General features: G+C 73.8%; 43 protein-coding genes and 3 pseudogenes. 25 read left to right on the forward strand and 21 right to left on the reverse strand.

From position 1 onward, the window contains the following. Positions 1-304 precede the first annotated feature (304 nt). Both ACGFRB_RS32570 and ACGFRB_RS32575 read right to left on the reverse strand, forming a co-directional pair. Complete coding sequence (locus tag ACGFRB_RS32570) at positions 305-814, reverse strand: hotdog fold thioesterase (RefSeq protein WP_363011762.1); 510 nt, start codon at positions 812-814, stop codon at positions 305-307. Positions 815-895: 81 nt separating this feature from the next. Then, a complete protein-coding gene (locus ACGFRB_RS32575) occupies positions 896-3178 on the reverse strand; it encodes an FdhF/YdeP family oxidoreductase (protein ID WP_393248196.1) in 2283 nt (760 codons plus the stop codon). 506 nt (positions 3179-3684) lie between these two features. Between ACGFRB_RS32575 and polA the strand changes: the two genes are divergently transcribed. Beyond that, a complete protein-coding gene (gene polA / locus ACGFRB_RS32580; RefSeq protein ID WP_393248198.1) occupies positions 3685-6405 on the forward strand; it encodes a DNA polymerase I in 2721 nt (906 codons plus the stop codon). A gap of 94 nt (positions 6406-6499) precedes the next feature. Here polA and ACGFRB_RS32585 read toward each other — a convergent pair whose 3' ends face one another. After that, positions 6500-7414 (reverse strand): DUF4184 family protein, encoded by a 915-nt coding sequence (locus tag ACGFRB_RS32585; RefSeq protein ID WP_393248200.1) that lies wholly within the window; start codon positions 7412-7414, stop codon positions 6500-6502. A gap of 192 nt (positions 7415-7606) precedes the next feature. Here ACGFRB_RS32585 and ACGFRB_RS32590 point away from each other — a divergent pair, with 192 nt between their 5' ends. From ACGFRB_RS32590 to ACGFRB_RS32600, 3 genes are all read left to right on the forward strand, one after another. Beyond that, on the forward strand, positions 7607-9556 hold the full coding sequence (locus tag ACGFRB_RS32590) for a lytic transglycosylase domain-containing protein (protein WP_393248202.1): 1950 nt from the start codon (positions 7607-7609) through the stop codon (positions 9554-9556). 197 nt (positions 9557-9753) lie between these two features. Beyond that, positions 9754-9894 carry an SPW_0924 family protein gene (locus ACGFRB_RS32595; RefSeq protein WP_361235089.1) on the forward strand — a complete coding sequence of 47 codons (141 nt, stop codon included), beginning with the start codon at positions 9754-9756 and terminating at the stop codon, positions 9892-9894. Between the two features lie 11 nt (positions 9895-9905). Next, complete coding sequence (locus tag ACGFRB_RS32600; RefSeq protein WP_393248204.1) at positions 9906-10871, forward strand: DUF3068 domain-containing protein; 966 nt, start codon at positions 9906-9908, stop codon at positions 10869-10871. Here ACGFRB_RS32600 and ACGFRB_RS32605 read toward each other — a convergent pair. The 3 genes from ACGFRB_RS32605 to ACGFRB_RS32615 form a co-directional block, all read right to left on the reverse strand. Next, positions 10858-11376, reverse strand: a complete 519-nt coding sequence (locus tag ACGFRB_RS32605; RefSeq protein WP_393248206.1) for a GNAT family N-acetyltransferase — start codon at positions 11374-11376, stop codon at positions 10858-10860. The two genes, ACGFRB_RS32600 and ACGFRB_RS32605, sit on opposite strands and share 14 nt — an antisense overlap. Positions 11377-11613: 237 nt before the next feature. Beyond that, positions 11614-14178, reverse strand: a complete 2565-nt coding sequence (gene hrpB / locus ACGFRB_RS32610) for an ATP-dependent helicase HrpB (protein WP_393248208.1) — start codon at positions 14176-14178, stop codon at positions 11614-11616. Between the two features lie 125 nt (positions 14179-14303). Next, positions 14304-15137, reverse strand: a complete 834-nt coding sequence (locus ACGFRB_RS32615) for a methyltransferase domain-containing protein (protein WP_363008300.1) — start codon at positions 15135-15137, stop codon at positions 14304-14306. A gap of 360 nt (positions 15138-15497) precedes the next feature. Here ACGFRB_RS32615 and rpsA point away from each other — a divergent pair, with 360 nt between their 5' ends. The 4 genes and pseudogenes from rpsA to ACGFRB_RS32635 all read left to right on the forward strand — a co-directional run. Then, positions 15498-17000, forward strand: coding sequence for a 30S ribosomal protein S1 (gene rpsA / locus ACGFRB_RS32620; RefSeq protein ID WP_361235076.1), 1503 nt, complete (start codon positions 15498-15500; stop codon positions 16998-17000). Between the two features lie 247 nt (positions 17001-17247). Beyond that, a complete protein-coding gene (locus ACGFRB_RS32625) occupies positions 17248-18186 on the forward strand; it encodes a PAC2 family protein (RefSeq protein ID WP_363008301.1) in 939 nt (312 codons plus the stop codon). 31 nt (positions 18187-18217) lie between these two features. Next, positions 18218-18811 (forward strand): annotated as a pseudogene (gene coaE, locus ACGFRB_RS32630) (dephospho-CoA kinase); the annotation flags it as partial. 249 nt (positions 18812-19060) lie between these two features. Then, positions 19061-19423: pseudogene (locus tag ACGFRB_RS32635) on the forward strand (tetratricopeptide repeat protein); the annotation flags it as partial. Between the two features lie 142 nt (positions 19424-19565). Here ACGFRB_RS32635 and ACGFRB_RS32640 read toward each other — a convergent pair. Beyond that, positions 19566-19835 (reverse strand): DUF6343 family protein, encoded by a 270-nt coding sequence (locus tag ACGFRB_RS32640; RefSeq protein WP_393248210.1) that lies wholly within the window; start codon positions 19833-19835, stop codon positions 19566-19568. Between the two features lie 119 nt (positions 19836-19954). Between ACGFRB_RS32640 and ACGFRB_RS32645 the strand changes: the two genes are divergently transcribed. Beyond that, positions 19955-20671 (forward strand): class I SAM-dependent methyltransferase, encoded by a 717-nt coding sequence (locus ACGFRB_RS32645; protein WP_393248212.1) that lies wholly within the window; start codon positions 19955-19957, stop codon positions 20669-20671. 33 nt (positions 20672-20704) lie between these two features. Here ACGFRB_RS32645 and ACGFRB_RS32650 read toward each other — a convergent pair whose 3' ends face one another. Further along, entirely contained in the window at positions 20705-21037 is a 333-nt protein-coding gene (locus ACGFRB_RS32650) for a hypothetical protein (RefSeq protein ID WP_361235064.1), read from the reverse strand. A 387-nt stretch (positions 21038-21424) separates the two neighbouring features. Between ACGFRB_RS32650 and ACGFRB_RS32655 the strand changes: the two genes are divergently transcribed. From ACGFRB_RS32655 to ACGFRB_RS32675, 5 genes are read left to right on the forward strand one after another with little or no spacing between them, the layout of a single operon-like run. Continuing rightward, positions 21425-24352, forward strand: coding sequence for a DEAD/DEAH box helicase (locus ACGFRB_RS32655; RefSeq protein ID WP_393248214.1), 2928 nt, complete (start codon positions 21425-21427; stop codon positions 24350-24352). 5 nt (positions 24353-24357) lie between these two features. Next, the gene (locus tag ACGFRB_RS32660; protein WP_393248254.1) at positions 24358-25785 is read left to right on the forward strand and encodes an SWIM zinc finger family protein; all 1428 of its coding nucleotides are present in this window, start codon (positions 24358-24360) and stop codon (positions 25783-25785) included. A 43-nt stretch (positions 25786-25828) separates the two neighbouring features. Next, on the forward strand, positions 25829-26281 hold the full coding sequence (locus ACGFRB_RS32665; protein WP_363008311.1) for a hypothetical protein: 453 nt from the start codon (positions 25829-25831) through the stop codon (positions 26279-26281). After that, entirely contained in the window at positions 26278-28392 is a 2115-nt protein-coding gene (locus tag ACGFRB_RS32670) for an NB-ARC domain-containing protein (RefSeq protein ID WP_393248216.1), read from the forward strand. Before ACGFRB_RS32665 ends, ACGFRB_RS32670 begins: the two co-directional genes overlap by 4 nt. Positions 28393-28434: 42 nt before the next feature. Next, a complete protein-coding gene (locus ACGFRB_RS32675) occupies positions 28435-28860 on the forward strand; it encodes a hypothetical protein (protein ID WP_393248218.1) in 426 nt (141 codons plus the stop codon). 78 nt (positions 28861-28938) lie between these two features. Here ACGFRB_RS32675 and ACGFRB_RS32680 read toward each other — a convergent pair whose 3' ends face one another. Beyond that, positions 28939-30792, reverse strand: a complete 1854-nt coding sequence (locus ACGFRB_RS32680; RefSeq protein ID WP_393248219.1) for a hypothetical protein — start codon at positions 30790-30792, stop codon at positions 28939-28941. A gap of 234 nt (positions 30793-31026) precedes the next feature. Between ACGFRB_RS32680 and ACGFRB_RS32685 the strand changes: the two genes are divergently transcribed. Beyond that, positions 31027-32061, forward strand: coding sequence for a chaplin (locus ACGFRB_RS32685; RefSeq protein WP_393248221.1), 1035 nt, complete (start codon positions 31027-31029; stop codon positions 32059-32061). A 116-nt stretch (positions 32062-32177) separates the two neighbouring features. On the opposite strand, the gene ACGFRB_RS32690 is transcribed toward ACGFRB_RS32685, so the two are convergent. After that, positions 32178-32816 carry a DUF2293 domain-containing protein gene (locus tag ACGFRB_RS32690; RefSeq protein ID WP_393248223.1) on the reverse strand — a complete coding sequence of 213 codons (639 nt, stop codon included), beginning with the start codon at positions 32814-32816 and terminating at the stop codon, positions 32178-32180. Between the two features lie 20 nt (positions 32817-32836). Here ACGFRB_RS32690 and ACGFRB_RS32695 point away from each other — a divergent pair, with 20 nt between their 5' ends. Both ACGFRB_RS32695 and ACGFRB_RS32700 read left to right on the forward strand, forming a co-directional pair. After that, the gene (locus ACGFRB_RS32695) at positions 32837-33175 is read left to right on the forward strand and encodes a hypothetical protein (protein WP_393248225.1); all 339 of its coding nucleotides are present in this window, start codon (positions 32837-32839) and stop codon (positions 33173-33175) included. A gap of 95 nt (positions 33176-33270) precedes the next feature. Beyond that, positions 33271-33789, forward strand: a complete 519-nt coding sequence (locus tag ACGFRB_RS32700) for a cupin domain-containing protein (RefSeq protein WP_393248227.1) — start codon at positions 33271-33273, stop codon at positions 33787-33789. A gap of 83 nt (positions 33790-33872) precedes the next feature. Here ACGFRB_RS32700 and ACGFRB_RS32705 read toward each other — a convergent pair. Beyond that, positions 33873-34220, reverse strand: a pseudogene (locus tag ACGFRB_RS32705) (MerR family transcriptional regulator); the annotation flags it as partial. A gap of 84 nt (positions 34221-34304) precedes the next feature. Continuing rightward, positions 34305-35120, reverse strand: a complete 816-nt coding sequence (locus tag ACGFRB_RS32710) for an SDR family NAD(P)-dependent oxidoreductase (RefSeq protein ID WP_393248229.1) — start codon at positions 35118-35120, stop codon at positions 34305-34307. A gap of 128 nt (positions 35121-35248) precedes the next feature. Between ACGFRB_RS32710 and ACGFRB_RS32715 the strand changes: the two genes are divergently transcribed. Beyond that, positions 35249-35887, forward strand: coding sequence for a uridine kinase (locus ACGFRB_RS32715; RefSeq protein ID WP_393248231.1), 639 nt, complete (start codon positions 35249-35251; stop codon positions 35885-35887). A gap of 56 nt (positions 35888-35943) precedes the next feature. Here the strand turns inward: ACGFRB_RS32715 and ACGFRB_RS32720 are convergent, their stop codons facing one another. From ACGFRB_RS32720 to ACGFRB_RS32735, 4 genes are all read right to left on the reverse strand, one after another. Next, complete coding sequence (locus tag ACGFRB_RS32720; protein WP_393248256.1) at positions 35944-36816, reverse strand: carbohydrate kinase family protein; 873 nt, start codon at positions 36814-36816, stop codon at positions 35944-35946. A gap of 152 nt (positions 36817-36968) precedes the next feature. Next, positions 36969-37880 carry a pseudouridine-5'-phosphate glycosidase gene (locus ACGFRB_RS32725; RefSeq protein WP_393248233.1) on the reverse strand — a complete coding sequence of 304 codons (912 nt, stop codon included), beginning with the start codon at positions 37878-37880 and terminating at the stop codon, positions 36969-36971. A 49-nt stretch (positions 37881-37929) separates the two neighbouring features. Further along, entirely contained in the window at positions 37930-38982 is a 1053-nt protein-coding gene (locus tag ACGFRB_RS32730; protein ID WP_393248235.1) for a hypothetical protein, read from the reverse strand. A 115-nt stretch (positions 38983-39097) separates the two neighbouring features. Beyond that, positions 39098-39967 carry a hypothetical protein gene (locus ACGFRB_RS32735; RefSeq protein WP_393248237.1) on the reverse strand — a complete coding sequence of 290 codons (870 nt, stop codon included), beginning with the start codon at positions 39965-39967 and terminating at the stop codon, positions 39098-39100. Positions 39968-40382: 415 nt separating this feature from the next. Between ACGFRB_RS32735 and ACGFRB_RS32740 the strand changes: the two genes are divergently transcribed. Further along, a complete protein-coding gene (locus tag ACGFRB_RS32740) occupies positions 40383-40739 on the forward strand; it encodes a cupin domain-containing protein (RefSeq protein WP_363008335.1) in 357 nt (118 codons plus the stop codon). Between the two features lie 70 nt (positions 40740-40809). Here ACGFRB_RS32740 and ACGFRB_RS32745 read toward each other — a convergent pair whose 3' ends face one another. Then, entirely contained in the window at positions 40810-42105 is a 1296-nt protein-coding gene (locus tag ACGFRB_RS32745) for an MFS transporter (protein WP_393248239.1), read from the reverse strand. 214 nt (positions 42106-42319) lie between these two features. Continuing rightward, positions 42320-42883, reverse strand: coding sequence for a methylated-DNA--[protein]-cysteine S-methyltransferase (locus ACGFRB_RS32750; RefSeq protein WP_393248240.1), 564 nt, complete (start codon positions 42881-42883; stop codon positions 42320-42322). A gap of 167 nt (positions 42884-43050) precedes the next feature. Between ACGFRB_RS32750 and ACGFRB_RS32755 the strand changes: the two genes are divergently transcribed. The 5 genes from ACGFRB_RS32755 to ACGFRB_RS32775 all read left to right on the forward strand — a co-directional run bounded on the left by ACGFRB_RS32755 (position 43051) and on the right by ACGFRB_RS32775 (position 50216). Continuing rightward, on the forward strand, positions 43051-43965 hold the full coding sequence (locus ACGFRB_RS32755) for an MHYT domain-containing protein (protein ID WP_393248242.1): 915 nt from the start codon (positions 43051-43053) through the stop codon (positions 43963-43965). A gap of 103 nt (positions 43966-44068) precedes the next feature. Beyond that, the gene (gene uvrB / locus ACGFRB_RS32760; RefSeq protein WP_393248244.1) at positions 44069-46216 is read left to right on the forward strand and encodes an excinuclease ABC subunit UvrB; all 2148 of its coding nucleotides are present in this window, start codon (positions 44069-44071) and stop codon (positions 46214-46216) included. Between the two features lie 135 nt (positions 46217-46351). After that, on the forward strand, positions 46352-46930 hold the full coding sequence (locus tag ACGFRB_RS32765) for a TerD family protein (protein ID WP_361229180.1): 579 nt from the start codon (positions 46352-46354) through the stop codon (positions 46928-46930). 60 nt (positions 46931-46990) lie between these two features. Continuing rightward, positions 46991-48988, forward strand: a complete 1998-nt coding sequence (locus ACGFRB_RS32770; RefSeq protein ID WP_393248246.1) for a TerD family protein — start codon at positions 46991-46993, stop codon at positions 48986-48988. Positions 48989-49205: 217 nt separating this feature from the next. Beyond that, positions 49206-50216, forward strand: a complete 1011-nt coding sequence (locus tag ACGFRB_RS32775) for a TerC/Alx family metal homeostasis membrane protein (RefSeq protein ID WP_393248248.1) — start codon at positions 49206-49208, stop codon at positions 50214-50216. Positions 50217-50325: 109 nt separating this feature from the next. Here the strand turns inward: ACGFRB_RS32775 and ACGFRB_RS32780 are convergent, their stop codons facing one another. From ACGFRB_RS32780 to ACGFRB_RS32790, 3 genes are all read right to left on the reverse strand, one after another. Then, positions 50326-51618: an MFS transporter gene (locus ACGFRB_RS32780; protein ID WP_393248258.1), complete on the reverse strand. Its 1293-nt coding sequence runs from the start codon at positions 51616-51618 to the stop codon at positions 50326-50328. A gap of 145 nt (positions 51619-51763) precedes the next feature. Then, complete coding sequence (locus tag ACGFRB_RS32785; protein WP_393248250.1) at positions 51764-52420, reverse strand: MBL fold metallo-hydrolase; 657 nt, start codon at positions 52418-52420, stop codon at positions 51764-51766. A gap of 75 nt (positions 52421-52495) precedes the next feature. Continuing rightward, the gene (locus tag ACGFRB_RS32790; RefSeq protein ID WP_363008351.1) at positions 52496-53197 is read right to left on the reverse strand and encodes a maleylpyruvate isomerase family mycothiol-dependent enzyme; all 702 of its coding nucleotides are present in this window, start codon (positions 53195-53197) and stop codon (positions 52496-52498) included. 204 nt (positions 53198-53401) lie between these two features. Between ACGFRB_RS32790 and uvrA the strand changes: the two genes are divergently transcribed. Then, complete coding sequence (gene uvrA / locus ACGFRB_RS32795; protein ID WP_393248252.1) at positions 53402-56419, forward strand: excinuclease ABC subunit UvrA; 3018 nt, start codon at positions 53402-53404, stop codon at positions 56417-56419. Positions 56420-56684: the final 265 nt, after the last annotated feature.

A 56684-nucleotide genomic window follows, 5' to 3' on the forward strand; every position in this document is an offset into this window, starting at 1 on the left:
GCCCCCCCCCCCCCCGCGCCCCCCGCCCCCCCCCCCCCCCCCGCCCCCCCCCCGCCCCCCCGCCCCCCCCCCCCCCCCCCCCCCCCCGCCGCGCCCCCCGGGGGCGCGGCGGGCGGCCGCACCGCCCCGCGGCCCCGGACGGGGGAATCCGTCCGGGGCCGCGAGGGAGAAAGCGTCCGCTGGTGCCCGGGTGAACGCCGCGCTCCTTGTGGCCGGATCGGGTCGGGCCGCGTGCGGAGCGGGTACGGGGCGTGGCGACGGCGCGCGCCCAGCAGGCCGGGTGCCGGGTGCCGGGGGTGCGGGGTCAGGCGTCGGCGCCGCCCGCGCGGCCGGCCTGCGGCAGCAGCGCCGCGTCCTTCTCGCCGACCTCCCTGAGCAGGCAGGTCAGGCGCGCGGAACAGACCCGCTTGCCCTGCTCGTCGGTGATGACGATCTCGTAGGTGGCGGTCGACCGGCCCCGGTGCACGGGCGTGGCGACACCGGTCACCTGGCCGTCGCGCACCCCGCGGTGGTGGGTGCAGTTCAGGTCGACACCCACGGCGATGCGGCTGACCCCGCCGTGCAGCATCGCGCCGATCGAGCCCAGGGTTTCGGCCAGGACGGCGGAGGCACCGCCGTGCAGCAGGCCGTACGGCTGGGTGTTGCCCTCCACGGGCAGGGTGCCGACGACCCGGTCGGCGGAGGCTTCCAGGATGCGCACCCCCATCCGGTTGCCGAGGTGCCCGGCCGAGAAGAGCGCCGGCAGGTCCACACCGAGCGAGGCGTACTCGTCGATGACCTCCTGCGGGAACTTCACGTGCTGCTGCTCACCCATGGTCAGGCTCCGTTTCGTCCTCGTACGTACGGCTGAGGCGGCCGGTCCCACCGGACCGGCCGCCTCAGTCACGCTTGTTGGTCAGGCGGAAGCGGATTCTTCCAGACGGATGATCACGGACTTGCTCGCGGGGGTGTTGCTGACGTCGGCCGTGGACTCCAGCGGCACCAGCACGTTCGTCTCCGGGTAGTAGGCGGCGGCGCAGCCCCGGGCCGTCGGATAGTGCACGACCCGGAACCCGGGCGCCCGGCGCTCGCTGCCGTCGGTCCACTCGCTCACCAGATCCGCGTACGACCCGTCGGCGAAGCCCAGCGCGGCCGCGTCGTCGGGGTGGACCATGACGACCCGGCGACCGCCGGTGATCCCTCGGTAGCGGTCGTCGAGACCGTAGATCGTGGTGTTGTACTGGTCGTGCGAGCGCAGTGTCTGGAGCAGCAGCCGGCCCTCGGGGACGCGCGGGAACTCGACCGGCGCGGCGGTGAAGTTGGCCTTGCCGGTGGCGGTGGGGAAGCGGCGCTCGTCGCGCGGCGCGTGGGGCAGCCGGAACCCGGCCGGGTCGGCGGCCAGTTTGGCGTTGAAGTTCTCGAATCCGGGGACGACGCGCGCGATGCGGTCGCGGATCGTGGCGTAGTCCGCCTCGAACTCCTCCCAGGGCGTGGCCGATCCGGCGCCGAGCACGGCACGCGCGAGCCGGGCCACGATCGCCGGTTCGGACAGCAGATGAGGGCTCGCCGGGGGCAGGTTGCCGCGCGAGGTGTGCACCAGGCCCATCGAGTCCTCGACGGTCACCACCTGCCGGCCGGCCTTCTGTACGTCCTTGTCGGTGCGGCCGAGCGTCGGCAGGATCAGCGCGCGCCGGCCCGTCACCGCGTGCGAGCGGTTCAGTTTCGTCGACACGTGCACGGTCAGCCGGGCCTTGCGCATCGCCGCCTCGGTGACCTCGGTGTCCGGGGTCGCGCCGATGAAGTTGCCGCCCATCGCGAAGAACACCTTCGCGTCGCCGTCGCGCAGCGCCTGGATGGAGCGGACCACGTCGTAGCCGTGGTGCCGCGGCGAGACGATCCCGAACTCCTTGTCCAGGGCGTCCAGGAACGCCGTCGAGGGCCGCTCGAAGATGCCCATCGTGCGGTCGCCCTGCACATTGGAGTGCCCGCGCACCGGGCACACCCCGGCGCCCGGCCGGCCGATGTTCCCGCGCAGCAGAAGGAAGTTGACGATCTCGCGGATGGTCGGCACGGAGTGCTTGTGCTGGGTCAGGCCCATCGCCCAGCACACGATCGTCCGCTTCGAGGCGAGGACCATGGCGAGCGCCCGCTCGATCTCCGCCCGGGTGAGTCCGGTCGCGGCGAGCGTCTCGTCCCAGTCGGCGGCGGTCGCGGCGGCCGCGAACGCGTCGTACCCGTGGGTGTGCTCGGCGACGAACTTCTCGTCGACGGCGCCCGGCGTGTTCAGGATCAGCTTGTTCAGCAGCCGGAACAGGGCCTGGTCGCCGCCGATGCGGATCTGCAGGAACAGGTCGGTGAGCGCGGTGCCGCGCAGCATGCCCTGTGGCGTCTGCGGGTTCTTGAACCGCTCCAGACCCGCCTCGGGCAGTGGGTTCACCGAGATGATCCGCGCCCCGGCGGCCTTCGCCTTCTCCAGCGCCGACAGCATTCGGGGGTGGTTCGTGCCGGGGTTCTGCCCGGCGATCACGATCAGATCCGCCTGGTACAGGTCCTCCAGGGAGACGCTGCCCTTGCCGACCCCGATGGTCTCGGTGAGCGCGGAACCCGAGGACTCGTGGCACATGTTCGAGCAGTCCGGCAGGTTGTTCGTGCCGAACTCGCGGGCGAAGAGCTGGAGAAGGAACGCGGCCTCGTTGCTGGTACGGCCCGAGGTGTAGAACAGCGCCTCGTCGGGCGAGGCCAGCGCGGTCAGTTCCTCCGCGAGGATCGCGAACGCCCGCTCCCACGACACCGGTTCGTACCGGTCACCACCCTCGGGGAGATACATCGGCTGGGTGATCCGGCCCTGCTGGCCGAGCCAGTAGCCGCTGCGCTCGGCCAGGTCCGCCACCGGATGCGCGGCGAAGAACTCGGGGGTGACCCGGCGCAGCGTCGCCTCCTCGGCGACCGCCTTCGCGCCGTTCTCGCAGAACTCCGCGACATGCCGCTTGTCGCCCTCGGGCCAGGCGCAGCCGGGACAGTCGAAGCCGTCCTTCTGGTTGACCTTGAGGAGGGTGCGGGCGGTGCGCCGCATGCCCATCTGGGCCTCGGCCATCCGCAGGGTGTGCGCGATCGCGGGCAGACCGGCCGCCGCGTGCTGCGGCGCCGAGACCTCCGGCGCGTCCTGGACCGGGTCGCCGGCGGGCGGCTTGCTGACCATCGCGCTCTCCTTCGAGCCCTTGTGCGGATGTCGCGGCTGTCGCGGATGCCGTGGACGCGCGGGGTTCGCGCGGCGCGGGCGACTCCGGCTCCACCGGCTCCCGCGTCCGCTCGTACGGCCACGACCGCATCCGCTGTATCCGTTGTATCCGCCGCATCTGCGTCTACGTCATACGTCTACGCCTCCGATCCTGTCACGGGTCACGGGGAGACGGCCACGCGCGGTCCAACGGGGTGGCCGGAGACGGTACGTACCCGGTCCGTACGCGGTCGGTGGCCGGTTCGCCGGGCGGCCCGTGCGCCGGAGCCGCCTCGCGGTCACGGTCCGTACGCCCTGGGGGGAGACGGTCCGTACACCCTCGTACGCGCCCCGCACGCGGGCAGCCGCAGCCGCCCGCCCGCGCCGAGGCCCCCGCGCGCCCCGCCCCGCGGGCTCACCCCGCACATCGCCCGGCGCCCCCGGCCCGCGTGGACGGGAATGTCCGTGGCGCGTGGCAGGATCGTTCCGTGGCCGAGACAGCAGCGAAGAAGACCGATGTGACCGAAGCGAACCGCCCGCGCCTGCTCCTCATGGACGGGCACTCCCTGGCGTACCGGGCGTTCTTCGCGCTGCCCGCGGAGAATTTCACCACCGCGACGGGGCAGCCGACGAACGCGATCTACGGGTTCGCGTCCATGCTCGCGAACACGCTCCGTGACGAGGCGCCCACGCACTTCGCGGTCGCGTTCGACGTGTCGCGCAAGACCTGGCGTTCCCAGGAGTTCCCCGAGTACAAGGCGAACCGCTCCAGCACCCCCGACGAGTTCCGGGGCCAGGTCGAGCTGATCGGCGAGCTGCTGGACGCCATGCACGCGCCGCGCTTCGCCGTCGACGGGTTCGAGGCGGACGACGTCATCGCCACCCTCGCCACCCAGGCCGAGGCCGCCGGCTTCGAGGTCCTCATCGTCACCGGCGACCGCGACTCCTTCCAGCTGGTCACCGAGCACACCACGGTGCTGTACCCCACGAAGGGTGTCTCCGAGCTGACCCGGTTCACCCCGGAGAAGGTCCAGGAGAAGTACGGGCTCTCGCCCTCGCAGTACCCGGACTTCGCGGCCCTGCGCGGCGACCCGTCCGACAACCTGCCCGGCATCCCGAAGGTCGGCGAGAAGACCGCCGCGAAGTGGATCAACCAGTTCGGCTCCTTCGCCGAGCTGGTCGAGCGCGCCGACGAGGTCAAGGGCGTGGCCGGCCAGAACTTCCGCGACCACCTGGAGTCGGTGAAGCTCAACCGGCGGCTGACCGAGATGGTCCGCGACGTCGAGCTGCCGAAGACGGTCGAGGACCTCGCCCGCGAGCCGTACGACCGCAAGGCGATCGCCCTGCTCCTGGACACCCTGGAGATCCGCAACCCGTCGCTGCGCGAGCGGCTCCTCGCCGTCGACCCCGGCGCCGCGGAGGAGGCCGCCGCCGCGCCGGAGCCCGGCGTCGAGCTGGACTTCTCGGTCCTCGGCTCCGGCGAGCTCGCGCCGTGGCTGGAGACGCACGGCGCCTCGCCGCTCGGCGTGGCCACCGTCGACAGCTGGGCGCTCGGCACCGGCAACGTGGCGGAGGTCGCCCTCGCCGCCGCCGACGGCGCCGCCGCCTGGTTCGACCCGGCCGAGCTGGACGAGGCCGACGAGCGGGCCTGGACCGGCTGGCTCTCGGACGCCGAGCGTCCCAAGGTCCTGCACAACGCCAAGGGCGCCATGCGGGTCTTCCCCGAGCACGGCTGGAGCGTCGACGGCGTCACCATGGACACGGCGCTCGCCGCGTACCTGGTCAAGCCCGGCCGCCGCACCTTCGCCCTGGACGCGCTCTCGCTGGAGTACCTGGGCCGTGAACTCGCCCCGGCGGCCGCCGCCGACGGCCAGCTCGCCTTCGGCGCCGAGGACACCGCCGAGGCCGAGGCCCTGATGACCCAGGCCCGGGCGATCCTCGACCTGGCCGACGCCTTCGACGACAAGCTCGCCGAGGTCGGCGCGAAGGAACTGCTCCACGACGTCGAGCTGCCCACGTCCGTCCTGCTCGCCCGGCTGGAGCGGCACGGCATCGCCGCCGACCGCGACCACCTGAAGGCCCTGGAGCAGCAGTTCGCGGGCGCGGTGCAGCAGGCCGTGAAGGAGGCGCACGCCTCCGTCGGCCACGAGTTCAACCTGGGCTCGCCCAAGCAGCTCCAGGAAGTCTTCTTCGGCGAGCTGAACCTGCCCAAGACGAAGAAGACCAAGACCGGCTACACCACGGACGCCGACGCGCTCGCCTGGCTCGCCGGCCAGACCGAGCACGAGCTGCCGGTCATCATGCTCCGGCACCGTGAGCAGGCCCGGCTGCGGTCCACCGTCGAGGGCCTGATCAAGACGGTCGCCGCCGACGGCCGGATCCACACCACCTTCAGCCAGACCGTCGCCGCGACCGGCCGGCTGTCGTCCACCGACCCCAATCTGCAGAACGTGCCGGTGCGCACGGACGAGGGCCGCGCCATCCGGCACGGCTTCGTCGTCGGCGAGGGCTTCGAGACCCTCATGACCGCCGACTACAGTCAGATCGAACTGCGGGTCATGGCCCACCTGTCCGAGGACGAGGGCCTGATCGAGGCGTTCACCTCCGGCGAGGACCTGCACAACACGGTCGCCTCGCAGGTCTTCGGCGTCGACCGGTCCGCCGTCGACCCGGAGATGCGCCGCAAGATCAAGGCCATGTCGTACGGGCTGGCGTACGGCCTGTCCGCCTTCGGTCTGTCCCAGCAGCTGGCCATCGACCCCGGCGAGGCCCGCGGTCTGATGGACACCTACTTCGAGCGCTTCGGCGGGGTGCGGGACTATCTGCGCCGGGTCGTCGACGAGGCCCGCGCCACCGGCTACACCGAGACGATGCTCGGCCGCCGCCGCTACCTCCCGGACCTCAACAGCGACAACCGGCAGCGCCGCGAGGCCGCCGAGCGCATGGCGCTCAACGCCCCGATCCAGGGCACCGCGGCCGACATCGTCAAGATCGCCATGCTGAACGTCGACCGGGCGCTGACGGAAGCGGGCCTCACGTCCCGCATGCTCCTCCAGGTCCACGACGAAATCGTCCTGGAGATCGCCCCCGGCGAGCGCGAGCGCGTCGAGGAGCTGGTCCGCACCACGATGAGCGAGGCGGTGGACCTCAGGGCCCCGCTGGACGTGTCGGTGGGCGTGGGCCGGGACTGGGACTCGGCCGCGCACTGAGCGGGCGCGAAGGGGAGGGGGCGGGACCCGGCCGGGTCCCGCCCCCTCCTTCTTTGCCGGTACGCCGATGCGTACGTCTGTACGCCCCGCGCCGTCAGCGCCTCGGGCGGGCCGGTTCCGGGCGGGCCGGCTCCGGGATGTGCGGGGAGCCGGGGACGGTGATGCCGCCGGCCGGCTCGGTCCGGGGTGCCGTCGTACGCGAGGGGGCGAGCGCCCGCAGCCGCATCGCGGCGGCGTACAGCACCAGACCGGCGACGAGCCCCGCGCCCACTCCGAAACAGAGGGTCGGGATGATGTCGAGCGGCGTGTGGGCCCAGCCCCAGTAGGCGTACCAGCGCAGCACCCGATGGGCCGCCACGGCCAGTACGCACACCGTGATCAGCGCGGCGGCGAGCAGCCGGCCCCGGTCGCCGAGGGCGTCCGCGGCGGCGGGCCGGGGCGTGTCCATCGCCGCCGTCCGCAGTTCCCGGACCGCCCACCACACCAGCACCACCGCGGCGAGCGCCGAACTCCCGTACTGCAGAAAGAGGTAGCCGGGCAGCCCGGCCGTCACGGTCTCGCCGAGCACCGGGACGATACGGGTGCCCCACCGGTCGTGGTGGGTGAAGGCGTCCCACCCGACGTGCGTGGCCGACCCGGTGACCGCCGACACGGCGGTCCAGCACACCAGCGCCACCGGCCGCCGCTCCCGCCACGGCCGGCCTCGCACCGCGCCGTACACCCGGCCCCGCCACCGTCCGGGCAGCAGTGCCACCAGCGGTTCGCGCAGCATCAGCCACAGCGCCACCAGGGCGCCCGTGATGAGCACGTCGACGGTCACGATCCCGAGCGGCGAGTGCGTGACGCTCCCGAACTCCATCGCGCCCGGGATGGCGCCGGCGGCGAAGTACGTCGTGTCGGGGGCGAAGGAACCGGCGACCAGCGCCGACGCCACGAGCGGCCCGCGCGCCGTGCCGCCGCGGCGGATGCCCGGCAGTACGGCCGCGGCATGGCTGAGTGTGAATGGCACGCGTGTCCCCCTCGTCCGGCGTGGCCCCAGTATTCAGGACGTTCCGGGGGCGGTCCCATGGCCGCCCGAGTGGTGACGAAACCGTGAAACACGGTCATGACCCGGTGTTCCCCCGCCCGGAGTTGACATATGGTCGGCGAGTCGGAGCCGCGCCTGTGGCGCGGATGGGGTATTCGGGGAGGGACCATACGTATGGCAGGGCAATTGGGCCACCGGCTGCGCAGGGGAGCCGCCAGTGGTGCGATCGTGGCGGCGGCCGTCGCCGCACTCGCCGCCTCGCAGGCTCCGGGGAACGACATCCCACCGTCCACGGACACCACCGGCGGTGAGGTACCGATCGGTGCGGGCGACACGACGGCACCCCCGGCGGGTTCGGCCTCCGGCGACTCGCCGTACTTCACCGCCCTGCCGCCGCTGAACTCGCCGAACAAGCCGGGCGCCACCGTGCCCACCACGCCGATCGTCACCGGCCCCGCCGAGGCGGGCATACCCGCGACCGTCCTCGCCGCCTACAAGCGCGCCGAGGAATCGATTCGCTCCACCGACCCCGGCTGCAACCTGCCCTGGCAGCTGCTCGCCGGCATAGGCAAGGTCGAGTCCGGACACGCGAACGGCGGCCGGGTCGACACCGTCGGCACCTCGTCCCCGGCGATCCTCGGGCCCGTGCTGAGCGGCGGCGCCTTCGCGAACATCCCCGACACCGACGGCGGTGCCTACGACGGCGACGCCACGCACGACCGGGCGGTCGGCCCGATGCAGTTCATCCCGTCCACCTGGGCCACCTGGGGCCAGGACGCCAATGGCGACGGGCGCAAGGACCCCAACAACATCTACGACGCCGCCCAGGCCGCGGGGCTCTACCTGTGCGCCCACGACCGCAACCTCGCGGTCAAGGCCGACCTGGACCAGGCCGTCCTCAGCTACAACCACTCCCGCGAGTACCTGAACACGGTGCTCTCCTGGGCCGAGTACTACAAGCGCGGCACGCACCAGGTGCCCGACGGCACCGGTGTGCTCCCCGTCGGCCGCAGCGACGGCCGGGTCCGTACGCCCGTCACCACGACTCCGGGCACGAAGACGCCGTCGGCGTCGAAGCCGCCCGTCACGAAGCCGACGGCGCCGGCCAAGCCGGGTACCACCCCGAAGCCGCCCACCGAGCCCACCGAGCCCACCACGCCCACTCCGCCGGCCACCGACCCGGCGACCGCGGCCGTGACGATCGAGAACGCCACCTCCGGCCCCCTCGCCGCCACCGCGGGCAGCGTCTTCACCAACCGCCCGGCGGTCCGGGTCCTCGACAAGGCGGGCAAGCCGGTCGAGGGCGCCCGGGTCCGCTTCCGGATCGGCGCCGACACCGACATCCGCTTCACCCTCGGCACCCTGCGCGAGATCGTCCTCGTCACCGGCGCGGAAGGCTGGGCCGCCACGCCGGAGCTCAGGGCCGGCGAGAAGACCGGGGACTTCGGCGTCGTCGCCGACGTGGTCGGCAGCGCCGCGAAGGCGGTCTCCTTCAAGGTCACCGTCACCGAGCGGCAGGCCGACACCCTCACCCGGGTCGACGCCAAGGACCTCTCGGCCACCACCGGCGGCCGGTTCGCGGACGAGGTACGGGTCAAGGCCACCGACGGCGGCAAGGCCGCCGCCAAGGTCGCCGTCACCGCCACCTTCGTCACCTCGGCGGACGCCGGGGCGAAGCCCGCCACCGAAGGCCCCTCCTTCAAGGCCGCCGACGGCACCGCGATCCGCACGCTCACCGGCCTGAAGACGGACGCCGACGGTGTCGTCACGCTGCCCGAGATCTTCGCGGGCGACAAGACCGGCACCTTCGTCCTGCGGCTGACCGCGCCCGGCGGCGGCACGGCGACCGTCGAGCTGAAGGTCACCGCCCCGGACCCCGAGCAGACCCCGGGCCCGACGCCGTCGCCCACGACGCCGAGCCCGGCGCCGTCCGCGACGAAGTCGGCCGCGCCCTCGGCCAAGCCCACGGCGGCCGCCACGGCCAAGCCGTCGGCGACCGCGTCCGCGAAACCGTCGGCCACCCCCTCGGCCGCCCCGTCGCCGTCGGCGTCCGCCACGGCGTCGGCCTCGCCGTCCGCCTCGCCGTCGGCCACGAGCGAGCCGAAGGCCACGACCGGCTCCTGACCGACCCCTCCCGTGCGCGCCGCACCGGCGCGCACGGGAGGAGCGCTTCCGCCGCCCCCGCGTCCCGACCACCGGACGCGGGGGCGGCGTTCGCGTAAGGCCGCCGGGAACGGGTACGACGGGTTCTCATCTCACGGCCGCGTTGCTACGGTGCCCCGACCTGACGCTGTATCAGATCGAGCACCGGGAGGCCGGCCATGCGCGCCCTCGCCGCCACCGCCATCGGACTCGCGCCGGTCCTGCTGTTCATGCTGCTCGTCTCCTTCGTGGATCTGCCGCCCGACGGCCCCACCTCGCCCCGCCCTTTGCTGACCGCCGTCCCCGGCCCCCGGAAGTAGAGGGGCCGCCCGTGCGCCGCCGTGCCGCCCTGGTCCTGCTCTCCCTCGCGGTCTTCTGCGCCGCGATGGCCCCCGCCCTGCGCTGGTACGCCTTCCCGCGCCTCGCCAGGATCCCGCCGAACCAGTACCAGGTGACGGTCCTGGAGGCGAAGCCCGCCACCCTGCTCGACTACACGACCCTCAAGGCCAGGAAAGTCGACAAGATCACGATCGTCCAGACCCTCAAGGGCGACGCCGAGGCGGCCAAGCGCGTCGAACGTGCCACCGGCCGCGACGTCGTCGTCTGGGACTCCCTCTCCTATGTCGCCGGACCCGACGGCGCGATGGTCTCCAAGATCCCCGAGCGGTACGTCTTCGACGCCCACACCCAGGAACCCGTCCACGCGGCCGGCGAGACGGTCGACGGCGACCCGGTCCGGCGCGAGGGCATCGAGTTCAAGTGGCCCTTCCTCACCGAGAAGCGCGACTACCAGTACTTCGACGCCCAGACCCGCACCGCCGCCCCCATCCACTACCGGGGCACCCGGGTCTTTGGCGGCCTGGAGGTCTACTACTTCGAGCAGACCGTTCCCTGGACCGAGGTCCCGATGCCGAAGGCCATGCCGGTCAAGGGCATCACCCCCGAGGTCCTCGCGCAGACCGGCCTCACCCGCTGGTACACCACCCGGCGCATGTTCTGGGTCGACCCCGTCACCGGCGCCCCCGTGAACGGCGAGGAGATCCACCGCGAGGAACTCCGAGGCGCCCGTGCCCTGTTCGGCCAGGACACGGTCACCGTCTTCGCGGGCCATGTGAAGATGCGCGAGGACAGCGTCACCGAGGTCGTCGACCTGGTCCGGGCCGACCGGCTGAAGGTCCTGCTGCTCGTCTCCTACCTCCCCTGGAGCCTCGCCGGTCTCGCCCTCCTCCTGCTCGCCCTCGCCCTTCGGCTCGAAGCCCGCTCCCGTACGCGGCGCCGCGGGGTCACTCCGGACTGACGAGGTCGGTACGCGGGTCCATCGCCCAGTGGTTGCTCCGCAGCACCCGGCCGGCGAACGGGACCTCCTGTTCGCCGACGAGGCGGAAGCCGAGCGACCGGCAGATGCCGTTCGAGGCGCCGTTGCCCGTCGCGGGGAACGCGTGGACGACGCCCCAGCGGTCCTCGTCCCGGGCCCGCTCCAGCAGGGCCCGCGTCGCCCGCTTGGCCAGACCGCGGCCCTGGAACCCCGGCAGGACCATCCAGCCGATCTCCGACAGGGGACCCTCTTCGGTGTCGTGCGACCAGATGACCACCGTCCCGGCCACCACACCGGGAGCGCCCTCGTCGGGAACGATCATCTTGATCCAGGAGACGTCCGCCGCCGCGTCCCGCGCGTCCCTGCGCACCTTGTCGGCCTGAAGCTCTCGCGGCAGCGGGCCGCCGAGATCGGCCATCATGACCGGGTCGCACCGCATCCGGATGTACGCGTCGACGTCGTCCGGTGTGACATCACGCAACTGCATGGAGTCCTCCTGCCGTCGGTTGCCGTGGGTTGCCCGTCGGTCGTGCTCGGCCGGAAGGCCGCAAGGCCATGATCCGGGGCGGCGCCGAGCCGCGGGCCCGGTCCCGCCCACAGCGGACCGGGGGCCGTCCCACCCGCGCGGGACGCCGGGCGAGCAGCCCCTCTCGACGACAGCCCCCCGACGACCGGCCGACCGCACGCCGGCCGTCCCGTCCGTGCCCGCCGCCGGGCGCCCCGGTCACCGCTCCCGTCCCAGCCGCGCGCTGGTGTGCCGGGTCGGCACCGCCGCCGAGGGGTCCTCCGGCCACGGGTGCTTCGGATAGCGCCCGCGAAGCTCCGCCCGCACCGCCCGGTACCCCTCCCGCCAGAACGAGGCCAGGTCCGAGGTCACCGCCGCCGGCCGCCCGGCGGGGGAGAGCAGATGCACCAGGACCGGCACCCCCGAGACCCGCGGCGTCTCGGCGAGCCCGAACATCTCCTGGAGCTTCACCGCGAGCACCGGCCGCTCCCCGCCGTAGTCCACCCGTATCCGCGAACCGCTCGGCACCTCGATCCGCTCCGGCGCCAGCTCGTCCAGCCGCCCCGCCTCGCCCGTCGCCCACGGCAGCAGCCGCCGCAGCCCCTCACCGGCGTCGATCCGCCCCAGATCCGCCCGCCGCCGCGCCCGGGACAGCTCCGGCTCCAGCCACTCCCCGGCCCGGGCGAGCAGCGCCTCCTCCGTCACCTCCGGCCACGGCTCGCCCCGCTCCCGGTGCAAAAACGCCAGCCGGTGCCGCAGCTCCCCGGCGTCCCGGCTCCACCGCAACAGCCCCGTGCCCTCCCGGCGCAGCCCGTCCAGCAGGGCCTCCCGCACCAGCCCGGGGTCCGCCTCCGCGCGCAGCGGCCGTACGGTCAGCTCCACCGCCCCCAGCCGCTCCACCGACCGGGCCACCACCTCGCCGTCCTCCCAGTGGACCTCCTCGGCCGCCCGCAGCAGATGCCCCGCCGCGCGCCGTGCGGTCTCCTCGTCCACCACCGCGGCGAGCCGCACCCGGGCCGTGGCGTTCTGCGCCGTCCGGTCCGCGACCGCGACCGCCAGCCACTCGGGGGTGCCCAGCCGGGACCCCTCCGCGAGCCGTGCCCCGGTCCCCGACACCATCAGATAGCCGCCCCGCTCCCGGGCCCTCGCCACCCGTTCGGGGAAGGCGAGCGCCGTCACCAGGCCCGCCACCGCGTCCTCACCCCGGCCCGTCGGGCCCGCTGTCCCGGCCGGCCCGGCGCCCGTACCGTCGCCGGTGCCGACGGCCCGCTCCAGCCGGCGCACCTCCGCCTTCCAGCGGGCCGCGTATCCGTCGCCGCCCCGGCGCGCCTCGCGCCAGGCCGCGGTCAGATCGTCCCCGTATTCCCGGGGCGGCTCCTCGCTCAGCAGCGCCACCACCTCGGCCGCCCGCCGGGCACCCGCCCCGGCGGCGCCGTCGAGCAGCGCCCGCGCCAGCCGCGGGTGCAGGCCGAGCCCGGACATCCGCACCCCGCGCTCGGTGGCCCGCCCGTCCCCGTCCACCGCGCCGACCGCTTCGAGCACCGTGCGCGCGGCGGCCATCGCCCCCGCCGGCGGTGTGTCGAGCAGCGCGAGCCCCGCCGCCGACGGATCGCCCCAGCAGGCAGCGCGCAGCGCGAAGCCCGTCAGATCCGCGATCTTGATCTCGGGGGAGGGGAAACGAGTGCGGCTGCCGTCCTCCGCCTCCGCCCAGCAGCGGTAGACCACCCCGTGCGCCTCGCGCCCCGAGCGGCCCGCCCGCTGGGTCGCCGCCGCGATCGACACCGGCACCGTGGCCAGCGAACCGAGACCCCGCGCGTGATCCATCCGGGGCTCCCGGGCGAGCCCCGAGTCCACCACGACCCGCACCCCCGGAACGGTCAGGCTCGACTCGGCCACCGAGGTCGCGAGCACCACCCGGCGCCGCCCGTCCGGACCGGACCCGCGCAGCACCGCGTCCTGTACCGAGGCCGGTGCCCGCCCGTGCAGCTGAAGCACCTCGGCGTCCAGATCCGCGAGCAGCCCCGCCGTCCGCGCGATCTCCCCCGTACCGGGCAGGAAGCACAGGACGTCGCCGTCGTGGGCGTCCATCGCCTGCCGGACCGTCGCCGCCACATGCCGCAGCAGCGCCGGATCCACCCGGGTGCCGTGCGCCGGCCGGATCCCGGCGGGCGGCGCGGCGAACCGCACCGCGTACCCGTACCCCTCGCCCTTCGCCCGTACGACCGGCGCGGGCCCGGTCCCGTCCAGGACGGTGAGCAGCTCCGACCACGCCTCGGCGTCACTGGTCGCCGACGCCGCGATCAGTTTCAGCTCGGGCCGCAGCGTCGCCCGTACGTCCACCAGGAACGCCATCGCCGTGTCCGCGTCCAGATGCCGCTCGTGGCACTCGTCGAGCAGCACCACGTCCACCCCGGTCAGCTCCGGGTCGCGCTGGAGCCGCTGGAGAAGGATGCCGGTCGTCACCACCTCGACCCGGGTCCTGGGCCCGGTCCGCCGCTCCCCGCGCACGGAGAAACCGACGGACGCGCCGACCTCCTCGCCCAGCAGCCACGCCATCCGCCGGGCCGCGGCCCGCACCGCCATCCGGCGCGGCTCCGCCACCAGCACGCGCCGGACCGGGCCGTCCCCTCCTATGAGACCCGCGAGGGCCAGCGGGACCAGGGTGGTCTTGCCCGTCCCCGGCGGGGCGTGCAGCACGGCCGTGCCGCGCTCCTCGAGCGCGCCGAGCAGCTCGGGGACGGCATGGCGGACGGGAAGACGGTCGAGCGCGTCGTATCGGATCACGCGTTCAGTCTCGTACGGCCGGCCGGACCCCGGCGCCCGTTGTCCACAGGCCCCGCCCATTAGTACGACCAATGGGCGGGGCCTGTGGGCCGGCGGGACCGCGGAAGGCAGCGGCCCCGGGCCCCTCAGTCGTCGGCGCGCTCGCAGACGAAGATCGCCGTGCCCGGGATCAGATTCCCCCGCAGCGGGGACCAGCCGCCCCACTCCTGGCTGTTCCAGGCCGGCCACTCCGGCTCCACCAGGTCGACCAGCCGGAAGCCGCCGGCCACCACGTCCCGCACCCGGTCGCCGAGCGTCCGGTGGTGCTCGACGTAGACCGCGCGCCCCCGCTCGTCCTGCTCCACGTACGGCGTCCGGTCGAAATACGAGGCCGCCACCGACAGGCCCTCCGGCCCCGGCTCGTCCGGGAACGCCCAGCGGATCGGGTGGGTCACCGAGAACACCCACCGGCCGCCCGGCCGCAGCACCCGGCGCACCTCGCGGAAGACCCGTACGGGGTCGGCGACGAACGGCACCGCGCCGTACGCCGAGCACGCGAGGTCGAAGGAGCCGTCCCGGAACGGCAGCGCCCCGGCGTCCGCCTCCACCAGCGGCAGGCCCCCGCCGATCCGCAGCGCGTGCTGGAGCTGCCGGTGCGAGAGGTCGAGGGCCACCGGCCGGGCCCCCCGCGCGGCCAGCCAGCGCGAGCACTGCGCCGCGCCCGCCCCGATCTCCAGGACGTCGAGCCCCTTGAGCGACCCGGCCGGGCCGAGCAGCCCCGCGTCCGCCTCGTCGAGCCCCTCGGGACCCCATACGAACCGGTCGTCCCCGAGGAACGCCCCGTGGTCGGTCTGGTACTCGTCGGCGTTGCGGTCCCACCAGCCCCGGCTGGCCCGGCTGCTCTCCGCGTCCCCCGCGTCGCGCCGGGTGGCCTCCGCCTCTTCCTCGGGGCCGTCTTCCTGTCCGTACTCTTGGTTCATCTCGTCCGTCGATGTAGTTTGCGGTCGAAGCCGTGGCGCGAGAAGCGACACGGCCGCCCCGGCCAGGACGGCCTGGGCTGGCGTGAGTTGTGCCGGAAATGCGGCGACCCGCCCCGGGTGAGCGCTTCGCGCATTGACCCTTTCCGGCCGTCCCCGTATGCTAAAGGTTGCGCTGCGGGCCTGCGCGCTTCAGACAGAGCAGGCCGCGCTCGCATCTGTTGCATGTCCCCTCGGTTTTCGAGGTGCCTCCCGGCGATGGGATCGGCGCTTCCTTGGCTGTCCGGCTTCTTCAGCTGCGATACGGGCTCTCGGCGTAGCAGTACCTACGACTTCAATGTCCGCACCGGAGCCCTTTCCCACATGACGAGCAGCACCGAGACCACCGCCACCACCCCGCAGGTTGCGGTCAACGACATCGGTAACGAGGAAGCCTTCCTCGCCGCGATCGACGAGACGATCAAGTACTTCAACGACGGCGACATCGTCGACGGCGTCATCGTGAAGGTCGACCGGGACGAGGTCCTGCTCGACATCGGTTACAAGACCGAAGGCGTCATCCCGAGCCGCGAGCTCTCGATCAAGCACGACGTCGACCCGAACGAGGTCGTCAAGGTCGGCGACGAGATCGAGGCCCTGGTTCTCCAGAAGGAGGACAAGGAAGGCCGCCTGATCCTCTCGAAGAAGCGTGCCCAGTACGAGCGCGCCTGGGGCACCATCGAGAAGATCAAGGAAGAAGACGGCATCGTCACCGGTACCGTCATCGAGGTCGTCAAGGGTGGTCTCATCCTCGACATCGGCCTGCGCGGCTTCCTCCCGGCCTCCCTGGTCGAGATGCGCCGTGTCCGCGACCTCCAGCCCTACGTGGGCAAGGAGCTCGAGGCGAAGATCATCGAGCTGGACAAGAACCGCAACAACGTGGTCCTGTCCCGCCGTGCCTGGCTCGAGCAGACCCAGTCCGAGGTTCGCCAGACCTTCCTCACGACCCTCCAGAAGGGTCAGGTCCGCTCCGGCGTCGTGTCCTCGATCGTCAACTTCGGTGCCTTCGTGGACCTGGGTGGCGTCGACGGTCTCGTTCACGTCTCCGAGCTGTCCTGGAAGCACATCGACCACCCGTCCGAGGTTGTCGAGGTCGGCCAGGAAGTCACCGTCGAGGTTCTCGACGTCGACATGGACCGCGAGCGTGTCTCCCTGTCGCTGAAGGCGACCCAGGAGGACCCGTGGCAGCAGTTCGCCCGTACCCACCAGATCGGCCAGGTCGTTCCGGGTAAGGTCACCAAGCTGGTTCCGTTCGGTGCGTTCGTCCGCGTGGACGAGGGCATCGAGGGTCTGGTCCACATCTCCGAGCTGGCCGAGCGCCACGTGGAGATCCCGGAGCAGGTCGTCCAGGTCAACGACGAGATCTTCGTCAAGGTCATCGACATCGACCTCGAGCGTCGTCGCATCAGCCTCTCGCTGAAGCAGGCCAACGAGTCCTTCGGTGCCGACCCGGCCTCGGTCGAGTTCGACCCGACCCTGTACGGCATGGCCGCGTCCTACGACGACCAGGGCAACTACATCTACCCCGAGGGCTTCGACCCCGAGACCAACGACTGGCTCGAGGGCTACGAGACCCAGCGCGAGGCCTGGGAGACCCAGTACGCCGAGGCGCAGCAGCGCTTCGAGCAGCACCAGGCTCAGGTCATCAAGTCCCGCGAGGCCGACGAGGCCGCCGCTGCCGAGGGTGGCGCCGCCGCTCCGGCCGGTGCCCCGGCGGGCGTGTCGGGTGGCTCCTACTCCTCGGAGTCGGACGACAACGCCGGCGCCCTGGCGTCGGACGAGGCTCTCGCCGCCCTGCGCGAGAAGCTGGCCGGCGGCCAGAGCTGAATCAGCTCGTTCGCTGACCCGCTCCTGTAGCCGGTACGAGGCCCGTCTCCCCTTCGGGGGAGGCGGGCCTCGCCCGTTTTCCGGGGCCGATTTCCGAGGTCGTTCCCCGGGACCGTCCCGCGGCGTCGTGTCCGGGACCGTTTCCGGGGGCCGATTTCCGGGAGCGTCTCCCGGACATGACGAAGGGCGGGAATGACGGTGCGTCGGACGATGTTGTGGCTGAAGAACGCGAGGAGGAGCGGAAATCGTGCTTGATCCCCAGGATTTGTACGAATGGGACCCGAAGGGTCTCGCCGTGGTCGATGTCGCCCTGGCGCAGGAGTCGGCCGGGCTGGTGATGCTCTACCACTTCGACGGCTACATCGACGCCGGCGAGACCGGTGAGCAGATCGTCGACCGGCTGCTCGACACCCTGCCGCACCAGGTGGTGGCCCGCTTCGACCACGACCGGCTGGTGGACTACCGGGCCCGGCGCCCGCTGCTGACCTTCCGCCGCGACCGCTGGACCGCGTACGACACCCCGGCCCTGGAGGTGCGCCTGGTCCAGGACGCCACCGGCGCGCCGTTCCTGCTGCTCTCCGGCCCCGAGCCGGACGTCGAGTGGGAGCGCTTCGCCGCGGCCGTACGCCAGATCGTCGAGCGCCTCGGGGTCCGCCTCGCCGTCAACTTCCACGGCATCCCGATGGGCGTCCCGCACACCCGCCCCGTCGGCCTCACCCCGCACGGCAACCGCACCGACCTCATGCCCGGCCACCGCAGCCCCTTCGACGAGGCGCAGGTGCCCGGAAGCGCCGAGTCCCTCGTGGAGTTCCGGCTCGGCGAGGCCGGTTTCGACACCCTCGGCGTCGCCGCCCACGTCCCGCACTACGTGGCCCGCTCCGCGTACCCGGACGCCGCCCTGACCGCCCTGGAGGCCGTCACGGCCGCCACCGGCCTGGTCCTGCCCGGCGTGGCGCACGCCCTGCGCACCGAGGCCCGGCGCACCCAGACCGAGATCGAGCGGCAGATCGGCGAGGGCGACGAGGAGCTGACCGCACTCGTCCAGGGGCTTGAGCACCAGTACGACGCGATGGCCGGTGCCGAGACCCGCGGCAGTCTGGTCGCCGAGCCCGCCGATCTGCCCTCCGCAGACGAGCTGGGCCGCGAGTTCGAGCGTTTCCTTGCCGAACGGGAGGGCGACGCGTAGCCGCCGGGCGGCGCGATCTAAGCTGCCGCTCATGCTGAAGGCAGGATTGACCGGTGGCATCGGCGCCGGCAAGAGCGAAGTGTCCCGGCTGCTCGTCTCGTACGGAGCGGTCCTCGTCGACGCCGACCGGATCGCCCGGGAGGTCGTGGAGCCCGGCACCCCCGGGCTCGCCGCGATCGTCGCGGAGTTCGGCCCGGAGATCCTCACGCCCGAGGGCACGCTGGACCGGCCGAAGCTCGGCGGTATCGTCTTCGCCGACACCGGGCGGCTGGCCGCGCTCAACGCCATCGTCCACCCCCTCGTCGGCGCCCGCTCCGCCGAACTGGAGCGCCAGGCCGGACCCGGCGACGTCGTCGTCCACGATGTGCCGCTGCTCACCGAGAACGGTCTCGCCCCCCTCTACGACCTGGTGATCGTCGTGGACGCGGCGCCCGAGACTCAGCTGGACCGGCTCGTCCGGCTGCGCGGCATGACCGAGGCCGAGGCCCGCGCCCGGATGTCCGCCCAGGCCACCCGCGCCCAGCGGCGTGCCGTCGCCGACTTCCTCATCGACAACGACGGCCCCCTGGAGCGGCTGGAGCCGCAGGTGCGGGAGGTGTGGGAGGAGCTGGCGCGACGGGCCGCCGAAGCCACTGGGCACCCCGCCGGAGCCGGAGCCGGAGCCGGGTCCGCCGAGCCGGCCGCGTCCGGCCGCACGGACGCGTCGTCGTCCGCCCGGGAGGACGCGGACCCGCCCGGGACCCCCTGAACGCCCCGCCCATGGGGTAGTCATGACGTCCCGGCGGGAATACCCCTCCGGGGAACGGGGCCGGCGCGGAACGAGGCCGCCCTGCCCGCTGTCGAAACGCCGGAGCGAGGGAAGGGGGCCGCTGCCGTGGCCGAGAGGGACCCGCAGACCCACGTCATCGACTATCGCGCCGCCGAGCGGCTACTCGCCGCCAGGGACCCGCGGGGCGCCGTGAAACTGCTCGACTCGGTGATCGCCGCCCATCCCGAGAACACCGCGGCCCGGCTGCTGCGGGCCCGCGCCTTCTTCGCCGCCGCGCAGCTGCGTCCGGCCGAGCTGGAATTCGAGCTGGTCCTGGAGCGGGAGCCGGACAACGCCTTCGCCCACTTCGCGCTCGGCCGTACCTACCAGCGCTCCGGCCGCCCCGACCAGGCGATCCGCCACTTCCGCCTCGCCGCCGCCCTCGACCCCAAGCCCGAGTACCTGGAGGCGGCCCGCTTCGGACCGGCGACGGGGAAGGCGGGGACGGGGAAGGCGGGGAAGGCGGCTGAGACCGACCCGGGAGAGAGCGGCGACACCGGCGGAAGCGGGGAGAGCGGAGCGAGCGGGACGGCGGGGGAGTAGGGCGATGGCCCGCCCGGGGGAGGGTTCCTCAGCGTCCCCGGCCGCCGTGATCCGGCTCGTACGGGGGGATGTCCCGGCCCGGCTGCCAGTGCGGCCCCTGCCGGAGGCGGTGGATCACCAGGGTCGCGTCCACGGCGGTCACCAGGAACAGCGCACCGCACGCCGCCGCCCATCCCACCGCTCCGAGCAGCGCGAACACCGTCGTACCGAAGGCGGCCCACAGCAGCCCCCACAGGCTCAGCCAGAGCCGCAGCCGCAGCGAACTGCGTGCGGTCGCCGGTTCACTCCCCGTACGCATCACGTCGCATCTCCCGGGTGGAGGGACCCCCGAGGGCCCTTCCAGGATCCACCCAGGGCGCACGATCCGGCAAAGGCGTCCGCCGAGCGGCGGGCCGACGACGAGAGGACGCGAGAGACATGAGCGAAGACGGGACCAACGGGCGCGTCCGGCCCGGACACACGGGCACCGGGCCCGGCGCGATCACCCCGGACGGCTGCGCCGTCGACCTGTACCGGCGGCTGGGCCCCGGCGCCGAACCGGAGGTCATCGGGTCCGCCGTGCCGGCCGGTGCGACCCTGCTCGAACTGGGCAGCGGCGCCGGCCGGGTGACCGCGCCGCTGGCCGAGCGAGGGTTCGCCGTGACGGCCGTGGACGAGTCCGCCGAGATGCTGGAGGCGGTCGGCGAGCGAGCCCCGGGCGTCGAGACCGTGCTCAGCTCCATCGAGGACCTGGATCTGTCCCGCAGGTTCGACGCGGTCGTGCTCGGCTCGTTCCTGGTGCACACGGCCGACGTGGAGACCCGGCGGGCGCTCCTCGCGACCTGCCGCCGCCATGTCAAGGACGACGGACGGGTCCTGATTCAGCGCGAGGGCGCCGACTGGCACGTGGACCTGCCGCGCGAGCGCCACGACCCGGCCGGGTACACCGTACGGATCATGTCGGCGGAGCCGGTGGAGGAGGGCGTGAACTCGGTTCACGCCGAGTACGTCTTCCCGGACGCCCGCTGGACCCAGACCTTCCTGTCGAGGCCGCTGACCCACGAGGCCCTGGCGGGGCATCTGGAGGCGGCCGGGCTGGCCTTCGAGAGCTATCTGACCGAGGACGGCACCTGGCTGGCCGCCCGTCCGCGCTGAGCGGCGGGGAGCGGGCCCCGGTCCGTGCCGGGGTCAGTGCACGACGCTGTAACTGCGCCAGGGCAGGGTGCCCGGCGCGATCTGGTCGGAGGTCCGGGTCGCCACGTAGATGTTCGGGCCCCGGCAGTCACGGGTCCGGAACAGTCGCATGTCCACGAGCGTCGCGTTTTGGACCCGGGTCGCGCCCCCGGGCGACAGCAGGTGGCAGCCGCGCACCACGGGGCTGGTCACCGTCACCTCGATGTCGTGCGCGGTCTCGTACGAGACCGTGCCGACCATGCTGCGGCCGAGGCCCGAGCAGCCCGAGACGGCGAACGAGAGCAGGACGGCCCCGGTGGCGATCGTGAGACGCCGGTGAACGGACATGGCGGACATCCTCGTCTGTGAGGTCAGGGTCGGGTCAGGGTCGAGGGAGCGGATCGGGTCGGGCCTGGAGGGACGGATCGAGGGTGGCCGGAGCAGGGCGGCCGGGTCGCGCCTGGTCCGGGCGTACGGGTGCCGGGCGTACGGGTGCCGGGCGTACGGGTGCCGGGCATACGGGTGCCGGGCGCGCCGCGTCCGGTGTCCGTTGCCGCCACCCTCCCCCGCCTTGATCGGCGTGTCACCCGCTGCTGGGCCGCCCGGGGGACGGGTGGGGGAACCGGTTGTCAGACCCCACCCGTAAGGTCGGAATCGGAATCGGAACCGCAAGCCGACAAGGCCGAGAGCCGGCCGTCCGGCCGGAACCCGTCGCGGAGCAGGAGGTGAGTCGCCGTGTCCCCCACCACAAGTGCCTGGAGCATTCCCGGAAACGTCGCGGCCGTCTTCCTGCCCGCCGTCCTGCCCCGCGAGGGCCGGATCGCCCTGTGGACCCCCGACGGCGGCCCGCTGCCGGGCGGCCCGGGCGGCGCACCGGCGCTGCCCGTCGGCGCCGAGCCCGCCGAGCTGACCGTCGTACGGCGGCACGGCACCGGTGCGCGCGGCCGTACCGTGCCCGCCCTGCTGCTGCCCGTCGCCGACGCCCTGCCCGCGCTGGCCGCCGCCCGCCACCAGCCGGCCGCGCATCCCGCCACCGCCTGCTGGGGCGCCGCCACCCTGCACGCGCTGCACCTGATCGCCCGGGGACGGCTGCTGCCCGGTCTCACCGCGGACGACCACGACGCCTGGCGGGCCGGTCCGCTCGATGCCGACGACATCGCCCACCTGCGGGCGATCGCCGCCGCCATGCCGTACGAGGCCCACGCCACGCCCGTGTCCGGCCGGGGCCCGCTCCGGCTGCCCGAGCCCGAGGCGCTGGTTCGGGCCTTCCTGGACGCGGTCGCCGACACCCTGCCCCGTACGCCCGCCGCGCCGCACGCGGCCGGTGCCCCGTTCGCCGCGCGGGAGCCGCAGTGGCTGCCCCGCGCGCGAGGCTGGGCCGCCGAGGCCGCCGCGGGCATGGACGCGGGCGTACGGATCTCGCTCCGTCTCGACCTGTCCGCCTTCGAACTCTTCGACGCCTCCGACCCGGCCGAGACACCCGACCCGGCCGAATTCCCCGAGCCCTCCGATCCCGCCGATCCGGCCGGGGAAACCGGGGGCCGGCACGTCGCCGCCGCGCTCCTCCAGATCCACAGCCTCGCCGACCCGACCCTCGTCGTCGACGCCTCCGCCCTGTGGGCCGGGGAGGGCGACGAGCGGTTCGGACCCCGCGCCCGGGTCGACGCCGTACTCGCCCTGCGCCGGGCCGCCCGCGTCTGGCCGCCCCTCGCCGGCCTTCTCGAACGGGACGTGCCCGATGTGCTGGCCCTGCGCGAGGAGGAGCTGTACGAGCTGCTCGGCCCGGCCGCCGCCCGGCTCGCCGACGCCGGGGTCGCCCTCCACTGGCCTCGCGACCTCGCCCGTTCCCTGACGGCCTCCGCCGTGGTCCGTCCCGCCCGGAGCGCGCCCGGTTCCGCGACCGACGGCACCTCCTTCTTCGACAGCACCGAACTGCTCCGCTTCGACTGGCAGCTCGCCCTCGACGGCGACCCGCTCACCGCGCGCGAGATGGACGCCCTCGCCGAGTCGCACCGCCCCGTCGTCCGGCTGCGCGACCAGTGGGTGGTCGTCGACCCCGATCTCGTCCGCAAGGCCCGCAAGCGGGAACTGGGTCTGCTGGAGCCGGTCGACGCGCTCGCCGCCGCGCTGACCGGATCCGCCGAGGTCGACGGCGAGTCCGTGCCGGCCGTACCCGTGGGCGCTCTCGCCACCCTGCGCGACCGGCTGCTGGCCGGACCCGGGACCGCCACCGCGCCGCCCGGACTCGACGCCACCCTGCGCGACTACCAGCTGCGCGGCCTCGCCTGGCTCGACCTCATGACCTCCCTCGGCCTCGGCGGCTGCCTCGCCGACGACATGGGCCTCGGCAAGACCGTCACCCTCATCGCCCTGCACCTGCGCCGCGCCCACCGCGACCCCACCCTCGTGGTCTGCCCGGCCTCGCTCCTCGGCAACTGGGAGCGGGAGATCCGGCGCTTCGCCCCCGGCGTGCCCGTACAGCGGTTCCACGGCACCGGCCGCACCCTCGACGAGGCGGCCGGCGGCGGCTTCGTCCTCACCACCTACGGCACCCTGCGCACCAGCGCGCCGCTCCTCGCCGAGCGGAACTGGGGGATGGTCGTCGCCGACGAGGCCCAGCACGTCAAGAACCCCTTCTCGGCGACCGCCAAGGCGCTGCGCACCCTGCGGACCCCCGCCCGGGTCGCGCTCACCGGCACCCCCGTGGAGAACAACCTCTCCGAACTGTGGGCGCTCCTCGACTGGACCACCCCCGGTCTCCTCGGCCCCCTCAAGGCCTTCCGCGCCCGGCACGCCCGCGCCGTCGAGAACAGCGAGGAGGTGGAGAACGAGGAGGCGGTCGAGCGGCTGGCCCGGCTCGTCCGGCCGTTCCTGCTGCGCCGCCGCAAGTCCGACCCGGGCATCGTCCCCGAACTGCCGCCGAAGACCGAGTCCGACCACCCCGTCCCGCTCACCCGCGAACAGGCCTCCCTCTACGAGGCGGTGGTCCGCGAGACGATGGCGCGGATCGAGGCCGCCGAGGGCATGGCCCGGCGCGGACTGGTCATGAAGCTGCTGACCTCGCTCAAGCAGATCTGCAACCACCCCGCCCAGTACCTCGGGGAGCCGGCAGCCGACGGCGCCCGCCTGTCCGGCCGCTCCGGCAAGCTCGCCCTGCTCGACGAGCTCCTCGACACGATCCTGGCCGAGGACGGCTCGGTCCTCGTCTTCACGCAGTACGTGTCCATGGCCCGGCTACTCGCCGGCCATCTGGCCCGGCGCGGCATCACGGCCCAGCTGCTGCACGGCGGTACGCCCGTCGCCGAGCGCGAGCGGATGGTCGACCGCTTCCAAGGCGGCGAGGTCCCCGTGTTCCTGCTGTCGCTGAAGGCGGCGGGCACCGGTCTCAACCTGACCCGGGCCGGTCATGTCGTCCACTTCGACCGCTGGTGGAACCCGGCCGTCGAGGAGCAGGCCACGGACCGCGCGTACCGGATCGGGCAGACCCGGCCGGTGCAGGTGCACCGGATGATCACGGAGGGCACGGTGGAGGAGCGGATCGACGAGATGCTGCGCGCCAAGCGGGCCCTCGCCGATGCCGTCCTCGGCTCCGGCGAGGCCGCCCTCACCGAACTCACCGACCGGGAACTGGCCGATCTGGTGTCCCTGAGGAGGTCCGCGTGAGTCCCCTGAGCCCCATGGATCCCGGGGGCCCTTTCCCGTCCCGCCGAGGCCGCGCCACCCGTACCGGATCCGCCTCCCTTAACGGTGCGGGCCAGGGCGCCACCGTCCACGCCGGTGCCCCCTCCCGCCACGACGACCGCCGCCGCACCTTCCCGCAGCTCGCCCCGCACGGCGCCCCCGACGGGAGCTTCGCCGCCACCTGGTGGGGAAACGCCTGGGTGGACGCCCTGGAGGACACCGCCCTCGACCCGGCGCGGCTCGCCCGTGGCAAGGCATATGCCCGAAGTGGCCATGTCGACGCGATCACCGTGACCCCCGGCCGCGTCGTCGCCTACGTCCACGGCAGCCGCCCCCGCCCGTACCGCGCCGAGATCCGGCTCCGCACCCTCGGCGACGACGACTGGGAACGCTTCCTCGACGAGGCCGCCGCCCGCCCCGAGTACATCGCCGCCCTCCTCGACAAGGACGTCCCGCACGCCCTGGAGGCGGTCACCGGCCTCCTCCCGGCCTCCGGCGACCTCGTCCCCGACTGCTCCTGCCCCGACGACGGCTACCCCTGCAAGCACGCCGCCGCCCTCTGCTACCAGGCCGCCCGGCTCCTCGACGAGGACCCCTTCGTCCTCTTCCTGATGCGCGGCCGGGGCGAACAGGAACTCCTCGCCTCCCTCGCCCGCCGCAACGCGGCCCGCTCCGCCGCCGAACAGGCCGAGCGGGCGGCGCGCGACGGACAGGCCGGACGGACCGGTACGACCGGCCGGACCGGGCGCCCCGACGGCACGGACACCGCCCCCGTCCTGCCCACCGTGCTCGCCCGCGCCGCCCTCACCCCCGCCGACGGCCCCATCGCGCCGCTCCTCCCGCCGCCGCTGCCCGCCCCCGAGACCCCGGGCCGCCCCGCCGTCTTCCCGGCCGACCCCGAGGCGCCCGACCCGCTCGCCCTCGACCTCCTCGCCACCGAGGCCGCCGCCCGCGCCCACACCCTCCTGGTCACCGGCCGTGACCCCGTCGCCGGTCTCACCCCCTGGCAGGACGCGGTACGGCTGGCCGCCGCACACCCCGGCTCCGGCCTCACCGCCTCCACCCGGGCCCTCTACCGGGACCTCGCCCAGGCCCAGGGCCGCACCCCCACCGACCTCGCCCGCGCCGTCGCCGCCTGGCGCCAGGGCGGGGCCGCCGGTCTCGCCGTACTGGAAGAGCCCTGGGACCCGCCCGCCGGGCCGTTCGACCGGGCCCGGCCCGCCCTGATCGCCGCCGACCTGCCCGCCTTCCGCCCCGCCCGCAACCGGCTGTCCGGCCGGTCCCTCCAGCTCCGCCTCGGCCGTGACGGCCTCTGGTACGGCTACGAGTCGGACGCCGGCCGCGAGGACTGGTGGCCGCGCGGCACGCCCGACGCCGACCCGGTGGGCGTGATCACCGCCCTCCTGGGAAGGTGACCGATAGGCTGGGCGGCACGCGCGACGCTTTGAAGGGGGCCTGGTGGAAGCCGAGTTGGTACAACTGGCAACGGCGGGGGCGACCGTGCTCGTCCAGCAGATGGTCGGCGACGGCTGGGAGCGGGCCCGGACCCGGATCGCCCGGTTCTTCGCCGCCCGTTCCGGAGCCGACGAGCAGGCGGTCGGCGCCGAACTGGACGCCGCCCGCGACGAACTGGTCCGCGCCGAGCAGGGCGGTGACGGGGAGATCGCCGACGAGGCCAGGGCCGAGGCCCGCGTCGAATGGCGCGCCCGGATGCGCCGCAGCCTGCTCGCCGACCCCGAATCGGCCGCCGACCTGCGCGCGATCCTCGACGAACTGACGGGGGAGCCGGACACCCCGCCGCAGCCCACCCTCGTCGTGCACAACACCATCAGCGGCGGCAGCAACCACGGCCTGTTCATCCAGACCGGCACCATCGGCGAGGTGCGGCAGACCGGCGGCCCCCGCCCATGAGCCCCGAGCCCGTGGTGCGCAACGAGATCGGCGGCACCGTCCACGGTCCCGTCGTCCAAGCGGGGCGGATCGACACCCTGACCATGGCCGCCGTGGTCCCCGCGATCCTCCCCGGCAGCCCGGTGCCCCGGCTGCTGCCGCCGCCGGCCCGCCACTTCACCGACCGGCGCGCCGAACTCGACCGGCTCACCGCCCTGCTGGAACACGAGGACGACGACCCGGCACCCCGCGTGGTCCTCCTCACCGGCACCGGCGGCATCGGCAAGTCCGCCACCGCGCTCCACTTCGCCGGCCGCCTGCGGGAGCGGTACGACGGCGGCCAGCTCCACGCCGACCTTCGGGGCGACGCCACCGCCACCGCCGCGGCGCCCTCGACCGTGCTGGTCCGCTTCCTGCGCGCGCTCGGCGTCGCCCCGCCGTACGTACCGGCCGACGAGCAGGAACAGGCAGACTGGTTCCGCACCCTCACCGCGGACCGTCGCCTCCTCACCGTCCTGGACAACGCGCACTCGGCCGCCCAGGTCCTCCCGTTGCTGCCCACCGGCCCCGGCTCGCTGACCCTCGTCACCAGCCGCCGCCGGCTCGACGGCCTGACCCGCGCCGTCGGCGCCCACCGCATCGCCCTCACCCCACTCGGCCCCGAAGACTCCGCCCTGCTCCTCACCCGGCTCTCCGGCCGCGCCGCCGACGCCTCCGCCCGGGCCTCGGCCGCGGCGGTCGCCCGCCGCTGCGGCGGCCTCCCGCTCGCCCTCTGCGTGGCCGGCGAACGCCTCGCCGTCCGCACCCACCTCACCTGGCAGCAGCTGGAGGACGACATGGCCACGCCCCCGGCGCCCGGCCACGGCGGACCCGGCGGCGCCGAACGGCACCCCGACCCCGTCACCGCGACCGCCGACGCCTCCTACGACGACCTCACCCCCGACGCCGCCCGCCTCTACCGCCTCGGCGGACTGCGGCCCTGGGCCGGACTCACCGCCCCGGCCGCCGCCGCGCTCATCGACGTCCCGGTCGAACGCGCCGCCGCCCTCCTCGACGAACTGGACTCCCTGCATCTCGTCGAGGAGTACGCGCCGGGCCGCTACCGCCACCACGACCTGCTGCGCGCCCACGCGGAGCGCCGCGCCCTCGACACCGACGGCCCCGGCCGCGCCGCGGCCGCCGTAGGCCGGCTGCTGCGCCACCACCTCGCGACGGCCGCCGCCGCGGACGCCGCGATCATGCCCGGCCGCTGGCACGTCGGCCCCGTCTACGACCGGCTGCCCGCCGGCCCGCCCTCCCCGGACGCCGCGATCGACTGGCAGCTCGCCGAGCGCGAGAACCTGGTGGAGGCCGTACGCACCGCCGACACCTACGGACTCGACGACCTCACCTGGCAGCTGTGCGAAGCGCTGTGGAGCCTGTTCCTCCGGCAGGGCTTCCACCAGGACTGGATCGCCACCCACCGGCTCGGCGCCGAGGCCGTCACCCGCTGCGCCGCCCCGCCCGGCGCCGAGGGACGGATGCGTGCCCAGCTCGGGTTCGCCTTCCTCGGCCTCGGCCGCCACGCCGAGGCCGAGGAAGCGTTCACGGCCGCCGCCGAGGCCGACCGGGCCGCCGGCTTCCGTACGGGCGAGGCCACGGCGGTCGAGTCCCTCGGTCTCGTACGGCTCGCCCAGGGCCGGCCCGCCGAGGCCGCCGACGCCTTCCGCGCCGCCCGGCGGCTCACCGACGATCCGCGCGCCCAGGCCCTGCTCGCCCACCACCTCGGCCGCGCCCTGTCCGGCCAGGGCCGGCCCGCCGAGGCCGACGCCACCTTGGAGGAGGCCGCGCGGCTCATGGCCGGGCTGTCCCCCGCCGACCCGTACAACGAGGCCAGGGTCCTGACCAGCCGGGGCGAGGCGGCCCTCGCCGAGGGCGACCCCGGCCGCGCCGCCCCGCTTCTCGCCGAGGCGGCCGCCCGCATGGCCCTCGGCAAGGCCCCGGTCCAGGAGGCCGCCATCGCCGCCCTGCGGGCCCGGGCCACCGCCGACCCGGCGGAGCGGGCGCGCTTCCTGACCGAGGCCGTCGAACGCTACGAAGCCCTCGGCGCCCCTCAGGCCGCGGCCCTGCGCGCCGAGCGGGACGCCCTGTGAAAGGAATGGCGAGAGGGGGAACCACCTTCCTAGGGTGACCGCATGTCCCTGAGTCGCGTCATCCTCTCGTCCGGCCGTTCGATCGAGCTTTCCGAGCTGCGGATCTCCTCGACGTACGGGGGGATGCTGGAGGGCTATCCCTGCAAGCGCGTCAACGACTTCAAGGTCGACGCCCTCCAGCGCAGCGCCGAACGCGCCTTTCCCACCTGGCCGGTGCATCTCGTGCCGCCCCCGCGCACGTACCCGGACGACAGCCTCGGCCCCGGCCCCTTCGGGCCGGTCGAGGAGCTTCCTCCGGTGGCGTGCGTCGGGGTGTTCCACTCGGCCCCCCTCGCGCCCGGATTCGACTACTCCCGCCTCACGGTGGCCTGGTTCCAGGCCGACCCGGCGGTCCCCTCGGGCGAGGACGCCGATCCCGCCCTGCGTGGCATCCCCTGGGAGGAACTGGCCGGGGACGACGAGTTCTAGTGGTCTCTCTTCTGGATCAGGCCGGATCAGGGCGCGGGGGCCGGTGCACCGGGCTCGCTCCGTCTCCTTCGAACCAGGTCACCAGCTCTCCTTCACCACCGCCACCCGATGGCGGATCGCGCCCGTCGTCACCGTGATCGTGCCCGTGTCGGCGAGGGCGGCGAGAGGGCGGCCGCTCGCGTACCAGGCGTAGGCGGCCGAGGCGTGGACGGACGGGTCGCAGGGGTCGGGGAAGCCGTCCGGGCGGGGGAGCGAGGACAGCAGGAGGCCCGCGCCCTCCCGGCCCTGAACCAGGCACCGGCCCGGGCCGTCCGGTACGGCGGCGAGCGCGGCGTACGGGTACCGGGCGAGCAGTTCGGCGGCGCGAGGGCCCGGCGGTTCACCGGGCCGGGCGCGGCAGGTGACCACGTCCGCGAGCGAGAGCCGCCCGCTGTCGGTGGTGTCGTCGCAGGCCACGGTGTGGGCGTCCGGCTCGTTGTCGGAGTCGGCACCGGTGCCGGGGAGGTCGTCCGGCTCGACGGAAGGGTCGGCGAAGCGGGCGATGGCGATCTCGGGCGGCTCGCCGGGGGAGTGCCGGACCGTGGTGAGGACCCGGACCGGTACGGACGGACGCTGCGCGGCGAGGTTCTCCGGGACGGGCAGGGGCGGCGTCGGCGCCGCGCCCGCCGGGACGGGGAGGCCGAGCAGGGAGTGGAACAGCTTCCGCAGCAGCGTCGCCGACACGCCGGGGTCCGAACTCGCCTGCGCGGCGAACCGGTCGTACCGGCCTGGCATATGACCGTCGATCACCGCGTCGATCTGCTCGCGCAGCGGCACCCCGGGGCACAGCCGCGGGGCCGCCCGGCCGAGCGCGGCGACCGGTGACGCCGGGTCGAGCGCGTCGTGCGGGAAGGTGCCGAGCAGGACGGGCAGATGGAGCGCGGCGGCGTAGTAGGTGACGGAGCCGTGGTCACCGATGACGCAGTCGGCCGCCGCGATGGCCTGCCGCCAGTGCTCCAGCGGGTCGACCAGGAGGACGCCGGAGGCCTCGGCCCGGCGCAGCCAGGAACGGACCTGGCCGGGCCCGTGTCCGTACCAGATGTTGGGGTGCAGGACGGCGCACAGCCGGTACTCGTCCAGTGGCAGTGTCTCGGTCAGTTCCCTGAGGAGTCCGGCGAAGCCGGCCGATCCGGCCAGCGAGGCGCGGCCCCAGGTGGAGTTCAGGACGACGAGCCGACGCCCGTCGCCCGCGCCGAACGCCCGGCGTAGCGCGGGGCGCCGGCGGCGCAGGTCGAGCAGCCGGTCGAAGCACGGGTCACCGGCGAGGACGGCGGTGTCGGCGGCCTCCGGGCAGGACAGGCGCAGCCGGTCGAGCTGTTCGGGATGGGACAGGACGGTCGCGGAGGCGAGGGGTTCGCCCTGGTGGAGAAGCCATTCGGGGGCCATGCCGAAGACGGGCGCACTGCTTTTCCCGGTCCCGGTCCTGGCCTCGGCCCCAGCCTCGGCCCCGTGCCCCTTTGGCACCCGGTGTCCGGTGTCCGGTGTCCGGTGTCCGGTGTCCGGTGTCGCGAGCCTCTTATTGTATCCAATGCCGTGCGAGAGGACGGCCAACTTGCCCTGGAAAGCCTGGAGTTCACCGCCATAGCTGGCGGTGACGGCGAGGTCGACGGTTCCGGCCGAGGCCAGTTCCTTCGCCTGCTCCCAGGGCACGACCGGGAGTCCGGCGGCTTCGAGCAGCTCGTCGACGCCCGCCAGGAAGGGCGAGGAACCGGTGCAGGTCGCCAGCTGCTGGATGTCCGGGGCATCGTCGAAGAGCGGCAGTACGTCGAGCAGACGGGTCGCCGAGGTGACGTTGTGGACGACGAAGAGCACCGTGCGCCGGGGTTCCCGGGTCCGCCAGCGTGCCGCGTCCGGTCCGACCGGCACCCGCAGGCGCTCCCGTATCACCGTCACCTCGTCCCCCTCGGGCCTCCTCGGATTCCCTCGAATCCCGTGGACTCGCGGGCCCCACCGGCCACTTCCCTGTCACGGTATCCCACCCGAGGCGGCGGGCACCGGGCGTAAGCCTGCCGCCTCACACTCCCTCATGGGAGTGAAACAAACCGGTCATCGGATCCGTGAACCGCCGGAAAGCGTTGTTTCCGGTGCGGGCGAGTGCCCGTGAAGAGATTCGGAAGGCAGGAAGCCATGAGGCAGATTCGCCGAAGTGGTCTGGCCACTCTGTTGGTCACCGGTGGCGCGCTCGCGCTCTCGGCGGGCGCCGCGTTCGCGGACGCCGGCGCACAGGGCGCCGCTGTCGGTTCGCCCGGGGTCGCCTCCGGCAACACCCTCCAGGTGCCGGTGAACGTCCAGGCGAACGTCTGCGGGGACACGGTCGACATCGTCGGGCTGCTCAACCCGGCGTTCGGCACCACGTGCGTCAACGGGGCCGCCACTCCGGCGCGCGGGCACGGCCACGGTGCCGCGGGCCACGCTGCCGCGGGCCGCAGCGCCGCCGACCACGAGGCCGCCGGCCAGGGGCAGGGCCAGGGCCAGGGCCGGCAGCAGGCCGGCCAGGAGCAGGGGCAGAACCAGGGGCAGGGCCAGAGCCAGGAGCAGGCGGGTCCGGGCCGGGGCCGCACCCACAAGGATCTGCCCGGCACCCCGCGCACCGGTTCCTCCTCCGACCACGGCTCGCGCGAGGGCAACGGATACGGCGGTTCCGGCTACGGCGAGTCCGGGTACGGCGGCGAGGAGGCGAACGGCGCTCCGTCGGGGGGTGGTCCGACCCATGGTGGTGGCGCCTGCGCCGAGGCCGTCGCCCAGGGCTCCCCGGGCGTCCTGTCGGGCAACGCGATCCAGGTGCCGGTCGACGTCCCCGTCAACGTCAGTGGCGACTCGATCAATGTCGTCGGCATCGGCAACCCTGCCTTCGGCACCACCTCGGTCAACCGGTCCGAGGAGGAGTGCGACGGGCCGCCGGTCACCAATCCGCCGGTCGTCCACCCTCCGGTCGTCCACCCGCCGGTCACTCACCCGCCCGTGACCACTCCGCCGGCTGTCGAGCCGCAGGTCCCGCACCCCGGTGTCGAGCCCGCCCCGGCCCCGCAGGCCGGGCCGCCCGCGCTCGCCCACACCGGCGCGGGCCCCGTCGGCTTCGCCGCCCCCGCGAGTGCCGCGCTCCTGCTCGGCGGCGCGATGATGTACCGCAGGTCCCGCCGCGCCGCCGCCGACCGGGCCTGATCCCGCCGCGCGTTCGTACGGGCCCGCGCCCGTGGGAACGCCCGGCCCCGCCGCACGACGGCCGTACCGCACCCGAGTCGTACGGCCGTACGGGTGCGGTACGCACCTCGGCCGCCTCAGCCCGCGCGCCAGCTCCGCAGCACCGCCTCGATGGCGGGCGCGACGCTCGCCCGGGCCTGGCTCCGGGGCAGCCCGGTCATCAGCAACGCGTCGTAGTCGGTGTCGACATGGCGAACGGCGGCCCGCACCGCGGCGAGCACCGCGTCCCGGTCCAGGGCCCGCCCGGCGGCCTTGCGCCCCACCCGGCCGCTTCCCTTCGCCGCCGCGTGCGCCGCGATGGCATCGGCCCGTTCGGCCGGACAGCCCGGATACAGCCGCAGGATCTCCGCCGCCAGGGCGGCCGTGATCTCCGTGTCCTGCCGGGCCCGGCGCCGCGCCCGCGCCTCGGTGTCCGCGAGGCATGCCGCCTCCGCCCGGGCCAGCGCCCCCTCCTCCACGAGCAGGCCCTGACGCTCGTACCGGGTGCGGCGCCGGTTGTGCCGGACCACCACCGCCCACAGCGTGCTGCCCTCGCGGGCCCGCCGGGTGAGCGCGGTGTCGCCCCGGCGCAGAAAGACGAGATGGCCGAGGTCGGCGCAGTCCAGGCAGATGACCTGGTTGAACTCCACGATCATCCGCTCCACCGGACCCTGGTGGCATTCCGCGCAGCGGCGGCGCCGGAGCGGTTCGACGACGACGGGCGCGACGAGATCCATGCCCCTGTCCTACCCGTGCCGTGCCGCCCGCATCCCGCGTCCCTGCCCGCGCCCCACCGCCCCGGCCGACCGACGCCGTCCGCGCGCACTGGTTCGCGATCCCGCTGCTCGGTGTCCTGGAGGGGCTGGGGGCGAGGGTGGTCCAGGTGACCCTGGACGAAGGCGAGTTCCACGCGCGTGTACGGGACGGCGCCGCGCCGGAGTACGGGGACGGGCCGGCGGCCGACGCGGAGGTGCTGCTGCGGACGGATGCGGAGACCTGCCGGGCCCTCGCCGCCGGCGAAGCGACCCTGGCGGAGGCGGTCGAGTCCGGCCGCGCCGTGCTTCAGGAATCCGCCCGGACTGGCGAGTCCATCTGATCGAACATGCGCCCGCTCCTTCCCTCTTCCGGGTAGCGTGACGGCTCCGACGGTCGCGAACCGGACGGCCGCGCAGACGAGTTCGGAGGAGAACCATGGGTCTGGGCACGGGCGACGCGGCCGGAGCGGGTTCGGGGAGCGGCGCGGGCGGGCGGCTGCGCAAGGTACTCGTCGTGGCGGCCGCCGTCGCCGCGGTGGCGGTCGTCCCGTCCGCGGCGGGCGCCACCCCCGGCAGCGGCGTCGGCGCCACCGAGCTCGCCCACGGCACCTCGCACGGCACCCTCCCGGTCAAACCGCCGAAGGGCGACACCGATGTCGTCTTCCGGACCATCACCGTCGCCCCCGGCGGCACCACCGGCTGGCACCACCACGACGGCCAGCTGATCGCCGTCGTCGCGTCCGGCGCCCTCACCCGGACCCTGGCCGACTGCTCGGTGGAGGTGTCGAGAGCGGGCGACTCCTTCATCGAGCCCGCCGGCGCGCACCGGGTCCACACCGGGCGCAACCTCGGCACCGTGCCCGTCGTGCTCTATGTGACCTATCTGCTGCCCAAGGGCGCGCCGCTGTCGGTGGACGAGCCCGCGCCCGCGTGCGCGTCGGGCAAAGCCGGCTGACGGGCGACGCTCTGACCGGTGGTGCTCTGGCCGTCGGCTCCTGCCACGGCGGACTCGGCGGGCTGGGCGGAACGGGGCGAACGGGCGGACTGGGCGGCCAAGGCGGCGGCGAGCCGGTTCCGGGCCTCCGTCTGCGCCGCGATCCGGGCGTCGAGCACCGCGAGACGTTCACGGGCGATGGCCAGACCCTGGGCGGACGGGGTACGGGCGGGCATCCGCCCGTCCAGGCAGGACGCGAACGCCGCGACGTCCTCCAGCGTCAGCCCCACGCCCAGCAGATACCGGATGTTGGAGACCCGGACCACCGTGCCCTCGTCGTACACCCGGTAGCCGTTGGCCGCGCGCTGCGACGCGATCAGCCCCGCCTGCTCGTAATGGCGCAGTGCCCGCGCCGTCGTCCCCGTCCGGCGGGCCAGTTCACCGATGCGCAAGGCCTTCACCTCCCCGCGCCTTCCTACCACGCCCGCCCGGGCATGCCGATACGACCAGGGTGTCCCCGGCATACCGTCAGGTCTTCACGCCACCAGGGCGCCCCCGTCGACCGACAGCACCACGCCCGTGACGAACCCGGCGTCCGGCGAGGCCAGCATGGTGATCGCCCACGCCACCTCCTCCGGGCGGCCGATCCGCCGCATCGGGGTGTTCCCGATCTGCCAGGCGCGGATCGCCTCCTGCTGTTCGGGCGTCAGCCCCCGGTGCTCGCCGATCGGGGTGTCGACCGCCCCGGGCGCCACCGCCGTCACCCGCACCCCGCGCGCCGCGAACTCCACCGCCCAGCAGCGGGTCAGCGTCTCCAGGGCGCTCTTCGTCGCCGGATACACCGAGGAGTTCGGCCAGCCGCGCTGCCCGATCGCCGTCGTGACATTGACGACCGTGCCGCCGGAGGCCGCCAGCGCCGTCAGCGCGGCCTGGGTGAGCAGGATCGGAGCGGTGAGATTGGTCGCCAGGAGCGCGTCGATCGTCTGCCGGGTCGTCGATTCGAGCGGGCCGCCGTCCGCGATGGCGGCGTTGTTGACCAGGATGTCGAGCCGTCCGCAGATGTCCACGGCCGTGGCCACGATCCGCTCGGGTGCCCCCGGGGCGGTGATGTCGGCGACCAGGGGGCGGATCCCCGGGAAGCCGCTCGCCGTCTCCTCCAGGGGTCCGGGCCTTCGGCCCACGGCGACGACGGTCGCCCCCTGCCGGGCGAAGGCCCGCGCGGTGGCGCGGCCGATGCCGGTGCCGGCCCCGGTGACCACGACGACCCGTCCGGCCGCCTCGGTTCGCTCGGTCCGCTGGGTCTGCTCGGTCCGCTTCGTGCCGTCGCTCTGCCGCTGTGTTTCCGTGTTCATGCGCCGATGGTCGAACCCTGCCGCCAGTGACAAGGTCAAGTCCCGGTCACCATGCGGCAGGATGGAAAGGACCGGAGGCCGGAGAACCGGAGACCGGGGAACCGGGCAGGAGGGGCGGCGCGGGACGGATGCGACTCGAAGCGATCACCTGGGAGCGCCTGGCCGACGCCGTCGCCGACCGCGTCGACCGGGCCGGGCCAGGGGACGGCGGCGACTGGCTCAAGGTGGGCGTCGACGGCCCGCCGGCCGCGCCCGGGGCGGAGTTCGCCGAACGGATCGGCGAGGCGCTGCGGCTGCGCGGGCGTTCCGTGCTGGTCGTCGGCACCGGCGGCTTTCTGCGGCCGGCGTCGCTCCGTTTCGAACACGGCAAGCGGGATCCGGACGCCTACTACACCGACTGGTTCGACACCGGCGCGCTGTGGCGGGAGGTGTTCGGCCCGCTGGAGCCGGGCGGCGGCGGCCGGGTGCTGCCCGACCTCTGGAACCCGGTCACGGACCGCGCCACCCGCAGCCCCGCCGTGCCGCTGGCCCCCGGCGGAGTCCTGGTCCTGCACGGCCCGTTCCTGCTCGGCCACTGGTTCCCCTTCGACCTGAAGGTCCATCTGAGCCTGTCGCCGGGCGCGCTCGCCCGCCGCACCGAGCAGCCGTGGACCCTGCCCGCCTTCGCGCGGTACGAGCGGGAGGTCGACCCCGCCGGCGTCGCCGACGCCGTCGTCCGCGCCGACGACCCCCGCCGCCCGGCCTGGACCGGCTTCCGAGAGGCGTGAGATGGAGGGAAGGAGCGCGAGGAAGGGGGCATGAGCCGGCTTTCACGACCTCCCGCCTACGGCCGGCCGCCCACCCGCGTCACCGCCCGCGCGCCCGCCCGGCAGCCCGCCGCCGCGGCGTCGGCCGGGTCCGCGCCCGCGAGCCGGGCGGCCAGGAACGCGCCGGTGAAGGCGTCGCCCGCGCCCGTGGAATCCACCGGACGCGCCGTCGGCGCCGGCACCCGGGCCGTCACCCGTCCTCCCCGCGCCGCGAGCACCGCGCCCCCGGACCCCAGGGTGACCGCGACCAGCGGGACACGGCGGCTCAGCGCCGCGGCCGCCTCGCCCGGGTCCGTACATCCGGTCAGCAGGCGGGCCTCGTCGGCGTTGGGCAGCAGACACTCGACGCCGTCGACCGCCGCGAGGAACGGCTCCGTGCCCAGTTCGGCGAGGAACCCGGCGGAGGCGGGGTCCACGCTCACCGGCAGGCCGGCCGCCCGCGCGTCCCGCAGCACCCGTTCCGCCGTTGCCCGACTCGTCTCGGCGAAGAACAGATAACCCGACAGGTGGACACGGGCGACCCCGGCGAGCAGTTCCGCCGCCCAGTCCTCCGGTGCCAGCCGCAGCGCCGCCCCGCTGTCCGTCAGGAAGGTGCGCTCCGCGTCCGCGCCGACCAGCGCGATCACCGACGCCGTCGGCGCCCCGGGATCCCGTACGAGCCGCGGCCGTACGCCCGCCTCGCGCAGCACCCGGTCATGCCAGTCCACCGCGTCCTCGCCGACCCGGGCCAGGAGCCGTACGTCCCGGCAGCCCGAACACGCCGCCCAGCAGGCCACGTTCGCCCCCGCGCCACCGGGCAGCGTCCGGATCGAGGCCGCCGTGTCCGTCGCGGGCGCGAGCGGCGTACGGTGCCGGGCGACGATGTCCGTGACGACGTCCCCGACGACCAGGAGCGCGCCGGGCCCGCCCGCCGTACGTTCGGGCCCGCCCGCCGTACGTTCGGGCCCGCTCGCCGTACCGCCGGCCCCGTTCGCCGCACCGCCGGTTTTGCCCGCCGTGTCACCGGGTCCGCCCGCCGTGCCCGCCGTATCGCCGGGCCCGGTCACCGCGCGGCGCGGTCGGCCGCCGCGATCCGCGCCGCGAGCGCGACATTGCCCCGGACCGCCGCCAGATTGGCCTCCAGGGACGCCCCCTCGGTGCGCGTCGTCAGGAACGCGAGAAGGAACGGCGTCACCGCCTGCCCCGTCACCCCCTTGTCCCGCGCCTCGGCGAGCCCTTCGGCCAGCACCCGGTCGTGCAGCGCCGGATCGAGCTGCCGGTCGGTCTCCACCGGACGGCCGACGACCAGCGCGGACCTCGGCCCGCCCAGCTCGTCCCGCGCCCGCATCACCCGCGCCACCTCCTCGGGGGAGTGGACCGTCCAGTCCACCGGCTCGCCGGAGGAGGACAGATAGAAGCCCGGGAAGCGGTCCGTGCCGTAGCCGACGACGGTCACCCCCAGCGTCTCCAGACGCTGGAGCGTCGCGGGCACGTCGAGGATCGACTTCACGCCCGCGCACACCACCGTGATCCCGACCTGGGCGAGCAGCCGCAGGTCCGCGGACTCGTCCTGGGTGAGCGTCCACTCCCGGTGTACGCCGCCGAGTCCGCCGGTCGCGAAGACCCGCAGGCCCGCGGAGTCGGCGAGCCAGGCGGTGGCCGAGACCGTCGTCGCGCCCGTCGCCCCGGCCGCGAGCGCCGGGGCCAGATCGCGGTGGCCGAGCTTGCGTACCGCCGGGTCCTCGGCGATCCGGGCCAGGGCCGCGTCGTCCAGGCCGATCCGGGCGGTGCCGTCGAGCACCGCGACGGTGGCGGGCACGGCTCCGCCGTCCCGTACCAACTGCTCCAGTTCACGGGCCACGGCCAGATTGCGCGGGCGCGGCAGGCCATGGGCGATGATCGTCGACTCGAGCGCGACGACGGGACGCCCCTCGTACAGCGCCTCCCGCACCTCTTCGGACACATGAGTGGACATGCTGGAAATCTGACGCGCCCGCCCGGCCCGCAAACCTCGGCGACGGACATCAGCCACAGCCCGGCAGCCGGGGCAGCCGGTCCGCGTCCACCACCTGGATCACGGCCCGCGCGCCCGTCTCCTTCGCGTCGCCGGGGCTGTACGCGAGGGCCAGGGCGCCGCCGGAGGCCGCCGCGTACCCGTAGGCGGGAGTGATCTCCGTATACGCGCCTACGGCGGGGTCCAGCGCGTACGAGGTCTCGGGGGTGCGCCAGACGACCAGCCGTCCGGCGATCCGCAGCTGGTCCATGCCCTGGGCGGCGGGCCGGCCGGTCACGACCGCCGACGGCCGCGCCTCACCCGTACGCCACACCATCAGCCGGGGATCGCTCTCGCCCGCCACCCACGCCCAGGTGGTCCCGTCGGAGACCGGGGCGCGGATGTCGCGCAGCGCGGCGACCGGCGCGGGCAGCCGCGCGGGGCGCCCGTCGGCCAGGGAGACGGCGGCGAGCCGGGTCCCGCCACCGACCGCTTCGCGCCACACCAGCAGACCGCCCGCCGCGAACGGCGTGTCGACCACTCCCGTGTGCCATACGCGCGCGTGCCCGCCGCCCGCCGGAGCGGCGAGGACGGCGGCCTTCCCGGCGTCACCGCCCTGGGCCCACACCACTGTGCCGTCGTGGAGGACGGGACGGGGCAGCGGGCCCGGCCGGTCGGCGTGGGCCAGCCGGCGCGTCCGCCCGGTGGCCGCGTCCCACACGTACAGACTCCACGGGCTGTCCAGCGTGCGCCCTTCCAGGACGGCGAACGCGGCCCACCGCCGCCCGTCGAAGTCGGCGGCGAGCAGCTGGTGTTCGACCGGATCGGCGAAGCGCAGCAGCGTCCGGGGGGTCTTCTCGCCGGCCCGGACGAGGACGGCGGAACGGTCGTGCCCGCCGCTGAGCTGGAGCGCCGTCCAGCCGGGGCCCGCGTCGGCGAGCACCGGCCGCAGTCCGTCCGCCGGGTGGTACGCGCCCGCCGTGAACGCGCCGCGCCACGTATCCGGGAGCGGCACCCGGCACGCGGCCGGTGCGGTCGTCCCCGGCGCCGGTGCGGCCGTGGGCGCGGAGGTACGGGCGGACACCGGCGTACGAGCGGGCGCGGGACCGCCCCCGCCCGGTGCGCATCCGGCGGTGTACCAGAGGAGGAGGGCTCCCGCGACACCCGCGAGCCCCGCGACGGATGGAGAGTGGCGGTATCTACCAGATGTAGCCACGGCCGCCCATGATGGTCGTGAGGGTGTCGGAGGAGATGTGCGCGGACTTCGGCACGGAGCCCGCCCAGGAGACGACGCTGGTGCTCACCCCGCCGACCGGGTCCAGATAGGAGACGTCCGCGGCCGCCGTGTCGGTGTCGTAGCCGTCGATCGCGACCCAGTGGAATATCTCGATGTTGGGATGCCCCACGAGATGCGGACCGCCCGGCACCTCCCAGGCGTTGCCCGCGATGGCGTAGTCGTTGTCGGTGTTGTGGACGATGTGCTGCCTGAAGGCGGTCTTGTCGGCGGCGGTCGGGGTGTACGGCAGGGCGTTGGGCACGTAACCGGCGCCCGGAAGGCGGTAGTTGAGCGCGTCGGCCATCGGATAGCCGGTGGGGCCCGGTACGTCGATGTCGATGCCGTACCAGGCAGTCCCGGCGGTGCTCGTCTTGAGCAGGGTGGCCGCGTCCTGCTGGGAGCGCCCGCCGACCCCGTCGTGGGCGGACTGGACCGCCACGAACGCGGCCGGACCGCACCAGTACGAGGTCTGCTGCGGCTGCTGGATGCCGCCGGACGTCTTGTAGCCGGTGAGGAGGCCGGAGGTGCGCGCGCCGCGGGCCTCCTCGTATGAGACGACCGCCTCGGCGTGCCGGGCGTCGGCCCGTTCGCGCTGCGCGGGGGTGAGCCGCTGGGGGCCGAGACGGTCGTGGGCGGCCTTGTACGCGGCGCCGGGCGCGCCGCCGTGCACGGTGTCGGGCACCGGGGCCGCGGCGGCGGGGGAGACAGCGGGGGAGACGGCCGCGGTGGCGGTGGCGAGGAGGGCCGCCGCCGTGAGCACGGCGGCGCGGAACAGGGTGGGGGTGGCCGGCATCGCACGCTCCTGTCCAGGAGGAGGGGAGGAGTGGGTGGCTCTGCCGAGGAGTGTGCGCCCGCGCGCCCGCCTTGTCAGGAGGGAGCGCGGGTTTTCCGCGCGCCGTCGTGGACGCGCCGGTACGGGGCGTGCGCGCCCGGCGGCTCCATGGCGCGGAGCCCTGTTCCCGTTGTCGTTTCCGCGCCCGGAGCGCGCGGACGCGCTCGCGCGCGTACCTGCGGAATCCGTGCCCGTTCGCCCCTCCCGCCGCCGTGCGCGCGGCTCTTCGGCCGGGAGGGCGCCGTCGTCGGAGCCACGGATTCCGTCGTGGTTCGCCGCCCCGGTCACGGGCCCGGGCGGGAGGGGGATCGGAGGACTTCATTCCGGGCCATCCCGGCGGTGGAACGGGGCCGGCAGCCCACTACAGTCACCGGCCATGACCACGCACGCGCAGCCTTCCTTCGCCGTCCGCATCCCCGACGCCACGCTCGAACCCGAGCCCCTCGACCCTGGCCAGATCGTCTCCGGCACCCCCGAGGTGACCGGCAAGGTGCTGTGGGAGTCCGCCGACGGCAAGCAGATCCGCGGCATCTGGCAGATCACCCCGGGCGTGGTCACCGACGTCGAGGCCGACGAGCTCTTCGTCGTCGTCAGCGGCCGGGCCACCGTCGAGGTCGAGGGCGGCGAGACCCTGGAGATCGGCCCGGGCGACGCGTGTGTGCTGCGCGAGGGCGACCGCACCACCTGGACCGTGCACGAGACGCTGCGCAAGGCGTACCACATCAGCCTCTGAGGACGGCCGTACCGGGACCGGGGCCCCTCCGGCTCCCGGCCCCGCGCGGTACGGGCTCCACGCGCGCGTGTCAGTCGCGGCGCGTCGCCGTCCGTACCGCGAGCAGCGCCATCGGCAGCAGCAGACACGCGCCGACCACGTTGAGCCAGCCGTAGCCCGCCTGGGAGACGATCAGCCCGGCCGACAGGCCGCCGACTCCGGCCGCGGTGTTCATGATGAAGTCGGAGAGCCCCTGGGCCGCGGCGCGGGCCGCCTGCGGGACGGAGTCCGTGAGCAGCGCGGAGCCCGAGACGAGCCCCGCCGACCAGCCGAGCCCCAGGACGAACAGGCCGAGCGCGGTCTGTACGTGGCTCGGTCCCGCCGTGCCGGCCAGCAGCGCGGCGACGGCGAGCAGGGCCGCCGCGAGGCCGATCACCGACAGCCGGCCGAGCCGGTCCGACAGCCAGCCCATCACCGGCGAGAAGGCGTACATGCCGAGGATGTGCCCGCTGATCACCAGACCGATCAGCCGGATGCTCGCCCCGTGGTGGCTGAGCGCGACCGGCGTCATCGACATGATGGACACCATCGCCGTGTGCGAGACCGCCACCGTCACGAGGGCGAGCCGGGCCCGCGCGGAGGCCCGCACGGCCCGCAGACCGGCCTTCAGGGAGCGGCCCTCGGCGGACGAGGCCTCCTCCGGCCCGGCCAGCGCGCGAGCCGTGAGCAGCGGGTCGGGCCGCAGCAGTACGGCCACCACCGTGGCCGAGACGACGAAGACACCGGACGCCCACACGAAGGGCCCGGCGGCCACCGGGATGCCGAGGCCCGCCACGCTCTCGCCCGCCGGGGCGGCGACGTTGGGGCCGAGGACGGCGCCGATGGTGGTGGCCCACACCACGGTCGAGATGGCCCGGGCCCGCCGGTCGGGCTCGGCGAGGTCCGCCGCCGCGTACCGGGCCGCGAGGTTGGCGGAGGAGCCGGCCCCGAAGCCGACGAGGCCGAGCAGGAGGACCGGGAAGCTGCCGATCGCCGCGCCGAGGACGGCGACCCCGGCGCCGACGGCGCCGACCAGATAGGCGAGGACGAGCCCGGCCCGCCGTCCGCGCCGGGCCATCAGCGCGGCGAGCGGCATCGCGAGCAGGGCGGGCCCGGCCACCGAGGCTGTCGAGGCGAGACCCGCCAGCGCCTCCGTGCCGCTGACCTCCTTGGCGAGGACGGCCGACAGGGCGACGCCGATGGCGATGCCGAGCCCGCCGAGGATTTGGGTGGCGATGAGTACGGCCTGGAGGCGGCGGCGCAGCGCCGGAAGCCGGTCCGGGGTGAGGGCGGCGCCGGGTATCGGGGCCGCCGTGAGTTCGTCAGGGGCACTGGGGGCATTGGTCACTTACGCAGTGTGCCAGCCCAGTCTCAGCCGGGGAACATCTGTTCCCGGGCACCCTTCGCGCCCCATGACCGCGCCTCCCGCGCGCCTCTTCACGCCCCCTTGGAGTGTCCGCCCCGTCCGGAACACCCGCCCCGCCCGGAACACCCGCCCCGCCCGGAACACCCGCCCCGCCCGGAACACCCGCCCCGCCCGGAACACCCGCCCCACCCCACGCTCAGAACAGCGGTTCCGGCAGCACACCCTCCAGAGCCAGCAGTCTCCGCTTCGTCTCCAGCCCGCCGCCGAATCCCCCGATCCCGCCGTCGCGCTCCACCACCCGGTGGCACGGCACCACCACCGGCAGTGGATTGGCCCCCATCGCCGCGCCGACCGCCTGCGCCGCGCCCGGCTCCCCGACCCGGCCGGCCAGGTCCCCGTACCCCACCACCGCCCCGTAGGGGACACCGTCCGCCAGTTCGCGCAGCACCCGGCGGTTGAATCCGGTCACCAGCGACCAGTCCAGCTTGACGTCGAAGGTCTTGAGGCTCCCGTCGAAATATGCCCTGAGCTGGCGGATCGGCTCGGCGAGCCACCCCGAGGCGTCCTCCACGAGCTCCCCGCCGAACGCCGCCCCCAGCCGCTCCAGGGCGCCGTCCCGCACCCGTCCGTCGGCATGGAACACGACGCTCACCAGCCCCCGGTCCGTCGCGGCGAGCAGCAGCGGGCCGATGCCGCTCGGCACCACGGACCACTCCACCCGGGCCGTCGCACCGGCCGTTCCCGCCTTCTCACGCTTCATGCCGATCACGGTACGGCCCGGCGCCGACAGCGGGCCGACAACGGGCGGATCTTTCTGCCCGACCACATGGCCCGGGGGCCTCGCCGGACGCCATAATCCGGTAGCACTACTCAGCGGTACCGACTGTTTTCGGACGACGTTGCACCCCGAGTGGAGGACATACGCTCATGCAGGGCACGGTCGACGGATTCAGGTACGGACTCGTCACGCCCGTGGCGGCCTTTCTCATGGCCTGCCTCGGCGGCGCGCTCGGGCTGCGCTGCACCACCCGGTCGCTGCGCCACCGTGACTCCTTCAAGGCCGGCTGGCTCGCGCTCGGCGCCACCTCCATAGGCACCGGCATCTGGACCATGCACTTCATCGCCATGATGGGCTTCTCCGTCCGGCAGACCCCGATCACCTACGACCGGCCGCTCACCTTCGCCAGCCTCGGTGTCGCCGTCGTCATGGTCGGCGTCGGCATCTTCCTTGTCGGCTATCGCGGCGCCACCGCGCTTTCGCTGGTCACCGGCGGCACCATCACCGGCCTCGGCGTCGCCACCATGCACTACCTGGGCATGGCCGGAATGCGACTGCACGGCAGGATCGGGTACGACACCCTCACCGTCGCGTTCTCCGTCGTCATCGCCGTGGTGGCCGCCACCGCCGCCCTGTGGGCCGCCGTCTCCGTACGCGGCTTCCTGCCCAGCCTCGGCGCCAGCCTGGTCATGGGCCTCGCCGTCAGCGGTATGCACTACACCGCCATGGACGCCGTCCACGTCGAACTGCACGAGGCGGCCGTCGTGGCCGGCCGCGGCGACACCGCCACCACGCTCCTGCTGCCCCTGCTGATCGGCCCCGGCGTGTTCCTGCTGCTCGCCGCGGTCGTCGTGATGTTCGACCCGCTGCTCGTGCTCGGTGAGCCCGACTGGCAGCGGCCCGCCGCCCGGGGCCGGTCCCGCCGCGGTTCCCGCCGCCGGGCGGCGGGCCGGCCCGCCCGGCACCGGGCCCCCGCCTACGGAGAGCCGGCGAACTGGTCCGCCTCCCGCCCCGCCGGCCGCCGGTCCCTGCCCCGCGACGCCTACCGCTCCCAGGACTGGTAGCGACGGGGCGGCTACGGAATGACGACGGGGCGACGGCGGGTACGAGCCGCCCCGCAGGGCCGATCGGACGACCTCTGTCGGTGCCGGGTCGTACGGTGGTGGCATGCGGCCCGTTTCCAAGATCGAACGCTCGGTGGCGCCCTTCGAGGTCGTCAGCCCCTTCCAGCCCAGCGGCGACCAGCCCGCGGCCATCGCCGAACTCGACCGGCGCATCCGCGCGGGCGAGAAGGACGTCGTGCTGCTCGGCGCCACCGGCACCGGCAAGTCGGCGACCACCGCCTGGATGATCGAGAAGCTCCAGCGCCCCACCCTGGTCATGGCGCCGAACAAGACGCTGGCCGCCCAGCTGGCCAACGAGTTCCGCGAGCTCCTGCCGAACAACGCGGTCGAGTACTTCGTCTCGTACTACGACTACTACCAGCCCGAGGCGTACGTCCCGCAGTCGGACACGTACATCGAGAAGGACTCCTCCATCAACGAGGAGGTCGAACGGCTGCGCCACTCCGCGACCAACTCGCTGCTGACCCGCCGCGACGTCGTCGTGGTCGCCTCCGTCTCCTGCATCTACGGCCTCGGCACGCCGCAGGAGTACGTGGACCGCATGGTCCCCCTCAAGGTGGGCGAGGAGATCGACCGCGACCAGCTGCTCCGCCGCTTCGTCGACATCCAGTACACCCGCAACGACCTGGCGTTCACCCGCGGCACCTTCCGGGTCCGCGGCGACACCATCGAGATCTTCCCGGTCTACGAGGAGCTGGCCGTCCGCATCGAGATGTTCGGCGACGAGATCGAGGCGCTGTCCACCCTCCACCCGCTCACCGGCGAGATCATCAGCGACGACCAGCAGCTCTACGTCTTCCCCGCCAGCCACTACGTCGCGGGCCCCGAGCGCATGGAACGGGCCGTGAACGACATCGAGGGCGAGCTGGAGCAGCGCCTCAAAGAGCTGGAGAAGCAGGGCAAGCTCCTGGAGGCCCAGCGGCTGCGCATGCGGACCACCTACGACATCGAGATGATGCGGCAGATCGGTTCCTGCTCCGGCATCGAGAACTACTCGATGCACTTCGACGGCCGGCTGCCCGGCTCCCCGCCCAACACCCTCCTCGACTACTTCCCCGAGGACTTCCTGCTCGTCATCGACGAGTCGCACGTCACCGTGCCGCAGATCGGCGCCATGTACGAGGGCGACGCCTCCCGCAAGCGCACCCTCGTCGACCACGGCTTCCGGCTCCCCTCCGCGCTCGACAACCGCCCGCTGAAGTGGGAGGAGTTCCAGGAACGGATCGGCCAGACCGTCTATCTCTCCGCCACCCCCGGCACCTACGAGATGTCCCGCTCGGACGGCTTCGTCGAGCAGATCATCCGCCCGACCGGCCTCGTCGACCCCGAGGTGGTCGTCAAGCCCACCGAGGGCCAGATCGACGACCTGGTGCACGAGATCCGGCTGCGCACCGAGCGCGACGAGCGGGTCCTGGTCACCACCCTGACCAAGAAGATGGCCGAGGACCTCACCGACTACTTCCTCGAACTGGGCATCCGGGTCCGCTATCTGCACAGCGACGTCGACACCCTGCGCCGGATCGAGCTGCTGCGCGAGCTGCGCTCGGGCGAGTACGACGTCCTGGTCGGCATCAACCTGCTCCGCGAGGGCCTCGACCTGCCCGAGGTGTCCCTGGTCGCCATCCTCGACGCCGACAAGCAGGGCTTCCTGCGCTCGGGCACCTCGCTCATCCAGACCATCGGCCGTGCCGCCCGTAACGTCTCCGGCCAGGTCCACATGTACGCCGACACCATCACCCCGGCGATGGACCAGGCCATCGACGAGACCAACCGGCGCCGCGAGAAGCAGGTCGCGTACAACAAGGCCCACGGGATCGACCCGCAGCCGCTGCGCAAGAAGATCAACGACATCGTCGCCACCATCGCGCGCGAGGAGATCGACACCGAGCAGCTGCTCGGCACGGGCTACCGCAAGGGCGGCAAGGACGGCAAGGGCGCGAAGTCCCCGGTGCCGTCGCTCGCCGCGCACACGCACCCGCCCAAGGCCGCGGGCAAGAGCGCCAAGAAGGGGTCGGCCGTCGACCTGGGCGACCGTCCGGCGACCGAACTGGCCGGGATCATCGAGGAGATGACGGAGCGGATGAAGGCGGCCGCCGCCGAGCTGCAGTTCGAGGTCGCCGCCCGGCTGCGCGACGAGGTCTCCGAACTGAAGAGGGAGCTCCGCCAGATGAAGGAGGCCGGACTGGCCTGAACCCCCGCCCCGGCGCGCCGCCCGGGACCGTCCCCGGTGTGTTGCAAGAACGACACGAAACGGGCCCGGTCCGGGCCGGTCGTCGGTGCGGCTGCGTAGGGTTGTCGCTGATCACACCGATGAGAGGGGCAGCGCGTGACGGTCAACATGACCAAGGGGCAGGCCATCAGCCTGGAGAAGCGGGACGGGGGCAGCCTGACCTCCGTACGGATGGGACTGGGCTGGAAGGCGGCGCCCCGCCGCGGCCTCTTCGGCTCGCGTACGCGGGAGATCGACCTGGACGCCTCGGCCGTCCTCTTCGCCGACAAGCAGCCGGTCGACGTGGTGTTCTTCCGCCACCTGGTGAGCGACGACGGCTCCGTCCGCCACACCGGCGACAACCTGGTCGGCGGCGCCGGCCAGGGCGGCGACGACGAGTCGATCCTGGTGGACCTCCAGCGGGTCCCGGTCCACATCGACTCGATCGTCTTCACGGTGAACTCCTTCACCGGCCAGACCTTCCAGGAGGTGCAGAACGCGTTCTGCCGCATCGTGGACGAGACCAACGGCCAGGAGCTGGCCCGCTACACCCTCGACGGCGGCGGCCCCTACACCGCCCAGATCATGGCCAAGGTCCACCGGGCCGGTGCCGGCTGGCAGATGACGGCCATCGGCAACCCGGCCAACGGCCGCACCTTCCAGGACCTGATGCCGGCGATCTTCCCGGTCCTCTAGGAACCGCCGACGCCGCACGGCGCCACCCACCCACACCTGCATAGAGGAGAGACGCGCGCGATGACCGCCGAGCTGGTCCGGGGGCAGAACCACCCCCTGTCCCACACCCGCCTGGAGATCCGGGTCTCGGCCGGTCATCCGGTCCTCGCCGCCGCCACCCTCGGCGACGAGCGGGGGCGGATAGCGGGCCCCGAGGCCGTCGCCCACCCGGGCGCGGCCGCGCTGCCCGGGATCGAGGTGTCCCGGCAGGCGGCCACCGTCCACCGGCTCGCGGTCGACCTGGCGGTGGTACGGGACTCGGTCCACCGCGTCGGCGTGCTGCTCGCCCTGCCCGCCGACGGGAGCGGCCCGGCCCGTTTCGGGGCCACGGCCGCTCCCGTCGTCGGCGTCACCGGCCCCGACGGCGCCGCCCTCGTCAGCTACACGATCGCGGGGCTCGACCGCGAGTCCGCGCTGATCGCCCTGGAGCTGTACCGCCGTCAGGGCGCCTGGAAGATCCGGGCCGTCGGCCAGGGGTACGAGGGCGGGCTCGCCGCGCTCCTCGCCGACCAGGGGCTCCCGGGCGCCGACGGGTTCGCCGGTACGGTCCTGGAGGCCGCCGCCCGGGAGGCGGCCCGCGCGGTCGCCGCCCCGCCGCCCAGGACCCCCCAAAACCCCGGGCCCGACCGGACCCGCCACGCCGAGCCCGCTCCCGCGTCCGAGTCCACGCCCGAGTCCACGCCCGATTCCACGCCCGCTCCCGCGCCCGGCCCGGCGTCCGTCCCCGCACCGGCCGGCTCCACGAGCGGTATCGACTACACCCACCCGCGCCGCCGCCCGGCCGCCACGCCCCCGCCGCCCGCGGTCCAGGCCCCGACCCCGGCGCCCGCTCCCGCGTTCGCCCAGGAGGCCCGGGACCCGGCCCCCGCGGCCCCTGCCGGGCCCCCGCCGCCCGTCGCAGGCGATGCCGCCGGCTGGTCGATGGACGAGCGGCTCTACAACCAGGTGTGGGGCATGTTCGAGGACCTGGCCCGTACCGTCGCCGCGTGCCGCAGCGCCCGCGCGTTCGCCGACTCCCGGCTGGACCAGGAGCTGGACCGGCTGCTCGCCGAACCGAGGAACCGCAGCGGCGCCACCGGGGACGCCGCCCGGGCCGGCGCCCGGGCGAAGCGCGACATCCTCGTGGCCCGCGCCCAGGAGGCGCTGGACCGCGACCTCGTCCAGCTCATCGCGGAGTCCGAGGTGGTCGAGCCCGCGCTGCCGCCCGCGTACGCCCGCTGGGACAGCCCGGTCTGGCAGACGTACCGGGTGCCCGAGGAGCTGCCGATGGCCGTCCGGCTGGGCGATCTGCACCTGCCCGAGGAGCCCGGTCTGCGGGTGCCCTTCCTGGCCCGGCTGCCGCTCGCCCGCGGTCTGTGGGTGGACAGCGGGCGCGGCCACGGCGAGGCGGCGGTGTTCCTGGACGCGGCCGAACGGCGCCGGCTCGCGCTCGACTCCGCCGTCGCGCACACTGTACGGCTGCTCGCGGCGCACCCGGCGGGAGGCCTGCGGGTGCGGGTGATCGACCCGGCCGGGGCGGGCGCCGCCGCGTTCGCGCCGCTCGTGGAGGCGGGGGTGCTTCAGGCGCCGCCGGCGGCCGGTGCGGCCGGGGTCTCGGCGACGCTGGCCCAGCTCACCGAGCGGGTGGACCTGCTCCAGATGGCGCAGCGGGCGGGCGCGGCGGAGGATCTGCCGCCGGGTCTGGACACCTCGGCGCAGTTGCTCGTGGTGCACGACTTTCCGCACGGCTTCGACGACCGGGCCCTTACCCGGTTGCGCTATCTCGCCGACGAGGGTCCGGCGGTCGGGACCCAGCTGCTGATGGTCGCGGACCGGGAGGACGCGTCGGCGTACGGGCCGGTGCTCGATCCGCTGTGGCGCTCGCTGACCCGGCTCACCCCGGTCGCCGACGACCACCTCGCCGACCCGTGGGTGGGACATGCCTGGACGTACGAGCCCCCGGCCCTCCCGGCGAGCGGCACGGTCCTTCGGCGGGTGCTCGCGCAGGTGGCGGACGCCCAGCGGCGGGAGCGCCTCTGACCTGCACTTTTGAGATTCCTTTACCCATCTCTTTACCTTCTTTTGGTCTTTCGGGTACTCTCTTTCCTGCGGAGGGGAGTACTCCCTGCATGCGGTGATCCCGTCAATACGGACAGGTCCGACACCTGGTCCCGGGACGCCGGCCCGGCCGTCCCGGGTGGAAGAGACCTCCGGCAACGAGCAGGCTCCATGTGAGCCGTACGACGCCGGAGGCGCAATGGACGTATCCGTGACCCTGTGGGTCCTGACCATCCTGGGGCTCGCCGCCCTGATCTCGGTCGACTTCCTCATCGGGCGCAAGCCCCACGACGTGTCGGTGAAGGAAGCCGGTATCTGGACTGTCGTCTGGATCGTCCTCGCCGCGCTGTTCGGGCTCGGACTGCTGTTCTTCGGCAACAGCCAGTCCGCCGGAGAGTTCTTCGCCGGTTACCTCACCGAGAAGTCGCTCAGCGTCGACAATCTCTTCGTCTTCGTCCTGATCATGGCGAAGTTCGCGGTGCCGTCCCACCTCCAGCAGCGGGTGCTGCTCGTGGGCGTGCTCATCGCCCTGGTGCTCCGCGCGATCTTCATCGCCGCGGGCGCCGCGATCCTCGCCGGCTTCTCGTGGGTGTTCTACCTCTTCGGCGCGTTCCTGATCTTCACCGCCTGGAAGCTCATCCAGGAGGCCCGGTCCGGGGGTGAGGACGAGGACGAGTTCGAGGAGAACCGCCTCCTCAAGTCCATCGAGAAGCGTTTCGGCGTCGCCGACCGCTATCACGGCACCAAGCTGGTCATCCAGAGCCACGGCAAGCGCGTGCTGACCCCGCTGATGGTGGTCATGCTCGCGATCGGCACCACCGACATCCTGTTCGCCCTCGACTCCATTCCGGCGATCTTCGGCCTCACCCAGGACCCGTACATCGTCTTCACCGCCAACGCCTTCGCCCTCATGGGTCTGCGGCAGCTGTACTTCCTGATCGGCGGACTGCTGAAGAAGCTGGTCCACCTCAGCTACGGCCTGTCGGTGATCCTCGGCTTCATCGGTGTGAAGCTGGTGCTGCACGCCCTGCACGAGTCCGGGGTGCATGTACCGGAGATCTCCATCCCGGTCTCGCTGGCGGTCATCTGCGGTGTCCTCGCCGTCACCACCGTCACCAGCCTGATCGCCGCCAAGCGGCAGGCGCGGCGGGAGGCCGCCCTGGCCGCCCTGGCGGCCCGCGCGGCCGACGGGACGGACACCAGGGTCTGACCCGGAACACACGAACACACCGAGGGCCGGTGCGGACGATCCGCACCGGCCCTCGGTCCTGCGCGTCTACGGGTTAACGCGCGCGTACGTCCCCGGCGCCGGCCGGCCCCTACGCGGGCTCCGGCTCCGGCTTCGCCCCGGCCAACGCCGCCCGCCCCGGCAGGGTCTCCGGCAGCAGCGCGAAACAGCCGAAGCTCACCAGGGCCACCACCGTCAGATAGGCGGCCACCCCCCAGGGCGGCCCCGAGCGCCCCTCCGAGACGGCCGTCGCCACGATCGGGGTGAGCGCGCCGCCGAGCACCCCCGCGAGGTTGTAGCCGACGGCCGCGCCGGTGCACCGCACCCTCGGCTCGTACAGCTCGGGCAGATACGCGGCGACCACCGAGAAGACCGTGATGAAGGCGAGGGACGCGCCGAGGAAGCCGAGGAACATCAGCCACGGGCGCGCGGTGGCCAGCAGCGCCACCATCGGGAACATCCACAGCGCCGAGGCCGCGCAGCCCGTCAGGCACATCGTCCGGCGCCCGAAACGGTCGCCGAACATGGCCACGAACGGCGTCAGAGCCCCCTTGACCGCCACGGCGCCCATCACGCACGTCAGCATCACCGTGCTCGACACCCCGAGCTGCCGGGTGCCGTAGGACAGGGCCCAGGTGGACACCGCGTAGAACACGGCGTAGCCGACGGAGAGCCCGCCGGCGGTGAGCAGCAGGATCCGCCAGTGGTCCCGGAACACCTCCAGGACCGGGGCGTCGGCCTGCTGTCCCTGGGCGCTCATCGCCTCGAACTGAGGGGACTCCGCGAGCGAGGCGCGCAGCGCGAGCCCGGCCGTGGCGAGCAGTCCGGCCGCCCAGAACGGCACCCGCCAGCCCCAGGAACGGAACTCCGCGTCGCCGAGGCCGGCGGTCAGCGCCAGCATCACCCCGTTCGCGAGCAGGAAGCCGACCGAGGGCCCCATCTGCGGGAAGCTCGACCACAGGGCCCGGCGGCGCTCAGGGGCGTGCTCGGCGGTCAGCAGCACCGCGCCGCCCCACTCCCCGCCGAGGCCGAGCCCCTGGAGAAAGCGCAGGACGAGCAGCAGGACGGGCGCGGCGATGCCGATCGAGGCGTACGTGGGGACGAAGCCGACCGCGACCGTGGCACAGCCGGTCAGCAGCAGTGAGGCGAACATGACCGGGCGGCGGCCGTAGCGGTCGCCGATGTGCCCGAAGACGGCGGAGCCGATCGGCCGGGACAGGAAGCCGATGGCGAAGGTACCGAAGGCGGCGAGGGTCCCCGCGAGGGGCGAGAAGGTCGGGAAGAACAGCGGGCCGAGCACGAGCGCGGCGGCCGTTCCGTAGACGTAGAAGTCGAAGAACTCGATGGCCGTGCCGACGAGCGAGGCCGCGGCGAGCCGCCCCATCGAAGGGGCGCGGCGTGGCGACGGAGCGTGACTGTGGTGCATGTCGCGCCAACTACCCCGGGGCCGTACGGGTTACGGGGGGCGTGCGGAGGCATCCCCGGTGCGACCGGCCGCGCTCGCCGGCCGTACCGGGTCCCTCAGGGGGTCACCAGCCGCGCTCGCGCCACTCCGCGAGATGCGGACGCTCGTCGCCGAGCGTCGTGTCGCCGCCGTGTCCCGGGTAGATCCAGGTCTCGTCCGGCAGTACGTCGAAGAGCTTGGTCTCGACGTCGCGGATCAGGCTCGCGAACGCCTCCGGATCCTTCCACGTGTTGCCGACTCCGCCGGGGAACAGACAGTCGCCCGTGAACACGTGCGGGTGACCGTGCGGGTCGTCGTAGACCAGCGCGATCGAGCCGGGGGTGTGCCCGACGAGGTGGCGGACGGTGAGCCGGACCCGGCCCACGGTGACGGTGTCGCCGTCCTTCACGAGGACGTCGGTGCGGACCGGGATGCCCTCCGCGTCGTACGCGCCCGCGTAGGTCCGGGCACCGGTGGCCTCGGCCACCTCGGCCAGGGCCTGCCAGTGGTCGCCGTGCCGGTGGGTGGTGACGACGGCGGCGATGCCGTCGTCACCGATCAGCGTGAGCAGGGTGCCGGCCTCGGCGGCGGCGTCGATCAGCAGCTGCTCGCCGGTGGCCCGGCAGCGCAGCAGATACGCGTTGTTGTTCATCGCGCCGACCGCGACCTTCGAGATCATCAGGTCGGTCAGTTCGTGCACGTCCGCAGGTCCGCCGACCTTCACCGCTCCGCTGTACGTCATGGCCTCAGCCTAGTGCCGCGGGCCGTCGCCCGGGAGGCGAAGGCCCTGCCGAGACCTGCGGAGGCCCTATAGGTCCTACAGGGGCGGGAGCTCCGGGAGCCCCGGCCCCGCGAGGACGGCGAGGTGGGCGCCCTTGTCGCCGCGTCCGGCCAGCCAGCCGAGGAGCTCGGCGCCGGTGCCGCCGAGGACGACCGGCTCGCCCTCGGTGCCGCCGGTGCGCCAGGAGGGGGCGTTCTCGTCGTGCCCGAGCCGCAGCGTCACGGGCGGGACGTCAGCACGGCCGCTCCAGCGGTCCGCGAGGAAGTCGATCTCGCGGGTGGTGAAGTCCTCAGGCAGGTCTTCCAGCTCGTAGCCGCAGCCGAGGTCGACATGGTGCAGGGCCACCTCGACCCAGCGGCGGAACGGGACCCGGGAGGCACTGTCGGTGACGCCGTTGCGCAGTTCGACGGTGCGGCTCCAGTCGGCGGGCTCGGCGGCCACGGCCGCGAGCCGGTCGGCGGAGGCGCGCAGGTCGGCGAGCTGCTCGTCGAGCGGCCGGCCGGCGTCCCGCGCGATGTCGGCGTCGCGGGTGGCGGCGTCCGGGTACATCGGCAGGCCCCGGAGTACGTTGGCGAGGGCGTCGGCGTTACGGGAGAGGTGGGCCAGAAGATGGCCGCGAGTCCACCCCGGAAGCCGTGACGGCTCGGCGAGCGCCGCGTTGTCCCAGGAGGAGACCGCGTCGACGAGCCGGTCGGTCGCCTCGCGTACGAGGGCAAGGTCACGCACATGGTCGATCATGGCGCCGACCCTAGGGCGTGCCGGGGTTTGTGACCAGGTGCTTTCCGTACGGGGACAGGGGAGTGCGGCCACTCCTTCGGGTGAACCGGGCAGTGAACCGCCGGAAATCGAATGTACGTGCTATAAGCTCGGTGGAAGCATCCGGCATCCTTGGTTGTTGGGTGTTCAGGACCATCCGCTCTCTGAAGAAAGGTGCGGAACGGCGTGACCGACCGTCTCATCGTCCGTGGCGCTCGCGAGCACAACCTCAAGAACGTCTCGCTCGACCTGCCCCGTGACTCGCTCATCGTCTTCACCGGGCTCTCCGGGTCGGGCAAGTCGTCCCTCGCGTTCGACACGATCTTCGCCGAGGGGCAGCGCCGGTACGTCGAGTCGCTGTCCTCCTACGCCCGCCAGTTCCTGGGCCAGATGGACAAGCCGGACGTCGACTTCATCGAAGGTCTGTCGCCCGCCGTCTCCATCGACCAGAAGTCGACCTCGCGCAACCCGCGCTCGACGGTCGGCACCATCACCGAGGTCTACGACTACCTCCGGCTCCTCTTCGCCCGTATCGGCAAGCCGCACTGTCCCGAGTGCCACCGGCCGATCTCCCGCCAGTCGCCGCAGGCCATCGTCGACAAGGTCCTGGAGCTGCCCGAGGGCAGCCGCTTCCAGGTGCTGTCGCCGCTGGTGCGCGAGCGCAAGGGCGAGTTCGTCGACCTCTTCGCCGACCTCCAGACCAAGGGCTACAGCCGTGCCCGGGTCGACGGGAAGACGATCCAGCTCAGCGAGCCGCCGACGCTGAAGAAGCAGGAGAAGCACACCATCGAGGTGGTCGTCGACCGTCTCACGGTGAAGGACTCCGCCAAGCGCCGGCTGACCGACTCCGTCGAGACCGCGCTCGGCCTGTCCGGCGGCATGGTCGTGCTCGACTTCGTCGACCTCGCCGAGGACGACCCCGAGCGCGAGCGGATGTACTCGGAGCACCTCTACTGCCCGTACGACGACCTGTCCTTCGAGGAGCTGGAGCCGCGCTCCTTCTCCTTCAACTCGCCCTTCGGCGCCTGCCCCGACTGCACCGGCATCGGCACCCGCATGGAGGTCGACCCCGAGCTGGTCGTGCCCGACGAGGAGAAGTCCCTCGAAGAGGGCGCCATCCACCCCTGGTCGCACGGCCACACCAAGGAGTACTTCGGCCGGATGATCGACGGGCTCGCCCAGGCCCTCGGCTTCCGCACCGACATCCCGTACGCGGGCCTGCCCCAGCGGGCGAAGAAGGCCCTGATGCACGGCCACAAGACCCAGGTCGAGGTCCGCTACCGCAACCGGTACGGGCGCGAGCGCGCCTGGACCAGCCCCGCCTTCGAGGGCGCCGTCTCCTTCGTGAAGCGGCGGCACAGTGAGGCCGAGAGCGACTCCAGCCGTGAGCGCTTCGAGGGCTACATGCGCGAGGTGCCCTGCCCCACCTGCCGGGGCACCCGGCTGAAGCCGATCGTGCTCGCGGTCACCGTGATGGAGAAGTCCATCGCCGAGGTCTCCGCGATGTCGATCAGCGACTGCGCCGACTTCCTCGGCCGCCTCACCCTGAACGCCCGTGACAAGAAGATCGCCGAGCGGGTCCTCAAGGAGGTCAACGAGCGGCTGCGCTTCCTCGTCGACGTCGGCCTCGACTACCTCTCCCTCAACCGGGCCGCCGGCACCCTCTCCGGCGGAGAGGCCCAGCGCATCCGGCTCGCCACCCAGATCGGCTCCGGCCTGGTCGGCGTCCTGTACGTACTGGACGAGCCGTCCATCGGCCTGCACCAGCGCGACAACCACCGGCTGATCGAGACCCTGGTCCGGCTGCGCGACATGGGCAACACCCTCATCGTGGTCGAGCACGACGAGGACACCATCAAGGTCGCCGACTGGATCGTGGACATCGGCCCCGGCGCCGGCGAGCACGGCGGCAAGGTCGTCCACTCCGGACCCCTGAAGGAACTGCTCGCCAACAAGCACTCGATGACGGGGCAGTACCTGTCCGGCCGCAAGGCGATCGGCACCCCCGACCTGCGCCGCCCGCTCGACCCGGAGCGCATGCTCACCGTGCACGGCGCCCGCGAGAACAACCTGCGGGACATCGACGTGTCCTTCCCGCTGGGCGTCCTCACCGCCGTCACCGGCGTCTCCGGCTCCGGCAAGTCGACCCTGGTCAACGACATCCTGTACACCCACCTGGCGCGCGAGCTGAACGGCGCCAAGTCCGTCCCCGGCCGCCACACGCGCGTGGCCGGCGACGACCTGGTCGACAAGGTCGTCCACGTCGACCAGTCGCCCATCGGCCGCACCCCGCGCTCGAACCCGGCGACGTACACCGGCGTCTTCGACCATGTCCGCCGGCTCTTCGCGGAGACGATGGAGGCCAAGGTCCGCGGCTATCTGCCCGGCCGGTTCTCCTTCAACGTCAAGGGCGGCCGCTGCGAGAACTGCTCCGGCGACGGCACCATCAAGATCGAGATGAACTTCCTCCCGGACGTCTACGTCCCGTGCGAGGTCTGCCACGGCGCCCGGTACAACCGGGAGACCCTGGAGGTCCACTACAAGGGCAAGTCCATCTCCGAGGTCCTGGACATGCCGATCGAGGAGGCCCTCGACTTCTTCGAGGCCGTCCCGACGATCGCCCGCCATCTGCGCACCCTGAACGAGGTCGGCCTCGGTTACGTCCGTCTCGGCCAGTCCGCGCCGACCCTCTCGGGCGGCGAGGCCCAGCGCGTCAAGCTCGCCTCCGAGCTGCAGAAGCGCTCCACGGGCCGCACGGTCTACGTCCTGGACGAGCCCACCACCGGCCTCCACTTCGAGGACATCTCGAAGCTGATCAAGGTCCTGTCGGGCCTGGTCGACAAGGGCAACTCGGTGATCGTCATCGAGCACAACCTGGACGTCATCAAGACCGCGGACTGGGTCATCGACATGGGCCCCGAGGGCGGCAACGGCGGCGGCCTGGTCGTCGCGGAGGGCACCCCCGAGGAGATCGCCTCGATCCCCGCCAGCCACACCGGCAAGTTCCTCCGCGACATCCTCGGCGCGGACCGCGTCACGGACGCCTCCCCGACCCGCACCACCAAGAAGGCGGCGGCGAAGAAGGCGGCGCCCAAGAAGACCGCGACGACGGCGAAGAAGACAGCCGCGACGACGGCGAAGAAGACGGCCGCGAAGAAGACCACGGCCAAGAAGGCGACGACCCCCCGCTCCCGCAAGAGCTGACCGGTCGAACCCCCGAGGGGGGGGGGGGGGGCCGCCGGGGGGGCGGGCGGGGGGCGGGGGGCCCCCCGCCCCCCCCCCCCCCCCCCCCCCCCCCCCCCCCCCCCCCCCCCCCCCCCGCCGGGGCGGCCGCCCCCCGCCCCCCCCCCCGGGCGCCCCCCCCCCCCCCGCCCCCCCCGCCCCCCCCGCCCGCGCTCGCCCACACCGGCGCGGGCCCCGTCGGCTTCGCCGCCCCCGCGAGTGCCGCGCTCCTGCTCGGCGGCGCGAT

The sequence above is a fragment of the Streptomyces sp. NPDC048718 genome, from assembly GCF_043198875.1.
Classification (GTDB): domain Bacteria; phylum Actinomycetota; class Actinomycetes; order Streptomycetales; family Streptomycetaceae; genus Streptomyces.

Excerpts from the sequence above, each read along its gene's own strand:
- ACGFRB_RS32570 (WP_363011762.1), bottom strand. The coding sequence starts at position 814 with ATGGGTGAGCAGCAGCACGTGAAGTTCCCGCAGGAGGTCATCGACGAG.
- ACGFRB_RS32575 (WP_393248196.1), bottom strand. The coding sequence starts at position 3,178 with ATGGTCAGCAAGCCGCCCGCCGGCGACCCGGTCCAGGACGCGCCGGAG.
- ACGFRB_RS32590 (WP_393248202.1), top strand. The coding sequence starts at position 7,607 with ATGGCAGGGCAATTGGGCCACCGGCTGCGCAGGGGAGCCGCCAGTGGT.
- ACGFRB_RS32595 (WP_361235089.1), top strand. The coding sequence starts at position 9,754 with ATGCGCGCCCTCGCCGCCACCGCCATCGGACTCGCGCCGGTCCTGCTG.
- ACGFRB_RS32605 (WP_393248206.1), bottom strand. The coding sequence starts at position 11,376 with ATGCAGTTGCGTGATGTCACACCGGACGACGTCGACGCGTACATCCGG.
- ACGFRB_RS32615 (WP_363008300.1), bottom strand. The coding sequence starts at position 15,137 with ATGAACCAAGAGTACGGACAGGAAGACGGCCCCGAGGAAGAGGCGGAG.
- rpsA (WP_361235076.1), top strand. The coding sequence starts at position 15,498 with ATGACGAGCAGCACCGAGACCACCGCCACCACCCCGCAGGTTGCGGTC.
- ACGFRB_RS32640 (WP_393248210.1), bottom strand. The coding sequence starts at position 19,835 with ATGCGTACGGGGAGTGAACCGGCGACCGCACGCAGTTCGCTGCGGCTG.
- ACGFRB_RS32645 (WP_393248212.1), top strand. The coding sequence starts at position 19,955 with ATGAGCGAAGACGGGACCAACGGGCGCGTCCGGCCCGGACACACGGGC.
- ACGFRB_RS32650 (WP_361235064.1), bottom strand. The coding sequence starts at position 21,037 with ATGTCCGTTCACCGGCGTCTCACGATCGCCACCGGGGCCGTCCTGCTC.
- ACGFRB_RS32670 (WP_393248216.1), top strand. The coding sequence starts at position 26,278 with ATGAGCCCCGAGCCCGTGGTGCGCAACGAGATCGGCGGCACCGTCCAC.
- ACGFRB_RS32675 (WP_393248218.1), top strand. The coding sequence starts at position 28,435 with ATGTCCCTGAGTCGCGTCATCCTCTCGTCCGGCCGTTCGATCGAGCTT.
- ACGFRB_RS32685 (WP_393248221.1), top strand. The coding sequence starts at position 31,027 with ATGAGGCAGATTCGCCGAAGTGGTCTGGCCACTCTGTTGGTCACCGGT.
- ACGFRB_RS32690 (WP_393248223.1), bottom strand. The coding sequence starts at position 32,816 with ATGGATCTCGTCGCGCCCGTCGTCGTCGAACCGCTCCGGCGCCGCCGC.
- ACGFRB_RS32700 (WP_393248227.1), top strand. The coding sequence starts at position 33,271 with ATGGGTCTGGGCACGGGCGACGCGGCCGGAGCGGGTTCGGGGAGCGGC.
- ACGFRB_RS32710 (WP_393248229.1), bottom strand. The coding sequence starts at position 35,120 with ATGAACACGGAAACACAGCGGCAGAGCGACGGCACGAAGCGGACCGAG.
- ACGFRB_RS32715 (WP_393248231.1), top strand. The coding sequence starts at position 35,249 with ATGCGACTCGAAGCGATCACCTGGGAGCGCCTGGCCGACGCCGTCGCC.
- ACGFRB_RS32725 (WP_393248233.1), bottom strand. The coding sequence starts at position 37,880 with ATGTCCACTCATGTGTCCGAAGAGGTGCGGGAGGCGCTGTACGAGGGG.
- ACGFRB_RS32735 (WP_393248237.1), bottom strand. The coding sequence starts at position 39,967 with ATGCCGGCCACCCCCACCCTGTTCCGCGCCGCCGTGCTCACGGCGGCG.
- ACGFRB_RS32740 (WP_363008335.1), top strand. The coding sequence starts at position 40,383 with ATGACCACGCACGCGCAGCCTTCCTTCGCCGTCCGCATCCCCGACGCC.
- ACGFRB_RS32750 (WP_393248240.1), bottom strand. The coding sequence starts at position 42,883 with ATGAAGCGTGAGAAGGCGGGAACGGCCGGTGCGACGGCCCGGGTGGAG.
- ACGFRB_RS32755 (WP_393248242.1), top strand. The coding sequence starts at position 43,051 with ATGCAGGGCACGGTCGACGGATTCAGGTACGGACTCGTCACGCCCGTG.
- uvrB (WP_393248244.1), top strand. The coding sequence starts at position 44,069 with ATGCGGCCCGTTTCCAAGATCGAACGCTCGGTGGCGCCCTTCGAGGTC.
- ACGFRB_RS32770 (WP_393248246.1), top strand. The coding sequence starts at position 46,991 with ATGACCGCCGAGCTGGTCCGGGGGCAGAACCACCCCCTGTCCCACACC.
- ACGFRB_RS32775 (WP_393248248.1), top strand. The coding sequence starts at position 49,206 with ATGGACGTATCCGTGACCCTGTGGGTCCTGACCATCCTGGGGCTCGCC.
- ACGFRB_RS32780 (WP_393248258.1), bottom strand. The coding sequence starts at position 51,618 with ATGGGGCGGCTCGCCGCGGCCTCGCTCGTCGGCACGGCCATCGAGTTC.
- ACGFRB_RS32785 (WP_393248250.1), bottom strand. The coding sequence starts at position 52,420 with ATGACGTACAGCGGAGCGGTGAAGGTCGGCGGACCTGCGGACGTGCAC.
- ACGFRB_RS32790 (WP_363008351.1), bottom strand. The coding sequence starts at position 53,197 with ATGATCGACCATGTGCGTGACCTTGCCCTCGTACGCGAGGCGACCGAC.